Origin of the sequence: Thauera phenolivorans, from assembly GCF_001696715.1 — a bacterium.
Lineage (GTDB): Bacteria > Pseudomonadota > Gammaproteobacteria > Burkholderiales > Rhodocyclaceae > Thauera > Thauera phenolivorans.
This window is the reverse complement of record NZ_MBFM01000007.1, coordinates 1-50,445: the sequence shown is the minus strand read 5'-3', so window position 1 is coordinate 50,445 and position 50,445 is coordinate 1. Positions and strand designations below refer to the sequence as shown.

Here is a 50,445-nt window from a genome sequence, read left to right as displayed (position 1 = left end):
TCCCCTTGTAGCGCACCTTCGTGTAGCCGAACTGGCGCTTGATGACGCGCAAGACATGCTCCACCCGCGCGTGGATCGAGGACATCTTGTGGTTGAAACGCTTGTTCGCCTCGGTCAGCGGGTGCTGCTTGCTGGCCTTGAGCGAGACGCCCCAGAACAGGCCCGCCTTGCGCGCGACGCGCTTGAGCTTGTTGTTCACGTACCCCTTGTCGCCGAACACCGCCCGGTCATCCTCACGCACCAGATGCGGCAATTGGTTGATGTCCGAGACGTTGGCAGGCGTCACCGAAACGGTATGCACGAGCCCGGAATTGACGTCGGCGCCCACATGAACCTTCATGCCGAAGTACCACTGGTTGCCCTTCTTGGTCTGATGCATCTCGGGGTCGCGCTTGCGTTCCTGGTTCTTCGTCGAGGGCGGCGCATGGATGATCGTGGCGTCGACCATCGTGCCGCCCTTGAGCAAGAGACCACGCTGCTCGAGCGTGTCGTTGATGATGTTCATCATCTGCGAGGTCAGCGCGTGCTTCTCGAGCAGGTGGCGGAACTTGAGGATCGTCGTTTCGTCGGGCATCGCGTCGTCGGTGAGGTCCAGCCCAGCAAAGCGGCGCATCGACTCGACCTCGTAGAGCGCATCTTCCATCGCCGGATCCGACAGCGCGTACCACTGCTGCATGAAGTAGATCCGCAGCATCGTCGAGAGCGGCATCGGCGGGCGCCCGCGCCGGCCCGTCGTCGGGTAGTGCGGCTCGATTACTGCCAGCAGCGCTGCCCAAGGCACGACCTTCTCCATCTCGGCCAGGAAGCGCTCCCGGCGGGTCTGTTTCTTCTTCCGTTCGAAAGCCAGCGAGGCGAAGGTCGTTTGCTTCATGGTGGCAGCGCGGGTTATGACTTCAGTATTTTACCGGCGCTGAATAGATCAGAGCTTCCCTAGTAACTCTGATTCGGTCTTCGAGGCCATGCGCTTTCGCAGCAGCCCGAATCGCCTCGACGTCATTCTCGGATAGCGACGGGCCAAGATAGATGCGTTCGACGAGTTGTGGAATATCAAACTCAATTTTTACTCCGTTTTCGGGCACATTAACACCGAACTCATACGCCATGCGGACTGATACTGCCAAACGAAACTCTCGCTCCCAAGCGAATGCCATATGTTTGTACCAAAACCGGTCCAGCATGCTTACGTGAAGCCGCTCTTTAAGTAGATCTACGTATTTTACGTTCCCGGCCCAAAGGTCCTCATGTCCGTACTGAGGCTTCAGACGAAATGGTTTGGCGGCAGCGCGAATTCGCTCTGCATTCGTGCGCACGGCAACGCCCTTTCGGGATCCAGCGTAGAGCTGCCACATTGCATCGCTTTCATAACTTGCACGGTGCCAGCAACAGACTTTCGTAAGTAGCCGCAGTTCTTCGAACGCTTTCTCACCGTGCTCGAGTTCCGTATAGCGAGGATCAACGGGGAGTCCTGGCGGTAGCACAGCAACAGCCCCTTCGAACGGGTCGTCAAATTGCCGCGCTGACGCAAAATACAGGCAACTCGACTGAAGCAGCTCCATGACCCTTTCTGTCCTGAAATATCGCCAAAGGGGCTCGTTTAAGTCGAGTTCTTGATTGCCAATGATCCGCACAAAGTCTCCTGTGCTGCCTAAAGAATAGGGCTTATCCCTCGCGCCGCAAGCGTCGTTCATCTCGTGGGTGCCTGCCGCGAGGGATAAGCATTGTTGAACTGAACCGCCGCTCGAGCAGTGATGCTAGCGATTCTACGCGCGAGCCATCCACAATGGATAGAGAGCAATAGGATCATGGCATCATCGACTAGCCGATCCCGGCACACCGCGCGTCCATCGCTGTTGTCAGCCTCGATCGGTTACCTACCATGCATCTAGCGTGCGGTGTAGGTCGCGCTCACCGAACTGGAGACGTGCCACTGCTTTCCGGTCGGTACGTTGCATCGGCAAGGAGCGAGACCGGACTGCATCGTCGTTGATGACGGCTCATCCCGACAGCGCGGGGCCGGTGCAGGCGGATCGCACCAGCGAGCCATGACGCTCTCGACCGTGTCCTGACCCACGACCCCACAGTGCGGGCAGCCTCGCAGATCCTCCCCGTCACGTGGATGAAACTGTCGACCTCGAGACGACGGGCTCGAGGTTCGCAAGCGGACAGCCGAACGCTAGTGTGGCACGTAGAGCGGCCGTTAACCGGAAGGCGGCACGTAGCGAGACCTTGAGGCGTGACTTCACGCGCTGATCGAGCATTTCCTTTGCTCCTTGCCTTGCGTCTGCAGCCGCCTCATCATTTCGAGTTGATCGCCCGACCCGAAATCATCCAGACAGTCTTTGAAAAGTTATGTCCATCTCCGGTATCCTCAGTTCGCCGTCGCAGCGACGAAGCTTTTTGCTCTTATCCGCGGCGCTCTTGGTATGTGGCTTTATTGCCATCTTCGCGATTGCCTTTCATGCGCCAACAACCCCCGCTTGGGCGGCCTTGAACAGTTTCGTGATTTCGGTCGTTGCGGGTGGAGCCTTTGCGCTCGTCTCCGGCCTGTACATTTTCTTTTTCTTTGTCGATCCAAACGATAACGCGGCGTCCTCCGTTTTACTCCCGGAAGACATTCGGCAGACGTTGGAGGACGTTGCAGAGATGGCGCCTGACTACAAAATCTTCGTGCGAACAGGTCGACATTTTCGTGCAGAAATCCTTCCGATCCTCGCGAGGAAAGCTCGCCAGAACCGGCTACGGATTCGCATAGAAGTTGTCCTCCTCGATTTTCGCGACGAAGCTCTCTGCGAAAAATACGCCGCCTATCGGAAAGCGTCGTCGTTTGACCGTAACTCTTGGTGCGCCCGGTACGTCCAGGCAGAAGTGGTAGCGACCATTCTCAAACTCATCGAGGCTTCACGGGAAAATCGTGGATTGCTGGACATCCATTTGTTCCTCAGTAGGCGACTCTCAACGTTCCGCATCGAGGGCTCATCCGACGAGATTCTTGTCACTCGCGAGGATCCGAAGGACACTGCCTCCCGCTATCGGCGGACTCATCGCGATTTTCCCGCCTTCGTCAACGAGTTTGACTGGATACGAGATGAGGCGCACGAAGTTGCCGTAGATGGTCATAAAGGGTTGCCGACAACGCTTCACGCAATGTTTGGCGAGAATACCCTTATCACGAGCCTGGAGGCGGAAGCCATTCAGGCTACGAAATCCAAATCGCCTTATGCTCGCTGATCTTGAATTCCCACTCGAGTTGAGCCGCGTTCGCGCTGAGCCGCTCCCCGCTCTTCGATGTGCCGTGAAGACATGGCTGACAAGGGGGAACCCCACTTGTCTTATCCATCCCCATGGCTTCTACGTTGCCCTCCTCGGACGTACCGAGACCGAGGAGTGGCGCTTGCACTTCTGGCCCAAAGGACCACGAATTGTGACCGGGATGCCTGCTTTCATCCACACGCATAACTGCCACGTCGAAAGCCGGATTCTCAAAGGCCAGATGACCAATATTCTATACGACGTGACCGCAGACTCGTCCGGCTACCATCCACTTTACGAAGTCGAATATAGCGGCGATCGGTACGCTGCGGCCACTTCCAACAACCTAAGGAAGACTGGCATTCGAGCCCATGCTGCTGTTAAGCGGAGGAATACATATAAATGTGGCGATACGTATAACGTTGAACGCAATGCCTATCATGAAGCCTTTGTTTCGGATCACGACTCCACATCAACGTTGGTATGCATGCATGGGCGCTCAACGGATTCAGTGATGGTCGTTGGGCTGGATGGATATCCGCAAAACATCCTCTTCACACGCGCCGAGTATCTCGTGCGAGATTTTTTAGATTGGCTTTAGCGATAAGTTATATTCGCCCGCAGGGTGCCAAACTAGACGCCGACACGCACGCGCACGTCTCCTGGTGATCTGTAAGAAATCATTCGCACTGCTGGGACTCTCGTCGAAACCGTACGATTGGCACGCAAGAAGCGAACGTTGTGCGGTGGGAGGCCGTCATTGGGCTGGCACTAATCCGAATGACTGCTGTGGGCAGGTCAGTAGTTGCAACTCGCAGGATGAAAAGCTGCCGCATTGCTGCCCGACGTCACGCATCTGGGCACCGGCAACCAAGGTCGAGAACTCGACTCACCCCCTCTCCTGCCCTCCCCAGCAACTGCGCCCGAACCTCCCCCGCCCCCGCCGCAAGATCCACCGTCGCAAACCGAATCCGCTGCCCCTGAATCACCACCGTCTCATCGACTGTCTCCCCAACCGCCGGGTGCAGCAGCAGCCCGCTCGCGCCATCCGCCATCGGATCGCCCTGACCCACCTGCGAGCGCAGGTAGGCGTAGATCTGATACACGTAGCCGCTGCGCAGCGTTTCCTCGCGGTACCAGCCGCTGGTGACGATGGCGTTGAACTTGGTGTCGATGACGATGCGCCTGCCCCTGGCCGGATGGTCGAGCACGATGTCGGTGCGCATCGATGGCAGGATGCGGTCGATGCCTTCGGTCCTCTCCTCGATCTGCCAGCCCAGCGTGGCACCGCACTTCACCTTCCAGCCCTGCGGGCTCAGCGTCACGGCGTAGAAGCCGCCTACGGCGCGCTCGAATAGGCGGCGCACCCATGCGACTTCCCGATCCGGTAGCACAAGCAGGTTGGCGCCCGAGGCTTCGGTCGGCAGGGCGAGGTCGAACGCCAATTGGGCGGCGGCGACCATGAAGCGGTCTTCCGCGTCGTTGCGGCCGAAACGGTCGGCGCTCATCTGGGCGCGCGTCGGCGCCTGGCCCGAGACGCCCATCGCCTTCATTCCGTTCGCCAGCGCGCGGCAGCGGTGGACGAGGTCCTTCCTGCTCACGACGCGGGCGATCGATTCCAGCGCCGCCCGCACGAAGCGATTGCGCGGGGTGTCGATGCTCAGCTCGTCGAAACGGCAGGCGACCAGGCCGCGCGACAGCAGTTGGTGGCGCTCGGTGCGCAGCACGTCGATGCGTCCGCGCACGCGGTTGAGCACCTCGTCGCGGACGTAATAGCCCAGGCTCAGGCGACGGCGCCGGCGTTCTTCGACCGCGTGCGCCAGCAACTCGGCAACGAGGTCGGGGAGATCGTCCGGGTTGTTCTCCAGCGCGACGGCCTTCTGGCCGCCAGTTCGGAACAGGTCGGACGCATAGAGCATCAGCAGCCACAGGTTGCGGACCGGAATGCGGCCGATGTGGCCCGCCGCGCCCGGCGCCGCGCTTGCCGTGGATGTGGCCACAGCCGACATCACCACCCCTGGGTCAGTTGCGCCGTCGCCTGTTCGGCTTCAGCCGGCGCGTCGAACCAGTATTCTTCGAGCAGCGGGCCGATCTCGGTGGCGACGACCTGGCGGAACCACTTGCGCGTGTCGCCCGGCTCCAGACGGTGGGCCGGCGTTACGTAGCTGTGGCCGATCTGGAACTGCTTGCCCAGGCGCGCATCGGCGGCGATCGCGTCGTTCAGCTCGGTGATGCGGTGCTCGATGTCCGCCACCAGCAGCGCATCGACACCGCAGGCCTCGACGATCCATTTCCGCCATGCAGGGCCCAGCCGCGGCTCGAGCCCGACGAAGGCGAAGCGGCGGCGCAGCGCAAGGTCGACCAGGGCGAGCGAGCGGTCAGCGATGTTCATGGTGCCGATCACGTAGAGGTTTTCGGGGATGTGGACCGGGCGCCGCTTGCCGTCGGCATCCGGGTAGCACAGCTCCAGCGCCTCGCTGGGCGTGCGCTTGCCGGCTTCCAGTAAGGTGAGCAGCTCGCCGAAGATCTGCGCCGGGTTGCCACGGTTGATCTCCTCAATGACCACGACGAACTTCGCCGACGGCGCCTTGCGCGCGGCGATGATCGCCTCCATGAACACGCCATCGGCCAGCGCGAGCTTGCCGTCTCCAGTCGGCCGCCAGCCGCGCACGAAGTCCTCGTACGACAGATTGGGATGGAACTGCACCGCGCGGATCCGGTTCGGGTCCTTCTCGCCCATCAGCGCGAAGGCCAGCCGCTTCGCCAGCCAGGTCTTGCCGGTGCCGGGCGGCCCCTGCAGGATCAGGTTCTTCTTGGCGCGCAGACGGTCGATCAGGAGGTCGAGCTCGGCGCGCTCGAGAAAACAGCCGTCGTTGAGGATGTCATCGACCGAATAGGGCACGATCGGCGGCGCAGCCTGAACGGTGTCGGGCGGCACCTCGTCGCTTTCCTGTTCCCCCGCGTGGTCGTGTGCGTCCTCCGGCGACATCACCTCTACGCTGGGCCCCTCGTACTTCCAGGATTCCAGCGACAACTCGGGGAAGCTGTGGACCGGGTAGTCGCTCTCGCCGAAGCGTGCACGCAGATCGTCCATCAGCTTCAGGTAGGTGGCGGCGTCGCACGGTCCTTGCTGGCCGCTGACGGGCACGTTGAAGCCCAGTCGCTTGTTGAGGTAATGCCGCGACTGGCTGTCGAGGGTCGGGAAGTCCCACGGATGCGCCCAGTACAGGCCCGCCGACAGATTCCATGCCACGCCCCACACCTGGGTCGCCGCGTCATAGGCCTGGATGAAAGCCTCGCGCGTCTCCGGCTGGTCGTCTTCCACCAGCGCATGCCCCGCCACGAACACCCGCCACAGCGCGTCGATGTCGCCCGCGCCGCGCTTGTCGGCATAGCGGAAGAACCAGGAGCGCTGGTTGTTCAGGATCGGGATGCCCTCGAACGAGGGCGGCACCGGCACGGTGACGCCGATCAGCTTCGCCAGCTCGCCGGCGATGACCTTGCGATTGGCGTCGGTCAGGCCCCGATTGAAGGTGCCCATCACGGTAAAGGGGCAGATGTCCTGCAGCGGGCCGACGCTGCCGTCGGCAAACTTGTCCTGCAAGTAACCGAGGCCGGGCACACGCGCAGCGATCTGGTGAATGCCCTCGATCAGCGGGCTGCGGTCATTCGCGTAATCGAGCAGCTTCTCGGCCACCGCCTCGTAAAACCGGGTCCACGGAAAGCGCAGCTTGTCCGGCGCGATGGTTCCGAAGCGCTCGCGCCAGTAGGGCTCGTTGCGAAAGCGCTCGATGTCCTGCGGCTGCTGGTCGAAGGCGAATGCGATCAGTGCGTCGTTCATCCAGTCGCCCGGCAGCACGCGCCAGATCGTGGAGCGGTAGGTATAGAAATACCATTCGCGCACGCCCTCGGCCGGCCGCCATTGCACCTGGACGCGCTCGCCGTCCTGCGGGTTGTGGACGATGGTGCCGACGGCCTTGATCCCCATCACCGACACGCTATGGCCGCGGCCGTCGAACGGCAGCCCGTTCTTGCGCACGTAGGCGGCCTTGATGGCAATGCGCTCGCCCGGCTGCATGGCGCGCACCAGCGCGCGCTCCTTCTCTGTCGGGGTGAGGATTTCCCAGATGCCGTCCTTGAGGAAGCGTGCGGTCTGGTCGTCGGTGTGTCCGAAGCTGGCGCCGACGAACCAGGTGGTGGTCGAGGGGTTGGGGTGGGTCTGCGTGGTCATGTGTCGTTGTGCCCGTCGATGCTCGGGTCGCTCAGTAATACTGCCGGATGTAACTGAACGCCTTCTCGAACAGCTCCTCGTCCGCGTGCAGCTTGTACTTGAACAAGGCCTTTCTCAGCGCCTTCTTCACTTCCCGCTCGCCCGCCTGCGTCCCCTGCCATCCCGGGAAGCGCACCAGGCGCACGATCTCGTCGATGTCCGCCACCACGCGCTCGACAATGATCGGGGTCTCGGGGGTCTTCACCTCGTTGAATAGCGCGGTCAGCGCGGCCTTGCCACGATCCTCGTCTTCCTCGGGCGGGGTCTCCCTTTCGGCCTGCAGGGTTTCCTTGGCGATCTGCAGCAGCTGCTTGAGGAAGTCGACGCTGTTGATCTGGCCGGATTCGAAGCGCTCCTTCAGTGCATCCAGCCGTTCGGACAGATCTTTGAACTTCGGATTGCCCTGGTGCTTGCGCAGCCGGCGCTTGAGCTTGATCTCGATTTCCTTCGCCTTCTTCGGGTCGGGGTTCGACAGCACCGCTTCGAGCAAATCGGCGTCGAGCACCAGGGTGTCGAGGTCGTCGCGGATGGTGTCGACATGCACGTTCTGGTGGATCAGCTCGATGGTCTTGGCGCCGAGCGAATGCCAGATCAGCTTGCCGTGGCCGCTCGAGGGCTGTACCGACTGGTAGATCTGCGACAGCCACTTGTAATCGGTCTCGTAATGGCCGAGCAGCGGGTCGGGCGACAGCGCTTCCCAGATGCGCGCGAGCACGCTGTATTCCGCGGCAAAGGCGTCGCGGATGTCGTTGTTCGGCAGGCACTGCTGGGCAGCGATCAGGCCTTCGTAGCCTTGCTGGCTGCGGTCGACGCCGGGTAAGAAGGCGAGGCATTTCTGCATCGCCTCGGGCAGCTTGTCCTTCAGCTCCTGGATGTTGCTGATGACCTGCTTCACGCTCTGGTCGTCGAACTCCAGGGCGGCGGCCACGTCGTCGAAGATGCCCAGGTAGTCGACGATGAGGCCGTGGGTCTTCTGCTCGGAATAGGTGCGGTTCACCCGGCAGATCGCCTGCAGCAGCGTGTGGTCACGCAGCGGCTTGTCGAGGTACATCGCCTGCAGGATGGGAGCGTCGAAGCCGGTGAGCAGCTTGGCGGTGACGATGATCAGCTTGAGCGGGTCGGCCGGGTCGCGGAAGCGGTCGAGCAGGCGCTCTTCCTCGTCGCGGCTGCGGTCGTAGCGGGCGTATTCGGGGCGTTCCTTGCGATCGCCCGGCTGCACCGACATGACGATGTCGGTCGCCTCGGCGGGCAGCCGCTTGTCGAGCTCGGCCTTGAACAGCAGGCAGGACTCGCGATCGAAAGTCACGATCTGGCCCTTGAAGCCGTTGGGCTCGACCTTGCTCTGGTAGTGCTGGACGATGTCCTCGCAGATGCGGCGGATGCGCTCGGGCGTCTTCACCAGCACCGCCATCTTGGCGGCGGTCTTGGCGAGGTTGTCGCGGTCGAGGTCGGACAGGCCGCCGGTCAGGTCCTTGTAGGCCTCGTCGATCGCCGCCTTGTCAATGTGCAGGTCCACCAGCCGCGGCTCGAAGTGCAGCCGCAGCGTGGCACCGTCGCGGATCGACTCCTCGAAGCCGTAGCGGCTCAGGTAGCCCTTCTCATCCTCGTCGGCGCCGAAGGCGTAGAAGGTGTTGCGGTCGGCGCGGTTGATCGGCGTGCCGGTGAGCCCGAACAGGAAGGCGTTGGGCAGTGCCTCGCGCATCTTGCGGCCGAGGTCGCCTTCCTGGGTTCGGTGCGCCTCGTCGACCGGGGCGATGATGTTGCTGCGCTCGTTCAGCGCCCCGGCTTTCCCGTTTGGCGTCTCGCCGAACTTGAAGATCGTCGTGATGATGATCTTGCGCACGTCCTGCGCCAGCAGTTGCTGCAGCTTCTCTCGGCTGTCGGCCTTTTCCAGGTTGGGGATGTCGGCGCCGGTGAAGGTGCCGGTGATCTGGGTGTCGAGGTCGATGCGATCCACCACGATCAGCACCGTGGGGTTCTTCAGCCGCGGGTGCATGCGCAGCTTCTGCGCCGCGAACACCATCAGCAGCGACTTGCCCGAGCCCTGGAAGTGCCAGATCAGACCCTTCTTCGGCTGGCCCGCCAGCACGCGCTCGACGATCTTGTTGGCCGCCTCGTATTGCTGGTAGCGGCAGATGATCTTGATGCGGCGCTTCTTCTTGTCGGTGGCGAACAGCGTGAAGCTGGCGAGGATGTCGAGCACCACCTGCGGACGCAGCATGCTCTCCACCGACTGCCGCAGCGACTTCAGCGGATGCGTTTGGCCGCGCGTATCGCCCGCCCCGCCATCCAGGTTCCACGGCCCCCAGTCCTTCACCGGCAGGCCGATCGAGCCATAGCGGAACGCCTTGCCCTCGGTCGCCACCGAGAACACGTTGCAGACGAACAGCTCGGGGACGAACTTCTCGTAGTCCTCATGCACCTGCAGCGCGCCGTCGACCCAACTGATGCACTTCTTCACCGGCGTCTTGGCCTCGATCAGCACCAGCGGCAAGCCATTGACCAGCAGCACCAGATCGGCCCGGCGCTCCGCGGGGCCCGCACGGAAGGTGAATTGCCTAGTGAGGACGAAGTCGTTGCGCGCCGGGTCGTCGAAGTCGATCAGCCGTACCGCCACATGCGCGTTGTTCGGCCCGAAGGGCATCGAGCGCTCGCCGCGCATCCAGGCGGCCATTTCCTCGTTGGCGCGGATCAGGCCGTCGGAACGCACCGACAGCACGATGGCGCGCAGCTTGTAGAGGACTTCGTCGGCCAGATCGGGCCGGGCGGCGATCTCGGGGTTGAGCCGGATCAGGGCGTCGCGCAGCCAGGGTTCGACGAGGAGTTCGTGGGGCTGACGGGGGATGTCGGCGGGGGCTGCGAAGTGCCAACCGGTACCCCTTGGCTTGCGGAGGTAGTTGGCAGAGGGCTCTTCGGCCTTGTTAGCGAGGGGATTGCCGACGCCAGCCAGAAGATCGGACAGGTAGGCTTCTACGGTGTTGGATTCAGTGAACATCTAACCTCCGTCCAGCGCCATTGCGGCGGCTTTTCTCGCAAAACTACGCGCCGTTTCGAGTCGCTCCAACTGTCCACTCATGGCTTTCCTGAACGTATCCAGAGTTGACAGAAACACTCGCTGATCCTCAAGCGGGGGCACCCTGAGTGGCATATTGAGCAGATTGGCGCGATTGATCTTCTTCATGCTCGCGCTCGTTCCTGCAGCAATCCTCATGAGATATTCGCGTGCCGGAGTCGCTTGCAGCAATGCTTCGAGGTAGCGAGGATCGATCAGGGAAGGGTTCGACTTCAACCGCATCATTGTGTCGGGGAAAGAGATGTCATTTCGTTCGTCCGTGAAGATCCCTACGTATCCGACGCGATCTGCTGTATTCGATCGAGATATCAGGAGGTCGCCGGGAGTAAGCCTTGCGGCGAGCATTTTGCTACTCGGTTCCACAGCCTTGAAGTCTCCCGATACGTATCCGCGACGCGATAGCGATGCGAGACCCAGAACGAAGTGACCTGTGCTCGCATCTTTCGGGGGCGCACTACAGCCACTCTCTGGAGATCGAACCAACAGAGCACTGAGCAGATACTCCTTTGCTTTCAAGAGGGAGGCGCCGTCGCCCAAGACGTCCTTTTGTGCCTGAATGACACTTCCGAATGCCTGGCACGCTTGTTCGATCGACTGAACACACTCGTACGCAGCCCGACATAGCTTGATTAGCTCTTTCTGCCGAAGCATTGGCGGCAGCAAAAGGACGAAATCCGCCAAGCTCGTCCAGTTCGTCCTCGGACTCAACGACCCCGCCGACGTCCCGACCGCATGCTCAAAGAACGCATCCGTCTGGCAGATGAACGGCAGCAACTCCGGCAGCAGGACGTCCGCGTCCTTGCTCTCCAGCACGTAGATGTCGCCCGAGCACACGCCGGCGAAATCGGCCACCGCCACCTTGCGCTGATACGCGCGGCGCTTGCCGAACAGCACCTGACCGGGCTCGAAGCGGTTGGTGAAGGTTGTGCCGTCCGCGACATTGCCCCAGCTACGAATGCGCAGGTCACCCGGCTCCAGATGCTCCAGGCCGACATAGCGCTCGAGCCCGTCTGCCAGCGGGTTCTGGCTGCGCGCCTTGGACAGGCGCACCACGTCGCCAAACTTCACTCGCCGCCAGCCGGATTTAAGGGGGGCCGCCATATCAAGCGTCACGAGCGTTTTCCTTCTTGTCTTGGTCCGCAACCAGATACGCCTGGTGTGGATGCTTCTCACTTTCCGGGAAAAGGAGCGTCAGGATGCCGGCGTTACGCATCGGTTTGAGGTGTAGCCGTTTCAATTCACCAGCATCACGCCCACCGAGCAGTGCGCTCAGCTCATTTGCGGTGAAAGGTCGCAGGCGGCAAAGATCTTGAATCAGGTCTCGAAGCACGGCCTGACGAGGTTTCTTGCCTGCACGCTGAAGTCGAAGCAGCAGTTCCTCTGGAATCCCCTCATGCAAACCATATGGGGTTTGAGCCCCAAGCATATGGGGATTCGCGCCAACCCCATATGGGGATTCATGTCCGTCTGCAGGCGTCTCGAGCGGCAAACGAACCTGCCCCCTCACATCCATGCCGCCTCCCGAAGGCCTCACCAGCGCGTAGTGCGTGCGACTGCCTGCCCCCTGTTTTACCAACAGCCCCCTGTCCCGCAACCGCCGAAGCGCGCGACTGGCGCTGAGCGTGTCCAAGCCGGTGAAGTCCCGACATGCGGTGTTATCCACGGCCCCCGTGGCCCGCGCGTAGATCAGCACCTTGACCTCGTCCGAGTCGAGCGCCTCAGTGGTCAATGAACGCAGCCAGGCGTGATCGTCCTCCGTGAGCAGGTTGTGCAGGAAGAGCGTGACGCGGAACTCGTCCGACTCGCGGCTGGAGTAAAACTCGGGCAGCGTCAGCCCGGCCTCGGCGGCCAGCCGGCGCATGCTGCGGATGCCGGTGCCTTTGGCTTCGGCCAGGTTCAGGTCGTGGAGCACGGCGGCCAGGGTGGGGTTGCGCAGCCGGGAGCCTGGAATGCCGAGCTCGGCCACGGGCTTGAGCGAGTGACCGACGTTGCGGATCTCGATGCGGTTGCTGTAGCGGATGATCTGGATCGGGCTGTGCTGCGTGTAGCTGCGGTGCATCACCGCATTGGCCAGTGCCTCGCGGATCACCTTGCGCGGGACGATCGGCTCCTGGACGCTGTGCAGTTCGCCCTCGGGCAGATGAAAACCCTTGGGCAGTTCGTCGATGATGCTGGCTTCGGCCAGGGGCAGCGCCAGCAGCAGCGGCTTGCGGATCTCGATGGACTGGAAGCGCTCGTGCGGGTCTTCCATCCACTCGATGCCAGGCACGCGGATGTAGTCGATCTTGACCATCGGCAGCATGCGGCGCAGCGCCATCGGTTTGCCGAACAGCAGGATGCCGGCAAGCGTGGGGCGCGGCTCGCCATCGACGCGACGCACCGCGCCGAGCGCCTCGAGCAGATCGTCGTCGCTGTAGGCGAGCTCCTCGGCGCTGGCGTTCAGGCGGCTGCGCACGCGGCGGTATTCGGCCAGCGCGGCGGGGTCGAAATCGTCCAGTCGTGCATCGGTGAGAATGCTCTGGTCCGGCCCCTTCTGCGGGCGGGTGTCGCCGCGCAGTACCCACAGATCCTCATCCGTGCAGCGTTGGTCGGTCGACCCGATGCGGCGAAACGCTCCTCGCGGCAGACCGGTGGCCTTGAGATAGACCGGCTTGTGTCCGCTGTCGACCTCGGCCACATACACCACGACCAGGGTCTTGCCGTCGATGCGTTCGACGCTGATCTCCGGACGCAATGGAAAACTGAGCATGCTCGCGCATTGCGAGGCCAGGTCCCGCTGCAGCTTGTCGGGGTCGGGCACGCCCTCGGGGCGATAAACGGTGTCGCCCTTGTCGTTGATCGACCAATCGACACCTAGCAGCAAGTAGCCGCCGTCCATGCCGGGCTCGTTGGCAAAGGCGATGACGGTCTCCAGCACCGACTTGCCGATTTCCCGCGCACGCTTGGCCTCGATGCGCGGCGACTCGTCGCTGGCATTGAGTTCGTCGAGCAGTTCCTGCGCGCTACGCATCTCTTACCTCCTTCGCCACGCCGAGCCCGTCGAGCGTCTCCACCAGCGCATCCATCTGCTGCCAGAACGCCCGCCCGCTTTCCTGCCAGGCGCCCCAGGCCTCGGCGAGGCTGGCCGGCTGGTCGCCGCCAGTCGCACCGGCGGCAATAGCCGACTGGCGTTTCACGTACAGCGGAATCGACAGGTTGCCGGCGTTCTTGTGCAGCTCGGCCAGCGTCGCCACCCGGGCAAAGCCGGGCGCATCGGCGAAGGCCTTGAAGGCTCCGAGGATGCGCTGCTGGTGTTCGGGCTTGAGGAAGCTCTGCGCGCGCTCGCGCGTGACCTCGCCCACCGCGTCGATGAACAGCACCCTGCCCTGGCGTTCGGCCGGTTTGCGTCGGTTGCAGATCAGGATGCAGGACTCCATGGGAGAGTTGTAGAACAGGTTGGGGCCGAGGCCGACGACCGCCTCCACCCAGTCCTGCTCGATCATCTTGCTGCGCATGGCCTGTTCCTCGTTGCGGAACAGCACGCCGTGCGGCCACAGGATAGCGCAGCGGCCGCGGTCGGACAGGCTGGCGAGGATGTGCTGCTGGAAGGCGTAGTCAGCCCGCCCCTGCGGCGGGGTGCCGAGGAAGTTGCGGCCCCACTTGTCCTGCGTCCAAGCCTCACGGTCCCATTGTTTGATTGAGTACGGCGGGTTGGCGAGGATGACGTCGAAGCGGCGCAGCCGGTCGCCTTCGATGTGGCGCGGCTCGGCGAGGGTGTCGCCGCGGATGATCTGGAAGTCCTCGACGCCGTGCAGGAAGAGGTTCATGCGCGCGATCGACGAGGTGATGAGGTTGCGCTCCTGGCCGTAGAGCTTGAGCGTGCGGTATTCGCCGCCCGAGCGCTTCACCTCGTCCAGCGCCGAGATCAGCATGCCGCCGGTGCCGCAGGTGGGGTCGTAGATGGACTCGCCCGCCTGCGGGGCGAGGAGCTGCGTCATCAGGTGGACGACGGTGCGGTTGGTATAGAACTCGGCCGCGGTGTGGCCGGAATCGTCGGCGAACTTCTTGATGAGGTATTCGTAGGCGTTGCCGAGCTCGTCCTCGGGCACGTTGGCGACCGAGAGGGTCTGCGTGGAGAAATGCTCGATGAGGTTCTTGAGCGTTTCGTCGGGCAGGCGCTCGCGATTGGTCCACGGCGCGTCGCCGAAAATGCCGTCGAGCAGGTCCGGGTTGGCAGACTCGATCGCCCGCATCGCCTGCTGAATGGCGGCGCCGACGTTGCGCGGCGTCTGGCGCACGTCGTTCCAGTGCGCGCCCGCGGGGATCTGGAAGCGATGGTTCTCGGCGAACTGCGCGTAGGACAGGTCGCCATCGGACTCGGCCATCGCGGCCTCGTATTCCTCGTCCCAGACGTCGGAGGCGCGCTTGAAGAAAAGCAGCGGGAAGATGAACTGCTTGTAGTCGCCGGCGTCGATCAGCCCGCGCAGCAGCACGGCTGCGCCCCAGAGGTAGCTTTCGAGTTCTTGCTGGGTGATGCGCTTGCTCATTTCAGCCAGCCCCCTTCGGCCATGACCTGAGCGAGGCGCTCTTCGGCCTCGCGGCAGCGCTGGAGCGCGTCCTTGAAGGCGGCGATCGCCTCGGGCAGCGGCGGGATGTCTTCCTGCAGCGGCGGCAGCACGTAGCGCGAGATGTTGAGTGTCCAGTCCTCGGCCTCAATCTCGTCGAGCGCGACGACCCGCACGGCGTCCTGCACGTCCTGGAAGTCGCGATACCAGCCGAGGATCTGCGCGGCGTGCTCGGCCTCGAGATAGTTCTGCGCCCTGCCCCGCCGGAACAGACGCGAGGCGTCGGCGACCAACACCTTGCGCCGGCGCGCGGCCGGCTTCTTCTTGCGCAGCACCAGGATGCACGCGGCCAGACCGGTGCCGTAGAACAGGTTGGGCGCCAGACCGATCACCGCTTCGATGAGGTCGAGCTCGAGCAGCTTCTGGCGGATTCCTCCCTCGGCCCCTTTGCGAAACAGCGCGCCTTGCGGCAGCACGACCGCCATGCGGCCGGTGCCGTCCGCCATGGACTTGACCATGTGCTGCACCCAGGCGAAGTCGCCGCTCGACGAAGGCGGCAGGCCGGCGAAGTTGCGGCCGAAGGGGTCGTTGAGCCACAGATCCTCGCCCCACTTCTCCAACGAGAACGGCGGGTTGGCAATGACGCAGTCGAAGGCGGACAGGCGATCGCCGTCGAAGAAGGCCGGGTTGCGCAGCGTGTCGCCGCGCACGATCTTGAAGTCCTCGATGCCGTGCAGGAAGAGGTTCATCCGCGCGATGGACGAGGTGGTGAGGTTTTTCTCCTGCCCGTAGAGCTTGCCCCACAGGCGCTTCACGTCGCCGTGCATCTCCTGCACGTGCTGCACCGCGGCCAGCAGCATGCCGCCGGTGCCGCAGGCGGGGTCGTAGATGGCCTCACCTTCGCGCGGGTCGAGCATGTCGATCATCAGCCGCACCACGCTGCGCGGCGTATAGAACTCGCCGGCCTTCTTGTTGGTGGCGTCGGCGAACTTCTTGATCAGGTATTCGTAAGCGTCGCCGAGCAGGTCGGACGTGACGTTGCGGTTGCCGAGCGGCAACTTCGAGAAGTGCTCGATGAGGTCCTTGAGCAGCGCATCGGACAGGCGCTCCTTGTTCGACCACTGGGCATCGCCGAACACGCCATAGAGCGTGTCGGGGTTGGCCTTCTCGATCTCGCGCATCGCGTGCTGAAGCGCCGCGCCGACGTTGGCCGCCTTGGCGCGTACGTCGTTCCAGTGGCAATCGTCGGGGATCTGGAACCGGTGCGACTCGGGGAACCACGCGAGCTGCTCGTCGCCGGTCTCGTCGACGATCTCCTGGTATTCCTCGTCCCAGACGTCGCAGATGCGCTTGAAGAAGAGCAGCGGAAAGATGTAGGTCTTGAAGTCGGCCGCGTCGACCGGCCCGCGGAGGATGTTGGCCGACTCCCAGAGGTGCGATTCGAGCTGGGCGAGCGTGATGCTGGGTTGATGCAAGGCGCGTACTCGCAGGTGGAAAACTGGGCTGGATTATCGCAGATAGGCGACGGATGACCTCGCTACGGAGCGCTCAAGCCATGTCCGTATCGTTTTGCGACGCGTGCGTCACATTTTCCGGACACCCTCGCGCCGTACGTGGTCGAAGGAGAAGACATGCGCCGCTGGCGCCTCCTCACAGCGCCCGACGAGCTTCCAGGGCAGCATGAAGCCTCCTGAACGCGCGACGACCTTGCCGCCACACAGAGGGCACTTCGCCGTGTAGCGGACGGCCTTGATGGATTTGTCGGTATGACGCGGCGGGCAGCGCCACTCCACGAGGCGGTCATCGTCAACGGACTGCATCCACCACGGTGCTAACGCGATACGCCACTGATGCAGCATCAGAAGCGTGCCGAGCGTGCTCCAAAACGCATATCCAAAGACCGCGGCAGCAATCACTGCATTCATGCTCTCGGTCAGAGGTCGCTTGGCAATCATCATCAGTGCGACCAGAAGAACGGAAAGCCAGACGGCAAGAATGCCAACGATGAACACGCTGCGAAGCGCGTGCCGTCGCCAGCCCGACAAAAAGAAGCCTTCGGCGAAGCTCCTCGCCAACCACGAGGCGTCCTCCACGTCCTCGCAGATGTAACTGACGCGCTCGTCGCCACCAGCGACGGAAAACTGCGCTGGCTGTTCGGCGGCTGACGTTGAGGCTGAATCCTGCCCTTCACCAACCGCGGCCATCGGCAGCGTCACGAGCCGGAACCTGTACCGCGTCGGGTTGCCCTGACCGCCGCCCTCCTCTCGCGACAGCTCGGGAACGAAGTCCAATCCAAGTTGCTGAAAGTGCTGCCGGACCCCCTCCTCTTTCGTGGGCCAGGTTTTGGATACCAGGTTGAGCCAATGCTGGCGAACCTTGTCGGCAGCATCGTCCCAATCCGCGCCAACCACCCACGCCCTGCCGATCACCGTGCCGACCGCCTCGGCGACCTCCATGGCATCGAATCCGCTGTCGGCCCGCTCAGGCTCGCGGCGCGTCAGCAACAACAGCGCCCTCAGTACCGCAACGTTGAGCAGACGCGACTCGCGCCAACCCGCCGCAAGCTCATCAAGCCGCTTCGCTGCCAAAACAATGGCTTGCGTATCCACAAACCCCCTTTCAACCCCGTTGTCCGGGTGTTCTGGCAAAGCGGTCTGCGCGGTAATTCGACTCGTCACTGTCATCAACGAAGGAGCAATCGACATGGAAGCCACGAGTCTGCTGCAATCATTTGCCATTGCCAAGGACGGCCGGGTCGTCTCGGTGAACGAGGTTGAACGCGGACAGGCGTGCGGATGCACCTGCCCGTCCTGCCTCCGAGCTCTCATTGCACGGCAGGGGGACGTGCGGATCTGGCACTTCGCCCATGCAAGCGGCGCCGACTGCGAAGGCGGCGCCGAAAGCGCGCTGCATCTGGCGGCGAAGGCCGCCATCGAGCGCGCGGGCGGCATCACCTTGCCGGGCTTGTCAGTGAAGCGCTCGGTCACGCTGCCGGACGGGCGCCACGGCACCGGGGAGGCCTCAATCCCGGAAACCTGGATCGACTTCACGACCGTCAGGACCGAGGTGAATCTCGGCGCAGTGATACCGGACGTCGTGGGTACGGCCGGCGCGGCGTCCTATTTGATCGAGGTCGGCGTGACCCACTTCGTGGATCAGGAAAAGCTGGCGGTTCTGCGTGGGCTCGGCAATCCGTCCATCGAGATCGATCTTCGGCGCTTTGATCGCGAATCCTGGGACTGGGGAGCCCTTGAGGAGATCGTGGTTCATGGCACTGAGGCCAAGCGCTGGCTGTTCTGCCCCGAGCAGCGGGCACTGATCGAGACGGCGACCGAGCAAGCGCGCGCAGTCGCGGAAGCGATGCCATTCCCAACGCCCCTTCAGCCTCTGCCGAAGGCAAAGCCGTCAAGAACACGCTACTGGCCTGACAACCGCATCGTGGATCTGATCGACTTCCCATTCGGCGTAGCGCTCTGGAGCCCATACGACGCGCAGTTCAACGAAGTGGTGAAAACCTGGTGCCGAGACTTCGGGGGGCGGTGGCAGCGTGCCCACAAGAACTGGCTCTTTCCAGTCGAAGCCAAGCCGTTCCTGGTCGCCGAGATCGCCAAGCGCCAGACGCGTCCGCCTGAGCAGAGGGCTTAGCCCCAAGGCGGGTCGCCCCTCAAGTGTCAATGTCAGCACCGTACCGGAGGTCACGGAGCAATTAATCCGTGATGGATATAGTTACGCAGGAATGCTTTTGAGAAATGTCATGAAGATGAAGAACAACATGCTGGCGCTCACACTGACGGTGTTAGTGGGCTGCGGCGTCGGAGGTCTGCTGTGGTGGGACGCGCAGCGCCAAGCCCCGGTGAAGGAGAGCGCAGCCCCAAGCAAGAGCACGCCGGAAGCAGGGTCGAGGTTCGACTCGCCCACAAGGGACAACGCCACAGCCTTAACGCGGGAAGCAACGCCGCCGGCAAACGGTCTCTACCGCTGCCAGGGACCGGGCGGCGTCCTCTACCAGGCAGAACCTTGCCCGGGTGGAACGAAGCAGGCCGCCGTTTCGGGCGGAACGGTCAGCGTCGTATCGCCCCCGCCCGTGCCCGCGGCGCAGTACGCGCCACCGACCCGCCAATCCAGCACCAAGCCTGTTGGCCTCATCGAAAGAACGCCACCCGACTCCAAGGGGAACGAGTGCCAGTGCGAACAGTTCGAGAAGCAGATCAAGCGCATCGACGCTGAAGGGCGACGCGGCGGCACCTCATGGCGTATGGAGCAGCTCCGGGAAGACCGCCGACGGGTCAAGGATGCAATGTGGCGCTTGGGCTGCGGGCGATAAGTGGCAACCGTCATGCTCGACGGCGCGAGGCTGGCGGGCGTCGGACTTTGACACTTGAGGGGCGCAGTTTGACTGATGAGGGGCGCCCCGCTATCGGCGCGGCTGCTGGCAATCAGCGCCGGTATCGAGCCAATTGAGGCATCCAGCCCCGCCCCTCAAGAGTCAAACACCTCGTCAGATCATCTCACCCGGATGCGGGCCGACACCGTGACCGCCTTTCTTTAGCCGCTAAAATCGCACACCCACGCGGACCAGCGCGCTCGCCGTTGTAGTTGTATGTAATACGCTACAACATACAACACGCTACACAGCCCCCTGCGACTTGTTCACGAAGGTTGCCACCTCGTCATTTAGCTCCGTCCCCGTCAGGCTGTTGCCGTCGAACTGGACGCTGTTGTCTGCCCCACAGCCTCGAATCGCCGACGCCACTTTGCCCGGCAAGCTCTGATCAGCCCCCTCCTTGAAGTCGGAAGCCAGCTTCACCGCCTTTTCCTTGATCACGCCCCCCGCCCCGGTGGCCAGGTTGGCCGCAGTGCCTTTGGCGAGCGCTGCGGCTCTCGCAAGCCCAGCGCCTGCACCGGCCGATGACGATCCGCCGAAGCCTGCGGCTTGTGCAAAGGCGGAGCCGCTAGCCTCCCCCGCCGCAGCTCGCCCACCGCCGGAGGTTGTCTGTCCCAGGCTGGGCATCTGGCCACCGCCACTGTCGATCCCCGCCTGAGCCTTGTCGAATGCCGCCTTCACCGCCGACACGCCCCCCGCGATGTTCTGCGCACCACTCATCACGGCCGCACCGGCCATTCCCGCCGCCGTAGCCGCCATGCCCGCTGCCCCCATGGCAGCCCCGGCAACAGCTCCCGCGCTGAAGTTGCCAACGCCTCCAGCCGCAGCCACCCCACCACCCGTGATGATGCCCGCCACCAGTGGCGGCACACGGGTGATGAGCAGGAGCAGTGCGAGACAGAAGACCAGCATGACGCCGAGTTCCTCGAAGTTGAGCGCCCCCTTGTTCATCTTGGCGTAGAAGCTCGACAGCAGGTCGTGACCGATACCGAGCAAGAGGGTCATCACGAAGAGCTGCACCGCAACAGCCAGCACCGTGCGGAAGTAGCTGAGCGCCATCTCCGAGGTCCAGCGCGATCCGCCGAAGCCAAGGAAGAAGATGCCGGCGTACATCAGAATCCAGCCCGACACGAAGAGCAGCAGCATGTTCACCGCAACGACTGCCAGCAGCAACAGGATGCCGGCACTCAGCACCACGCCCACGAAACTGTCGATGGGCTGCCAGGCAGAGAGGTTCGTCACCGCCTGCTTCCAGATCATGAAGCCGACATCGACGACCCCCGAGGGCGACAGGCCGGACACGCCAATTGCGGATTCGCCGATCTGGCGCATCGAGCCGATGATGGCGTCCGCAATTGCCGGGCCATTGCGCAGCAGCCAAAGGTAGAAGCCGAAGAACAGGATGAAGCGGGCGAACTCGGCGAAGAACTCGCCGATGTCGGCCTTGCGCAGGATGAGCATGCCGCCCGTCCAGGCGAGCGAGATGGTGCCCAGCGTCCAGAACAGCCAGGTTGCTGCATTCATCACCACCGTCTGCCAGCCGGATGCCCGCGCAGCGAACTCGGTGACGACCTGGTCCAGGATACCGCGGTTGGTTGCCGGATCATGAAACGAGAGCTGCGCGAAGGCGCTGCCCGATAAAAGCATCAGTACGGCGACGACGAACGCCGTTGAACGGTTGATCTTCATGGTCGTCACCACCTCTTGGGGTTAGTCGGAAGGGTGTCGGGGCCGATCGGCAGGCGCGAGCAACGGCTACCGAATTCCCTGCGCGTGGCCTCGTCCCTGATCTGCTGGATCCGCTCGGGGCGGCAATTCTCGGCAGTCACTTCTGGCATCGGCTCCGGAGTGGGCGCGCAGCCGACCAGCAGGCCGCCGAAAAGCACACCGATTGCGACGATGTTCATGACCACCTCCTCACCAGCGCATCGGGCTGCTGGGAAGAGCGCCCGGCCCGCGCCGCTCGGTCGAAGCCAGGTGAGCCGCCTGCTGCCGCGCCGCAAGATCAGCCTCGCTCTGCGCACGGGTGGCCACGGCGTTCTGTTGGGCGATCAACAGGCCGCGGATCTGCAGCAGTTGATTGGCCTGCTGGCTGGCAAGCTGGTTGGCGAACTGGATCGCCTCCATCTGTCCGCGGGCCCCCTCTGCGCGACGCTGGAGCTGCTCCAGCGTTCGGGCGTCGGTCTTGAGTGCTTGCTGCTGAAGCTCCAGGCCGTGAAAGAGTGCATCGTTCGCCCGCTTCTGAGATTCGGAGGCGAGGCGGCGGTTGTCATCCATCGCTGCCCACTCTGCAGCGCTGCAGCCGCTTGCCGAGAAGCATGGCGAGCCGCGGTAGTAGGCCACGTCCTGAAACTTGCCAAGATAGGCATCCACGCTGCCGAGGTGGGTTTTGTAGTAGTTAAGCGTATCAACGGCGGCCATCAGTCCATTGATGGTGGTCTGCGCCTGATCCCAGATGTAGGCCGCCGGCGCCATGGTGTTCTGCAACTGGTTCTCGTACTGCTGCAGCTGTGTCCGGTATTGCTCGATCTGCTTCAGCGTCTGGGCGACGCTCTCGATCGCAGTCATCACGTTCTGAGACAAGTTGGTGCTATCGATCACCGGAATGCCAGCCTGCACCGGCGGCAGTACCCCAAGCGTCATCGATACGACCAAGGCAGTCAGAACGACGGGTTTCGTCTTGCGCATTTCACGTCCTCACATTTTTAGCGGCTAAAAAATCAGCGTCGGTGGCTGACGATGGCGTGCATAACCGCCCCCATCTGATCCTGAGTCGCCTCGATACGCGCTAACAGCGCGCGGATGGTGGCCTCTCCGAAATGGGCAGTGCGGCGGTCGTCAGTCAGCCATAGCTTGAGGAGCCCCCCAAGACGCCCGAGGTCGCCGTTGATTCGGGCCAGCTCGCGCACCCGCTCGTAATCGACGATTCCATGGACCCGGTAGCCCTGCCCGACTTCGCGCAGAAAGCGCGCGACACTCATGCCCGCGTTCCGGGCATTCGCGGCGATCAAGGCTTTCTCCTCGGGCAGGCAATACACCTTGATCGGTGTGCCGCTCTTCCTGGTCGTCACCGCCTCATCCATGGCGTAGCTCCAAGACGGCGGCAGCCGGAAGCCCCGCAGGGCAGGATGTCCGTTGAGCGCCCTCGGCGCGAAAGAGGACCAGTGAAGGAGGAACCACCGCTTGTGGTGGGCCTACTTCACACATCCTGCCCGCCTCTTGAACGCCATTTCTGCGCGGATGCCTATGCGGTTTTAGCGCCATGCATGCGCTATTTCCTCGTGACTCATCACGTAACGCACGAAAATGGCCAATGATGGCGAAAAACTGCGTGCTTACAGCGGTTGAATAGCGCACTCGTAGCGCAATAAACACGAGTTTGCAAAGCATGAGGAAGATCATCAAAGCAATTCCTCCTTGCGGGGATTCGGGTCGAAAGTGAATTGCCCAAAAGGTTTGTTCGGTGCCAGTTCGGACATCTTCAATTTGACGCCAGGAGGTGCATTTCGCTGGCCAGGGCGTTCGAGCTTGATGTGTCGCCGGACATGGGCGCAGAAAGTTTCGTAACGGCAGGCGATTCGCCCGGTCTCACGCAGGTGCGCCCAGACGGTCTTGAGCGCATAGCCCGCCCGCATCGCCTCCTCGATATCACTGCGCACCGCGAGAAAGGCGACCAGCGACTCCTTGCGCCGCCGCTGCGCCGAGGCGACCCACTCTGCCAGCTCGTCGAGGAACGCGCTCATCCGCCGTTCTCCTGAGCGGCCTGCTCCCCGTTCAGCAAGGAAGCGACAACCTCGACAGGGAAGTACATGCGACGCCCCAGATAGACCTTTCGCGCGTTCAATTCCCGGACCCAATCCTCCTTCGGATTGAGCAGCGCCATCCGCAGCCCTTCGGGCTTGCGGCTCAGGGTGATCGCGAGCTGCTCCAGGGTCATCACAGCCCCGAATCGCTCCTCCAGTATTTCCAGCGTGGATCGCATTTTATTGATCAGAATTCTGTTGACTGAGATCGATACAGCGATTCTTGTGGAAACGAAGATAGAATTGGAGTGCAATTAATTCGGCATTTTCATACCAGGACAAAATTCCCTATGGCACGACCAAGAAGGACTGATACCGAACGAAAGCGCGGACGCATGCGAGCGGCGGCATTAATGAATTCGCTTGCCCGAAAAATTGGTGTGGCGAACCCGCACCAATTCGCGCTTCACTTCGACGCACTTACCGGGATGAATACCCAGTCATCCGGAAAATGGCGCTCGAGCTTCAACGGCGAAAAGGCCCTATCGACACAGCAACTGCAGCTGCTGTCGCGCATCGACCCAGAAGTGTTTGAACGCCACGAAATGGGACCGGCGAACCTCTGGCAGGCCATGTGGGCGCCGCTGCAAGGCCTCAGGTCGATCCTCTCGACTGAACTCGCCTTATGGCCAACGCTTGAGGTCCTGGTGGCCGAGTTCGAGGGCGACCTTCTGCTGGCAGAGGCCTATCACGAGCCACTGACCATTGCGCATCTCGCCAAGGCAGTCGCATTGCATCGATTGGTGCATGAGCTGAACGCCCGGATCATTCCCGTCGGAATTGACGGCGAGGGCACCTACCGAGCCATTCGGCGCTGCCTGGATGACGCGTCAGTTGCGGCGGCGTTGGCGTCGCTCGGGATCTTCGACGACGTGGACGCGGAGCTCTCAGACTGGCTGGCCGGACACGAAGAGCTCGCCTCGACACCCGCCGCCGCAAGGTGGAATGCGCTGGCATCGCGTCTAGACTGGATTGCATGAGACCCCGCGCCGTGTCGGCAGCAGGCCGCCATGCGACGGGCGTCGGTCAACGAGCCCGCAGAACTTTAGCGGCTAAAATCTTCTGCCGCGCTCCGCAAGCCCAGCATCAAGGACACCGACCATGAATCCGATCGTCCGCATCCAACCGCGCAGCGCCGACCTCGGCGATGGCATGCTCGTGCGCCGTGCGCTCCCCAATCGCCAGCAGCGCATGGTTGGCGCGTGGTGCTTCCTCGATCACGCCGGCCCCGTGCGGTTCGAGCCCGGCAAGGGCATGCACGTCGGCGCGCACCCGCACATCGGCCTGCAGACCTTCACCTGGCTGATCGAGGGCGAGGTCCTGCACCGCGACAGCCTGGGCAACGAGCAGATCATCCGCCCTGGCCAGGTCAATCTGATGACCGCTGGATATGGCATCGCCCACACCGAGGATTCGCTGCACGACGGCGAGCAGCTGCACGCGGCACAACTGTGGATCGCCCTGCCGCCGGAGCATAAGGATTGCCCGCCCGCCTTCGATCACTACGCCGAACTGCCGCACTGGCGCGAAGACAGCGCAGAACTGACCCTGCTCGCCGGCCGCTACGGTGAGCGAACCGCACCGGCGCGCATCCACTCCCCGCTGGTCGGCATCGACATCGCCTGCGACAGCACCAGCAACATCACGCTCCAACTGGACCCCGGTTTCGAGTACGGCCTGATGCCCCTCGTGGGCGACGCAATGGTCGACGGCGAAACCATCAGCGCCGACGAACTCGCCTACCTCGGCAAGGGACGCAGCGAACTTCAGCTTGCGCTACCCGCAGGCGCTCGGGTGCTGTTCCTGGGGGGCGAGCCGTTCGAGGAACCAGTGCTGATGTGGTGGAATTTTGTGGGCTTCAGCAAGGAAGACATCGCGCAGGCACAGACCGAGTGGGAACAAGGAGCCGTCCGATTCGGAATGATCGGCGACGGCCAGGCACCGCGACTCGTTGCCCCGCCCCTCCAGTGGCGAAACGGCGACTGATCGCTCTCGAGCTCAGCTTCAACCACGAGGCCGCCGATCTCGACCGGCATTCGACCTCTGCCGCCGCTCAAAAATTGGGCAATGCTCGAATGAGGCTTGGCCTCAACGGCTTGAACGAGTTATCCACAAGCACTCCCACAACTCTGTCCCCGTCGGCTGGGGACAACGAGAGAGGCCCTGACAAAGTATGACTTGCCGAGGAAGGCGTTGCCATCCGTACGTCAGCAGGCGACCCGATGCTGTCGTTGAGCGTGAGGGAAAGCTGTCGCTCAACGTTTGAGCTCACCCGCCTGCGGAAGCGGGCGACGCCCGCTGTAGCAGGTCGGGTGCAACGAAGGGTTAGGCCGCAGGTTCAGCATTCGGCGGTTGCCCTTGTGGCGAAGGGTCTGGCCGTCCACTGACAGCGACCATTACCCATGCGTTATTCTGCTTGAGGTACACCTCGGTCCATTTGCCGGTGACCGCGAGCGCTGCTGCTCCGCGAGGCTGGACGGTGGCCTGGTACGAGTAGTGGACAACACCGACCACGTGGTCATACACCTGAAGGCTATGCGGGGTGAGGCTGTAGTTTCTTAGTTCGGGTGCGTCACCGACAACAGAACTGATGGCAGCTTCCTTGCCGTGCGGCGATGGAGCTGACATATCCCAGCCAACGTACTGTGGGTGGATGGACGCCCCGATGAGCGTGCGATCGCGGCCTTGCGACTGTGCCCACAGTTCACAGACTCTGTCCCAGAGTTCGCGCTGCTCCGAGGACAAAGATGCGACGACAGGGGCGGTTTGCACGGTCGGGCGTTCCCTGCGGCCTAACGCCGCGCTCTGCGGCAAATTTGGAGCGAAGCGGAAAATTTGTCCGACAGCAGCGCCTTGTTATGCATTCTCTTGGAGCTCTTGAAGTAACACATCGAGTTGGCGCGTAAGTGTAGGCTGGACCGAGCGGCAACTAAGTGCAGAGGCCAAGTAATCAGCAACGTTTTCCCGTTGTTCATTAGGGATATCATCAGCTTTTATTAATGAGAGCTCCGTATTGATTTCTTGGCAGTCTTGGGGAGACAACTCTCCTCCATTTTTCAATTGATAAAGCTTTTTAATCGCTGGATTCATATCCTGTCCTTTCTTTAAAACGGAATATCATCATCAAAATCGTCAAATTTGTTATTAGCTGGAGCAGGGTCAACAGCTTTCCATGTCACTCCACCCTCGATGTTCGCGGCTGGAATCATCTGGGTTTCACCAAAATAATTACTTCCGTTTCGATATATTCCGGCATGAGCAAACATCATATGAACATTGTGATCTAACATGATACTTTTTGGATAAAATCCGTTTTCATCTTTATAGCCTGCGATATAGTTTTGAAGCGCTCGCACAAGGTCTTGAACACTTGGTGGTTCGTGGTGAGGCTGGGAAGAGAGAAAACGGGACAACTCAAAATAGCTGATAACATTGTCCCAATCCATTACATGGCATTCTTCTATTTTAGGCATTAAAAATTCTGAAAATGATGCATCGAATCGTTCGCGACCTTTGATTATTTGATAATCCCATCTTGCATCCTCAATACATTTTGCCACCTCAAGCAGGTCTCGATCTGGAGAGAGAAGACCATTATTTTCCATATTGATTGCTCTCTGTGCTTTCGCTAACAGAGCTTGTTCTTCACCAGTAAAAAGAAGCCTGCTTTTTTGAGCTCGTCTAGCCTTTAAAAGGCCCATTGGAATCGCGAGCACAATAACTACTGGGATCATTATTATATTAATGATCAATCCAATTATTTTTCCTATCAATCTAGCCACTTTTTCCGCTCATGAGTTGATGTGTAAATGGGCAATTTTCACTGCATACATCCAGCTAAGGATACAAAACGATCGAAAAAAATCAGAAATTTATTTTTGGTTTTAATCAGTGTTGCCGCATTTTCGTTGTCTGGGCACTGAACCATGAATTTAGCGCTCCCGCCTGTGGATGCGAAATGTTGTCCAGAATATTGACTAAAGCGATGCGTTGCCCCGCAAACGCACTCATATGGAGCCCCATCGTAAAGCGAGAAGTCTCGATTTTGGAAAAGAGGCGTCCCTGCGACCTTTTTGAACTCTTCCTTACTAAGGATTTTCATAAATTTCTCCTGTGCTTAGTAGATGCATAACTTTGTTTTCGGGCGACTGCCCTGCTGCGTAACATCGTTGCTGCTCCATAACATCAAACATCGACCCACGGCGTAACGCGCTTGCTGCTTGAATGCCCGAGGCATAGACTGTACAAAACAACAGTCATAACAAGCCATGAAAACCAGCACTGCACCGTTACCACCGCTGCGTTCGGTCAAGGTTCTGGACCAGTTGCGTGAGCGCATACGCGACTTGCATTACAGCTTACGAACCGAACAGGCGTATGTCCACTGGGTTCGTGCCTTCATCCGTTTCCACGGAGTGCGTCACCCGGCAACCTTGGGCAGCAGCGAAGTCGAGGCATTTCTGTCCTGGCTGGCAAACGAGCGTAAGGTTTCGGCATCCACGCATCGGCAGGCATTGGCGGCCTTGCTGTTCTTCTACGGCAAGGTGCTTTGCGCGGATCTGCCTTGGCTTCAGGAGATCGGAAGACCTCGGCCGTCGCGGCGCTTGCCGGTCGTGCTGACCCCGGATGAGGTGGTTCGCATCCTCGGTTTTCTGGAAGGGGAGCATCGTTTGTTCGCCCAGCTTCTGTATGGAACGGGCATGCGGATCAGCGAGGGATTGCAACTGCGGGTCAAGGATCTGGATTTCGATCACGGCACGATCATCGTTCGAGAGGGCAAGGGCTCCAAGGATCGGGCCTTGATGTTACCCGAGAGCTTGGCGCCCAGGCTGCGCGAGCAGCTGGCGCGTGCCCGGGCATGGTGGCTGAAGGACCAGGCCGAGGGCCGCAGCGGCGTTGCGCTTCCCGACGCCCTTGAGCGGAAGTATCCGCGCGCCGGGCATTCTTGGCCGTGGTTCTGGGTCTTTGCGCAGCACACGCATTCGACCGACCCACGGAGCGGTGTCGTGCGTCGCCATCATATGTATGACCAGACCTTTCAGCGCGCCTTCAAACGTGCCGTGGAAGAAGCAGGTGTCGCGAAGCCCGCCACACCGCACACCCTCCGCCACTCGTTCGCGACGACCTTGCTCCGTAGTGGTTACGACATTCGAACCGTGCAGGATCTGCTCGGCCATTCCGACGTCTCCACGACGATGATTTACACGCATGTGCTGAAAGTGGGCGGTGCCGGAGTGCGCTCACCGCTTGATGCGCTGCCGCCCCTCTAGTGAGAGCTAGGGCAGCACGAGTCAATCCTGGCGGATTCACTACCCCTGCGTGAAGGCCATCGGTGCCGCATCGAACGGCCGGTTGCGGAAAGTCCTCCCTGCGTCCGCTCCTGGCCGGACTGAGACTTCCAGTTCACACCTGCGCGGGAGCGCGGCAAGCCGACTGCGGCTGTCTCGACCCGACCCGTTGCTGTCATTGGCCCCTGAGGAGAGTTGCCGTTCAACGCTACGCATGAGCCGCGGCTGCGGAGCAGCCGTCGAGCAACGCGCAATTATCACGCATTGCTTCGATTGAGACGACACTCCCGTCGGGCGACGTGACTGGCCAAATCAGCCTTGCGTTCGTGTTTATAATCGAAATACGCATCTAAGGCTGCGATGAATCGGTTCTCATGAAACGGCCAGCTCTCATTGCTGTCGAGGCGGCCCACTAAGATGTCTCCGGTAAAGGCTGGCCCTACGGTCTCAAAGGCCAACACCGCGACTATGCTGCAGACGTCATGAACTTCACGGACCACCGCCGCAAGCATTTCAGGAGTCTCAAAGCCGAGATGCACGCCCTGCGCTCGCAGTCTGACCTTCTCGTCGATGCGTCGTTTGGTCAAGTGGACATAGTTGGATGAGTGCACCCAGGCAGTGCGCGTAGCTTCGATGAACTTGCCGCGCTCGCCAGCAAGCATGCGAAGCGGCAGATCGCGAATGTGGTCGACATTCTGCTTTCCAACCCGATTGCCTCGATAAAAATTAACTCGCCCATCAAGGTCGAGGTCTGAACCCTCTTCGTCAACGAAGGCGGTATTCACGGCAACCTCAAGCATGTATCGGAGCTCGCGTCGTGCTGGGTTGAGCGCGCCATTTTCTATCGCAAGTTGTGCCGTTATAGCTGCCTCACCGATGTCATCCTTGTGACGGGGAAAGAGATAGCGCTCTGCGTAAACCGGCCAACGCGTAGCTGCTATCTCACAGATGTGCAGCGTTTCGTGCAACCCAGCTATGATGCGCCGAAGCTTCATCAGGGGCTTCTGGTAATCCGCTGACACGCGCATTTCATCGTGCTCACGCGCTAGCCGCTGTTGCTCCTCGCGTGCTGCAATGAGAGCAGCTGCAAGGTGATCGCCGCTCTGTTCCATAGCTTTCTCGCTGTGCCTGCCTAGCTCTGCCATTGCCGGTGCCATAGTGAGCGTCGTCATCGGTTAGATGGCCTTGGGGATAGATTTAATCAGCGTTGTCAATGGCGGCCTAGGTTATGGCATTTCGTTATGATACAACCCAGACCGTCAGTGCGCCGAATGAAATAATGAATCGCCCCGGGTTCCGTGGAGGCCGGTTGGTTTAAGTCAGGTCGCGATCGCGGCCTGACTGGCGAGCTGCCTGTAGTAGTTTGCCTCAGCTTCTGCGGGCGGGATATACCCGATAGGTTCAAGGAGCCTGTGGTGGTTAAACCAGGATACCCATTCCAGCGTTGCCAGCTCGACGGATTCCTTGGTTTTCCAGGGCGCTCGCCGGTGGATCATCTCCGCCTTGTACAAACCATTAATCGTTTCTGCCAAGGCGTTGTCGTAGCTGTCGCCCTTGCTGCCGACTGACGGCTCGATGCCTGCTTCGGCCAGCCGCTCGCTGTAGCGGATCGAGACGTACTGCGAGCCTCGGTCCGAGTGGTGGATCAAGGCTTCCTCAGGACTTGGCTGGCGGGCGTACAGTGCCTGCTCCAGCGCATCGAGCACGAAGTCCGTGTGCATGGAACTGCTCACGCGCCAGCCCACAATGCGTCGGGCAAAGACGTCGATGACGAAGGCCACATAAAGCCAGCCTTGCCAGGTCGAGACGTAGGTGAAGTCCGAGACCCACAACTGGTTGGGTCGCTCGGCCTTGAACTGCCGATTGACCCGATCCAGTGGGCGCGCCGCCTTGCTATCGCTGATCGTGGTGCGCACAACCTTGCCTCGCACGACGCCCCGCAGCCCCTGACGACGCATAAGCCGCTCGACTGTGCAGCGGGCCACCGCGACACCTTCCCGGTTCAGCTGCCGCCAGACTTTGTCGGCACCATAGACCTGCAGGTTTACCTGCCAGACCCGTTCGATCTCGGGCATCAAGGCCTCGTCACGCTGCACTCTCAGGCTGCGTTGTTCAGGATTGCGCTGCAGGGCGACATGGCGCCGGTAGCCGGACGGGGCGATCTGCAATTGCTTGCAGATCGGCTCGACCCCGAAGGCATCACGATGCGCGTCGACGAAAGACCTCAGGACTTGAATCGGCGGTCGAGCTCCGCCTGGGCGAAAAACGCGCTGGCAAGCTTGAGGATCTCGTTGGCCTTGCGAAGCTCACGGACCTCGCGTTCCAGCTCTTTGACGCGCTTCTGATCCGCGGTGGTCGGCCCCTCGCGCTGGCCGGAATCTCGCTCATGCTGACGCACCCAGGTCAGCAAGGTCTGCGAGGTGCAGCCGATCTTGGCGGCGATCGATTCAATTGCCGCCCATTGCGACGGATGGTCGCCACGACATTCGGCCACCATGCGCACGGCGCGCTCACGAACTTCGGGGGAGAACTTCACTGACTTCTTCATGGCTCTATCTTCTCAAGAACTAGAGCCTCCACCAAACCCGGGGCGATTCATAATCACTGACCGTCAATGACTTACGATCAGTTCTTGTAAAAACCTCGAAAAACGCGTCTACTCGTACAATCTGGGTGATCGGTTGGGGACCAGGAACTGCGTACCGTAGGAGTTTTCGGGAACGGCGCTGGGCCACGAGCGACTGGGCGAAGGTGCTGATGGAGCACTTGTCGGCCAAGCCGACGGCGAGCTGAGTGTAAAGACCATCTGGCTGGGCTTGCAACGCGTCATGGATGCCGCCGCCACCATACAGGCGCAACCGGACGGATGAGGCGGCGTGAGTTGTGTATAACGACATACGTTTGGAAGGGTATCGGCTCAAGGTTTTTTAATGTCAAGTACGCAAATTCTTAGTTGACTTATTTAAATAATATTTTTTTACGACCATGGATTTTTATAAAGCGCGCCCCACCCTCTCATTCTCTACAATATTATTGCTATGGAAGCCTGATTTCGCGAAATTGCTTACCATGGAAATCGAAAAGAAATGCATTGAAGCCAAGCCAAAACTTGTAAAAAAACTTAAATTAGATCCATCTTGCACAGAGGCTGAAAAATACACAGCCGAGTTGATCTACGAAATATGTATGCACGCATATGGAAGCAAAGCACTTGAAATTGAAACTCCGCGCAGAAAGCAGATATGGTTTGCGAATGCTAAGTGGATAGCAGCTCATGTTAAAAATGGAAAAGGCATCACGACCGAAGAGCTTCGAGGTGTTGTCGATCTCTATACTAGCCATGTTCTTCAAGATAATCAGCCTTGATAGGCGAGTGCGGGGAATACTTCCTGAACGGATTCGATTCCGAAACCGTGGGCGACATACCGGATGCATCTCGAGGATTTCTGCTCAAGTATGTCGACAATCAACAAGCATCGTTCGCTTTTGGCCGAGAAGAGCCGACCGTCATGCCATTTCTTCACCTTAGACGAGCGCCATCGGCCTGCAAGTGAAACGTAACGATCACCGGCCGCTTATGGCCGAACCATGACTGTCCCCTCGAGTGGGCTTAACAACCCGCCAGCGCCACCTGAACGGCCGCAGCAGCGTGAAGCCCCGTCGTATCAAACAACGGCACCGCGGCGTCCTCAACGCCTACCAGCATCGATATCTCCGTACATCCCAGAATTACACCCTGCGCGCCTTGCGCGACCAGACGCTGAATCACATCGCGATACGCCAGGCGCGACGCCTCCTCGACGCGCCCCAGGCACAACTCCTCATAAATCACCCGATGAACCAGCGCTCGGTCATCATCGTCAGGAATAACGACGTCGATGCCGTGGCGATCGGTCAGCCGGGCGCGATAGATGTCTTGCTCCATAATGAAGCGCGTACCCAGGAGCCCCACGCAGGACAAGCCCGCCTGGTGGATCGCTGCCGCCGTGGGGTCGGCGATATGCAGTAGCGGGATCGCCACCGCGGCCTCGATGGCCGGCGCCACCTTATGCATCGTGTTCGTGCACAGGACGACAAAATCGGCCCCAGCCCGCTCCAGCGCTCGAGCAGCGTCTGCCAGCAGCGCGCCAGCCTCATCCCATTCTCCACGGTGCTGCAGTCGCTCGATCTCCGCGAAATCGACGCTGTAGAGCACGATCTTCGCCGAATGCAGACCACCCAGCCGGGCCTTCACCCCCTCGTTGATCAGGCGGTAGTAAGGCACGGTGGATTCCCAGCTCATGCCACCGATGAGACCGATAACTTTCATGAGGACGCTGCCGCCAATGGAGATGAGATGCAGATGATGCCATGGTGATCGTCGGTAGGGTCACCGCTTGGCACGTACCCAGCGCCTTCCCCGTCCTCTCGTGAGCATCGTGCAGTCGGCTCGCAGCACGCTTATCCCTGGCGTCAAAACCGGCGCATCGACGACCTCGCGCTACGAAACGCCCTACCACGAGCCTTTCTGCCCCACCCCGATTTCGGCAGTTGTCCACAACAGCCTTCTGGTAGAAATAAGGTAGAAATAGGTAGACGGTCATTTGCGGCCCTGAATCCCAGCGCCGGCGCGGGTTCCAAAGAGGGGGGAGGAACGCTATCCCGATAAAACGGAACGCTATCCCGACTAAGCGGAACGCTATCCCGATCGAGGTGGAACGCTATCCCGATGGGCGAGCTCGAGTTATCCACAGGACGACCTGAGCGCTGCCACGCCTGCCGACGTCAATTTCACCCCGCGCGATGACGCCGACCCGCTTGAGCTCGTCCACGGCCGCCGAGACCGCCTCCCTGAACTTCCGCATCGGACTGGCGTACTGCATCTTGTCTTTCAGCCAGGACATCGCATAGGCCTGCACGGGGTCGGCCGACGCCGCAATCAGACGCTGAAGCGCCTTGGCCATGTCCTGCCCGCGACCGATCTGCAGGCGCTTGTTCCAGTCGATGAGGGCGAACTCCTGGTTCTCGAAAAGTTGACGCCAGCGCGGGTCGAGCGTGACCGTGTAGCGCTCGTTATCGGCGTCGTAGTCGAGATCGGCGACGATGCGGAAGACCTTTGTGTCGCCGACGCAGTACTTGGTGGATCCGTCCCGCCGCTTCACCTCGATGATGAAGCTGGCCTTGTAAAAGGCCTTCATCACCCGATGCAGCCACTCATAATCATGCTTGCCAGTGCTACGCCCGATCGCGCGCAAGAACGCCGCCCGGTTGATCTGGATGGGAACGCCAAGGGGGATGCAGCGCGCCTCGTAGATCAGCTGCAGCGCGACATCCGCCTGTGATTCGTCGAGCTGCTCACCGGTGTAGGTCAGCACGACGTCGGATCGCGTGATGAGCGGTTCCTCGTTGTAAAAACGCTTGCGTCCCCGGGCGACGGGGGCGAAGAGGCTGGAGCGGGCGATGTGGTTCGGCATGGCCCGTACGAAGGCCTCCATACCGGGCAGGAAGAGCTGGACGGGCTCGGCCGCCCTCCGGTGCTCCATCCGCATGCGCGCCACCCGCGCACGCTCCTGCAGCTTCGACATGGTCTCGGCAAGGCCATGCCCCGGCGCGGAAGGGGCGAGGGTCGGAAGGGCCGGCTGAGGACAGCTCGCCTTTCTCTCGATCGTGGTTCGCATTGCTCAGGCCCGTGCGGACGATGAGACTCCTCGACCGGTGGCAGACGCCTGGAGCTGCCGCTGCCGGGCGAGTTGCTCCGCCTTGGTCGGACGCCCGCGTCTGGGCTTGTGATCGTCGAACGCGACGGTCGGCCGCTGGAGCGGGGCCACGCCCTCGACGTGCTCGGCGAGCCAGTTTTCGACGTCTTCAGTACGCCAGAGCAGGCGCTTGGTGCCAGGTAGCCGGCAGATCGGCGGAAGGGACTGGGGATTGCGGCTGGCGTCGCTGCGGATGCTGGCGACGGATTTGTGCAGGTACTGGGACAGCTGATCTACGGTCAGAAGGGCCTTCATGGGCGAACATCTCCGAAACCGACCGGCCGAAGCCGGTCATGTCGGATGAGTCCGCGGTTCCGTATCCAGCTCAGTTGACCGGAGATTTACGCCCAGTGCCACTGCAGCCAACTTAGCAACAAGCCAAACACGGCGGGGTTATCCCCCATGGTGCCCTCGCTCTCCTGGGTAGCGCAGCCAAACCGGCCTCATCACAACATCCGGCAGGGCGCTACCAGGCGATGCCTGTCGGCATCCTTTCCTACCTATCCTCCGATCCGCTTACGGAGGCGGCCGCTGAACAGTCCGTGGCTTTCGCTTGTTGGGCAAGGTTCAGCTTGCAAGGCCCCTTGTACCCTTTGCTTTTTTCTCGAAGCCGTTCACAACGTCCTCAGCGCGAGTGGCGCCATCCTACAACGCGTTATTGCGCAGTGTCACGCAGTGCATGACTGCTGCAAGCCCAGTCTTTGCCACAAATTTGCCACACTGAGTTTGCAAAAACCTGCCTTACAAAGCAAAACAGCGCATCACACTGCAAAGTGTAATGCGCTGTTTTTACTAGGAATTCTTGGTGGACCGAAGGAGGATCGAACTCCCGACCTCTGCATTGCGAACGCAGCGCTCTCCCAGCTGAGCTATCGGCCCTGAAAGAGCGCGCATTATAGACAGAGGGCTGCGCGAAGTGAACACCCTCCGCGCAAAATTCGGCCAGTGCTCAGGTCTCGTCCTGCTCCGCGCCCGAACCCACGGCTGCACGGCCGAGGCGGTCGGCGATCGCGGACCACTCGGCGGCGGCAGGCAGCGCTTCGACGACGATAAAGTCGGCGCCGAGGGCGTCGAGTTCGCGCAGGGTGGCGTAGAGGGCATGGGCGAAACCCGCGGGTTCGGCGCTGGCCGTGCGCCAGATCAGGCGGGCGTCGTGCGGATCGGCGATGGTGCGGCCGAGCACCGCGACGCGGCTGCCCTCGCCGGCGAGCGTCGCGGCCTCCTCCACGAGTTGCGCCGCCGGCACCATGCGCAGCGGCGTGCGGGGCGCGTAGTGGGCGGCGAGCGCGCCGGAGACGCGCGGGGCCTCGCTCGCGGCGGCGCCATTCGCCGCCTCTCCGCCGAAGGCCCTGCCCTCACCTTCGCCGCTGCCCGCGGCTTCTCCGCGCACGCGAGGCCGGCGACCGATGACGCGGGCGATGTCGTCAACGCCGATCGCGCCCGGGCGCAGGACCTCGGGGGTGTCGCGCGAGAAATCGACGATGGTGGATTCGATGCCGAGCTCGCAGGGGCCGCCGTCGAGCACCATCGCTACCTTGTCGCCGAGTTCTTCCTGCACATGGGCGGCGGTGGTCGGGCTGATGCGGCCGAAGCGGTTGGCGCTCGGCGCGGCGATGCCGGAGTCGAAGACCTGCAGCAGCGCGAGCGCGATCGAGTGCGCCGGCACCCGCAGGCCGACGGTGTCCTGGCCGCCGGTGACCTCGTCGGGCACCTCCGCGCTGCGCTTGAGGATGAGCGTGAGCGGTCCGGGCCAGAAGGCGCGCGCGAGCGCGAGCGCGTCCTTGGGGATGCGCTCGGCCCAGCGTGGCAGGTGCTCGGCCGAAGGCAGATGCACGATCAGCGGGTGGTCGGCAGGACGGCCCTTGGCGGCGAAGATCTTCTTCACTGCCTCGGGGTCGAGCGCGTCGGCGGCGAGGCCATAGACGGTCTCGGTGGGCATGCCGACGAGGTCGCCCGCGCGCAGCAGGTCCGCCGCCTCGCGGATGGCGACCAGCGTGGGTGGCGCGATACGACCGCGCGGTTTGGCGGGGGTAGCGCTCATCGCGGTCGCCTCACTCGTCGCGGATGCCGATCGCGGCCCGGGCCTGCTGCGCGCGCTCGAGCACCTCGCCGGCGTCCGCGCCGATGACCACGAAGTGGCCCATCTTTCGCCCCGGGCGGGCATGGTGCTTGCCGTACAGGTGCAGGCGAAGGCCGGGCACGGCGTGCAGCACCGACCAGTCGGGCTCGCGGTAGGTGCCGTGGCCCTTGCCGTCCTCGTACCACAGCTCCCCCAGCAGATTGACCATGACCGCGGCCGAGTGCTGGCGCGGCGCGGCCAGCGGCAGGCCGCACAGCGCCCTCACCTGCTGCTCGTACTGGCTGGCGTCGCAGGCGTCGACGGTGTGGTGGCCGCTGTTGTGCGGGCGCGGCGCCATCTCATTGACGAACAGCTCGCCGCGGCAGACGAAGAACTCCACCCCGAGCGTGCCGACGTAGCCGAGCTCGCCAGCGATGCGCTCGGCGACCGCCTGGGCGCTCATTCGCCCGTCCTCGCGCAGGCCGGCCGAGGCCGGCGCGATGGTGACGTCGAGGATGCCGTTGCGATGACGGTTCTCGCCGGCGGGGAAGCACCGCACCGTGCCCGCCTCGTCGCGCGCGAGCACCACCGACACTTCGTAGTCCAGCGCCAGCATCTTCTCGAGCACGCAGGGCTCGCCCTTGAATTGCTGGAAGGCGGCGATCGCCTCTTCGCGGTCGGCGACGCGCGCCTGGCCCTTGCCGTCGTAGCCGAAGCGCGCCACCTTGAGCACGGCCGGGAACAGGCCGGCCTCGGCGGCGCGGATCTCGTCCTCGCTGCGGATAACGGCGAAGGGGCCGTGCGGCAGGCCGTTATCGGCGAGGAAGGTCTTTTCGGCGATGCGGTTCTGGCACACCGCGACCGCGCTCGCGGCGGGATGCACCGGAATGAACTTGGTCAGATAGTCGAGCGTGTCGGCGGGGACGTTCTCGAACTCGGTGGTCACCGCGGCGCATTCGTTGCCCAGGGCGTCGAGCGCGACATAGTCGTCGTAGGCGGCGATCAGGTGGCGGTCGGCGATGAGGCCGGCCGGGCTGTGCGGGTCGGGGTCGAGCACCCACACCTTGTAGCCCATCTCGTGCGCGGCGGAAACGAAAAAGCGGCCGAGCTGGCCGCCGCCGAGCATGCCGAGGGTGGCAGGCGGGAGGATCATGATGCGCGTCTCAATCCAGGGTCATGTCGAGCACCGCCTCGGTCTGGCGGGCCCGGAAGTCGGCGAGCTTCTGCGCCAGCGCGGCGTCCTCGATTGCGAGCAGCGCGACCGCGAACAGGCCGGCGTTGGCCGCGCCCGCCTCGCCGATGGCGAAGGTGGCGACCGGGATGCCCTTGGGCATCTGGACGATCGAGAGCAGCGAATCCTGCCCCGACAGCGCTTTCGACTGCACCGGCACGCCCAGCACCGGCAGCGTGGTCTTGGCTGCGACCATGCCCGGCAGGTGGGCGGCGCCGCCGGCCCCGGCGATGATCGCCTTCAGCCCGCGGCCACGCGCGGCTTCGGCGTACTCGAACATCAGGTCGGGCGTGCGGTGGGCGGAGACGACCCTGGCCTCGAAGGGCACGCCGAAGTCTTCCAGCATCCGCGCGGCGGCCTTCATGGTGGGCCAGTCGGAGTTGGAGCCCATGATGATGCCGACGACGGGTTTGGTTTCGCTCATCTCGCGGTCCTTACTTGCCAGCCGCACGCGCGGCGCGGTCGGCGGAAATCACGGTGTTCTCGAGCAGCATGGTGATCGTCATCGGACCGACGCCGCCGGGTACCGGGGTGATCAGGCCAGCCACCTCCTTCGCCGAGTCGAAATCGACGTCGCCGCACAGCTTGCCGTCGGGCAGGCGGTTGATGCCGACGTCGATCACGGTGGCGCCCGGCTTGATCATGTCGCCGGTGACGAAGCGCGGCTTGCCGACCGCGGCCACCAGGATGTCGGCGCGACGAGTGTGGAAGGCAAGGTCGCAGGTACGCGAATGGCACACGGTGACAGTGGCGCCGCTATTGGTGAGCAGCATCGCCATCGGCTTGCCGACGATGTTGGAGCGACCGATCACGACCGCCTCGGCACCGGCCAGGGGTACGCCCTCGGCCTCGAGCATCTTCATCACGCCGTGCGGCGTGCACGGCAGAAAGGCTTCCTGGTTCTGCGACAGGCGGCCGACGTTCTCGGCATGGAAGCCATCGACGTCCTTGGCGACCTTGATCGCCTCCAGCACCGCGGCCTCGTCGAACTGCGGCGGCAGCGGGAGCTGCACCAGGATGCCATGCACCGCGGGGTCGGCGTTGAGTCCGGCGAGCCTGTCCATCACCACGTCCTGGGCGACGTCCTCCGGGTAGTCGAAGCGCAGCGAACGGATGCCGGCCTTCTCGCAGGCGGCGACCTTGTTGCGCACATACACCGCCGAGGCCGGATTGCCCCCGACCAGGATGACCGCCAGGCAGGGTTGCACGCCGCGCGCGCTCAAGGCGGCGGCGCGGTCGGCGATCTCGCCGCGTACGCGAGCGGCGAGCGCGTTACCATCGATAATGCGAGCGGTCATCGAAAAGCCCTCGGAAAAAGCGGGTAATTTTAGCAGCTTCAGTGAGTCCCGCGCAGGCGCGTGGCGGCGGCTACCGCGACGCTCACAACCGTGGCAGCGCCGCTGTCGGGCACTTCAGGCCGACGCCGGTGATCTGGCCCTTCTCCATCTCGCGCACGCTCAGTACGAAGGAGCCGATCCGCACCCGGTCGCCGACCACCGCCGGACGGCCCAGCCGGGCACGCATGAGGTGGCGCAGCGGAAGCTCGTCCTCGCCCTGCTCGAGCGCGAAGCCATAGGCCGCGGCGAGCTCGCCTGCCGGGCAGGCGGGATCGACGACGAACTCGCCGAAGAAGTCGGCGTGCGGACTGAGCCCGTCGGCGCTGCCCCCGAACACGCGCGCCAGCGTCTCGGCGAGCTTCTCCGGCGCGGCGAACCACACCGAGTCGCCTTCGCGGAGCCGCGTGTCGAGCGCCAGCGTCTGTAGATCACGATCGCGCACGAGCGCCACGCAGCGCACACCGATGCCGCCGACCTCATTGGCGACGTCGTCGGGATGGCGGCCCTCGGCGCGCGAGCCGCGCGCGACGCGGAATTCGAGCAGATCGAGCGCGGCCTCCTCGCCGACCCATACCTCGCGCCGATCGACCGGCTCGTCCTGCGCCGGCACCACCACCTTGAAGAAGCGCGCCGCCGCCGGCACCGTCGAACCCTGCACCAGAAGCGACAGCAGCACCACCGCGAAGGCCACGTCGAAGAGCAGCAGCGAATCGGGCACGCCCATCATCACCGGAAAGATCGCCAGCGTGACCGGCACCGCGCCGCGCAACCCGACCCAGCTGATGTAGCCGACTTCGTTCCGCTCGTAGTTGAAGGGCAGCAGCCCGAGCCAGACCGCGATCGGCCGCGCCACCAGGGTCAGGAAGACCGCCATCGCCAGTGCCTCCCAGCCGTACTGCACCATCTCCGACGGTGTCACCAGCATGCCGAGCACAACGAACATGCAGGCCTGAGCGAGCCAGGCCAGTCCGTCCATGACTCGCATGACGTGCTCGGTGGCATGGCTGCGGCGGTTGCCGACCACCACGCCGGCGAGATACACGGCAAGGAAGCCGCTGCCGTTCATCAGATTGGTGGCGGCGAAGATGAGCAGCCCGCCAGACAGGATCAGCAGCGCATACATGCCTTCGGCCAGGCTCAGGCGCGCCATGAGGCGCGCCAGCACCCAGCCGCCGGCGATGCCGGTCAGGGCGCCGAGGCCGAGCTGGCTCACCAGCATCATCGCGAAGCCGGCGCCGCTCGCCTGCTCCGGATGCAGCAGCATCTCGACCATGCCGGTCACCAGCAGAATCGCCATCGGGTCGTTGGCGCCGGACTCGATTTCCAGCGTGGACTGCACGCGCTCGTTCAGGCGCACGCCGCTGTTGCGCAGCAACGCGAACACCGCCGCGGCATCGGTCGAGCCCACGATCGCCGCCAGCAGCATGCCCATGCGCCAGTCGACGTCGAGCAGCCAGGTGGCGAACAGCCCGAGCAGTCCCGCAGTGCCGATCACCCCCCAGGTGGCGAGGATGGCTGCCGGCTTCAGCGCGACGCGAAAGCTCGCCGCCTTGGTGCGCAGGCCGCCGTCGAGCAGCACCACCGCGAGCGCGAGCTGGCCGATGAGGCTGGCGATGAAAAAGTCGTTGAACGCGATGCCGCCCGGCCCGTCTACGCCCGCCAGCATGCCGATCATCAGGAACAGCAGCAGCAGGGGAAGGCCGAGGCGGGCGGAGATCGTGCTCGCCAGCACGCTGACGAACAGCAGCACGGCGGCGAGGAGGAATAGCGCGTTGATCGCTGTCATTGCACAACTTCGTTCGGGTCGCGCGGCGCCAGGCCGGCTGGCCCATGGATCGGGAAAGACACGCTAGCCGGCCGGGACGTCGGTCGCGCCGTTTCGCCGGCGGGCGATTCAGCGCGAGGGATTGCCGGGCTCCACGGTGACGACGCTCTGCACCAGCACGGCGAGAGAGTTCGCCCCCATCTTCTCCATGACCCGCGCGCGGTGCACCTCCACCGTCTTGATGCTGATGCCGAGCACGTCGGCGATCTGCTTGTTGAGCTTGCCCGCGATGATGAGGTCGAGCACTTCGCGCTCGCGCTGGGTAAGGTGTTCGAGCCGGCGCACGGTGTCGGCCTCGAGCCGCCGCCGCGCGCGACCCTCGCGTTCGCGCTCGAGGCAGTGTTCGATCAGGCGCAGCATGTCGGCCTCGGCGAAAGGCTTCTCGATGAAGTCGACCGCGCCCTTCTTGAGCGCGGAGACCGCCATCGGCACGTCGCCGTGACCGGTGATGAAGACCGCCGGCAGCGCGCAGTGGCGGCGGCCGAGTTCCTCGAACAGTTCGAGCCCGCTCATCCCCGGCATGCGCACGTCGAGCACGAGGCAGCCGGTCATCTCCGGACTGCACACCGCGAGGAAGGCCTCCGCCGAATCGTGCGCCGACACCGCGTAGCCATGGGACTCGAGCATCCAGACCAGGGAATCGCGCAAGGCCTCGTCGTCATCGACGATATGGACGATCTGTTCAGGCGCTGCGGGCAACTCGCTCAATTGCGGCCTCCGTGGGCAGGGTAAAGGAGAATATGGTACCGCCTTCCGGATTAGCATCGACCACCAGTCGACCGTCGTGGAACTCGATGATCGAGCGGCAGATGTTCAGCCCCATGCCCATGCCCTCGGCCTTGGTGGTGAAGAAGGGCGTGAACAGCAGCTCGCGGCTCTCCTCGTCGAGGCCGTGGCCGCGATCGATCACCGCGATCTCCACCGCGTGCGGTCCGCAGGGCCGCGCACGCACCACCAACACGCGGTCGTCCGGCATCACCTCGGCCATCGCGTCGAGGCCGTTGCGGATCAGGTTCAGCAGCACCTGCTCGATCATGATGCGGTCGGCGAACACCGGCGCAAGGCCGTCGGCGATCTCGGCGACGATGCGGATGCCGACCCGACGCGCGTCGATGTCGGCAAAGCCGAGCGTGTCCTCGAGGATGTCCGCCACCTGCACCGCGTGGCGACGCGGCTCGCTCTTCTTCACGAACTCGCGGATGCGGCGGATGATCTTGCCGGCGCGCTCGGCCTGCGCGCTCGCCTTGCGCATCACCGTCAGCAGCTCTTCCTGCGAGCTCCGGCCGCTCTCGATGCGGGTGACGCAGCCGGCGCAGTAGTTGGCGATCGCGGCCAGCGGCTGGTTGAGCTCGTGGGCCAGGGTCGAGGCCATCTCGCCCATCGTGATGAGGCGCGAGGTGCGCTGCAGGCGCTCCTCCTGCTGGCGCGAGATCTCGGCCATCTGCTTGCGGTCGGTGACGTCGGTGGCGATGCCCATGCGCACCGTGCGGCCGTCGACCCAGCGCGTCGCGTGCTCGCGCACGTGGTACCAGCGCCCCGACAGCGGGTGCTGGAGCTCGCCGTCGAACAGCTCGCGCGGCAGGTCGGCCGGGCTCAGGCCGCGCGGATCGACGCGGTAGTCGCCACGCTCGGGCTGCGGCACCGCCATGCCGCGCAGGGTGCGGCCGACAACGTCGAAGCCGTGGATCGTCTTGAAGGCGCGGTTGGCGAAGAGAATCTCGTCAGAGCGCGCGTCGGCCACGAACACCGCCGCCTCGAGGCCGTCGATCACGGCCTCGAAGCGCGAGTGCGCAGCCTCGAGCGCCGCGCGCACCCGCTTCGGCTCGGTGATGTCGGTCACCGAGGCCATCCAGCCGGCCTGGCGGCCGCTGCGGTCGATGAGGGGGGAGATGTAGAAGCGCGCATCGATGCGCTCGCCGCTCTTGCGCTGGATCGGCAGCTCGAAGCCGCTCGCCGGCGCCTGTCCGGCCAGGGTCAGCTCGAGCTTGTCACGGCACACCGCGAATTCCTCCCGCGGCCAGTACGGGAAGGGCGGCGCAGCGCCGACCAGTTCCGCCTCGTCGAAGCCGACGATGCGGCAGAAGGCGGAATTTACGTAGATGATGCGCCCCTCGAGGTCGATCGCCCGCAGACCGGTGAGCATCGAATCTTCCATCGCCTTGCGGAAGGCCGACTCCGCGCGCAGCGCCTCCTCGGTTTCCTTGCGCCCGGAAATGTCGTGCGCCACCGCGTAGAGCATCTTTTCCTCGGGCACCGGGTTGATGCTCCACACCAGCCAGCGGTATCCGCCGTCGAGCTCGCGGCAGCGGTTCTCGAACTTGACCGGCGTGCCGCCGGCGAGCGTGCGCAGCTCCTGCACGGTGGCACCGACGTCGTCGGGATGGACGATGTCGAGGAGCTGGGTGCCGACCAGCGAGGACGCGCTGCGTCCGAGGATGCGCTCGAAAGCGGGGTTGGCGCGGCGGAAGGTGCCGTCGAGATCGACCACGCAGAGCATGTCGAGCGAGAGGTTGAACAGGCGGTCGCGCTCCTTTTCCACCTGCACCCGCTGCACGACGTGGGCGCGGAGCGTCCACAGGCTCCACAGGACGATCATCGACAGGCCGACGATCAGCGCCGCCGGCAGCGCCTTCACCCACTGGCCGCCGGCGCGGAAGGCGGTCGCCTCGAGCGCGATGCCGTTGCCCGGCGGGTCGAGCGGCACCCGGAAGGCGATGCTCTCGTCGAGACTGCGCAGGCCGGAGTTCACCGCGAGCACCCCGCCCCGTGCATCGAGCAGGGCGAGGCGGTACTTTTCGTCGAACCAGCCGGGGATGAGGTAGCGCACGATGCGATCGACCGAATAGGCCGCCGCGACCGCCCCCCTGAACTCCCGCCCGCGCATCACCGGCATGTAGACCTCGATCACCGACTCGCCGTGCGCGCCGAGGTAGGGATCGCCGTAGGCGATTCGCCGGCTCTGCTCGGCGCGCCGGAAGGGGTCGAGCTGGGCAGCGCCGAGGATGTCGCCCGCGAGCCAGTCGGTGGTGTCGAAGGGCGCCGACCAGCGCGTGACGCCGTCGGCGCCGATCCAGACGATATTCACCAGCTCGCCGTTGGCGGCGACCTGCTGGTTGGCGCGCAACTGGAAGCTGTCGGCGTCGAGCGCTTCGGCGGCGAGGTCGCGGGCGAGCTGGCCGAGAAACTCCTCGGTGCCCTGCATGTGGATCCGCATCGTCTGCTCCGCCCATTGGACGTCGCGGGCGATGCTGGCGCGCGCACTTTCGCTCTCCCTCGATTGCAGGACCCAAACCAGGGCCAGCATCGACAGCGCGAACACGACGACCGCCACATAGGGCGCGGTCCAGTACCAACGCAGGGGCGCGCGCGGCGCAAGCGGGGGCTTGTGGGGCATCGGAATCGGCGAGGGCTGCCGTGGGCGGCAGGGACGAACGGATCGCGAGTTTACCGTGCCCGCCCCTCCGCAGCACGGATGCGCTCGGGTTGCCGGCCACGTGATCGGGGTTTCCGCCAATTTTTCCGCATTTCCGCGCCTCCTAGAGTGAGCCCATGAACCGGTCCCGGCTGTTCGGCGCCCTGTGCGCCCTCCTCTTCGCACTTCGGTGCGACGTGGCCGAATGGCCCCGCGAGGCGCATGCGGTCGAGACCGTCCGGATCGGCGTTTCCGGGCCCTTCACCGGGGCCAACAGTCCGATCGGTATCTCGATGCGGGAAGGAATCCGGATCGCGGCGGCACAGATCAACGCCGATGGCGGCGTGCTCGGTCGCCCGATCGAGCTCGTCGAGCGCGACGACGAATCGCGCAACGAGGTCGGCGCGCGCGTCGCCGAACAGCTGATCGAACGCCACCGCGTGGTCGCCGCGCTCGGCTCGGTCGACACCGGCGTGGCCCTGGCCAGCCACCGCCATTACCAGCTGGCGCGGATCCCGGTGATCACCGCTGCGGCCACCGGCACCCTCGTCACCAGCCAGTTCAGGGCGCCGGAATTCGCCGACAACTTCGTCTTCAGAGTGGCGGCCAGCGACCGTGTCCAGGCCGCGAAGATTGTCGATGAGGCGGTGATCAACCGCGGCCTGCGCCGGGTCGCGATCTTCCACGACGCGACCAACTATGGACAGCGTGGCCGCGCCGACCTCGAGCAGGCCCTGGCGCGCCACGCGATCGCCCCCGTGCTGGTGGAGCGCGTCCAGCCGGATCAGAATGACCTCGGCGGTCGGCTCGGACGCGCGCGCGCGGCAGGCGCGGAAGTCGTCCTTGCCTACGGCATCGGGGCGGAGCTCGGCCAGCTCGCGCGCGCGTTGGCGGCGATCGGCTGGCAGGCTCCGCTGATCGGCAGCTGGACACTCGGCATGTCCGCTTTCATCGACGGCGCAGGCCACCACGCCGAGGGCACGCGCATGCCGCAGACCTTCATCGCCGACGCCGCCACCCCGCGGCGCAAGGCCTTCCTCGACGCGTGGCAGGCGGCCACCGGCACCTCACGCATTCCGGTCCCGCCCGCAGCGGCGCAGGGTTATGATGCGCTGATGCTGCTGGCGGCGGCGATCCGCCAGGCCCGCAGCGTCGAGGGCGACCCGATCCGGGAAGCGCTCGAGAATCTGCAAACGCCGGTCGAGGGCGCGATCATGACCTACCTCCGTCCGTTCTCGCGGGACAACCACGAAGCCATCGCCGAGCCGCGCCAGGTGCAGCTCGGCGAGATCAGGGGCGGAACGGTCGTCTTCGCCTACGACAGCGAGCGCCTGCTCGGAGCGCGCCGGTGAGCGTCGGGGCGCGTCCGCCGGCCGGGCGGGTCATCGCCCCGAGATCCCGCAACGCCGCGCCCGTACCCCTGCCGTCCACGCTTCCTTCGCCGCGTCCATCGCCCGGCGCGGTGTGCATCAGGCTGAGCGCCTGTCGGACGGTACGCCGCCCCCCCTCCTGCGATGCTCCCGAGGTGCGCACGCGGCCAGCTTGTCGACGCCGCGCCGATCCCACACGCGCCCGATTGAAACGGGACGGGCCTGCACCCCTCTATTGCGTATCGCGAAACATGATTTTATAGTTCGAAATATCGGTCACCGTTACCGCGGTCGGCCGTGCGCGTTTCTAGCCTGGCCCGCGCCACCAGTGCGGGCCCCTTAACAAACGTCATGAGGGGACACGACATGACCGGAAATGAAAACCTCCTCGGGCAGGCCGACGCCGACGCCCAGGAAACACAAGAATGGCTCGAGGCCCTGGCTGCCGTCGTCGAACACGAAGGCCCGGCGCGAGCCCATTTCCTGATCGAGAAGCTGATCGAGAGCGCCCGCGACGAAGGGGTTAACATCCCCTACTCCGCGACCACCCAGTACATCAACACCATTCCCGCCGAGCACCAGCCCCGCTACCCCGGCGACCCGGATATGGAGATCAAGCTGCACTCCTTCATCCGCTGGAATGCGATGGCGATGGTGGTGCGGGCGAACAAGCACACCAACGTCGGCGGGCACATCGCCTCCTTCGCCTCGGCTGCAGCGCTCTACGATGTCGGCTTCTCGCATTTCTGGCGTGCCTCGACGCCCGAGCAGGACGGCGACCTGATCTACTTCCAGGGCCATTCGGTGCCCGGCGTCTATGCCCGCGCCTTCATGCTTGGCCGCCTCACCGAAGAGCAGATGGATCACTTCCGTCAGGAAGTCGACGGCAAGGGCATCTCGTCCTATCCCCACCCCTGGCTGATGCCCGATTTCTGGCAGTTCCCCACGGTGTCGATGGGCCTCGGCCCGCTGTGCGCGATCTACTCCGCGCGCTTCATGAAATACCTGGACAGCCGCGGCCTGATCAAGGCAGGCGACCGCAAGGTGTGGGCTTTCCTCGGCGACGGCGAGACGGACGAGGTCGAGTCGCTCGGCGCGATCGGCATGGCTGCGCGCGATAAGCTCGACAACCTCGTTTTCGTCATCAACTGCAACCTGCAACGCCTCGACGGCCCGGTGCGCGGCAACGGGAAGATCATCCAGGAGCTCGAGTCCGGGTTCCGAGGCGCCGGCTGGAACGTCATCAAGGTCATCTGGGGCACGCACTGGGATACCCTGCTGCAGCGCGACAAGAACGGCATACTGAAGAAGCGCATGATGGATTGCGTCGATGGCGAGTACCAGACCTTCAAGGCCAAGGACGGCGCCTACGTGCGCGAGCACTTCTTCAACACGCCCGAGCTGAAGGCGCTGGTGGCGGACTGGACCGACGACGAGATCTGGGCGCTGAACCGCGGCGGCCACGACCTGTTCAAGATCTTCGCCGCCTACAAGGCCGCTTCCGAGCACAAGGGCCAGCCGACGCTGATCCTCGCCAAGACGATCAAGGGCTTCGGCATGGGTCAGGCGGGCGAGGCGATGAACATCAGCCACCAGCAGAAGAAGCTCGACATCGACGCGATCCGCCGCTTCCGCGACCGCTTCAGCCTGCCGGTGCCCGACGACAAGCTTGCCGAGCTCCCCTACCTGAAGTTCGACGAGGACTCGCCCGAGCACAAGTACATGATGGCGCGCCGGGTGGAGCTCGGCGGCTTCCTGCCGCAGCGCCGCACCAAGGCCGAACCGCTCGCGGTGCCCCCGCTCGAGACCTTCGCCGCGCTGCTGAAGGCCTCCGGCGAAGGACGCGAGCTGTCGACCACGATGGCGATCGTGCGCATCATGAACACGCTCCTTAAGGACAAGCAGCTCGGCCGCCATGTCGTACCGATCGTGCCCGACGAGTCCCGCACCTTCGGCATGGAAGGCATGTTCCGCCAGTACGGCATCTGGAACCAGCAGGGCCAGAAGTACGTACCGGAAGACCACGACCAGCTGATGTTCTACAAGGAGAGCAAGACCGGCCAGGTCCTGCAGGAAGGCATCAACGAAGCCGGCGCAATGGCCGACTGGATCGCCGCCGGTACCGCCTACAGCGTGCACGGCGTGCAGATGATCCCCTTCTACATCTTCTATTCGATGTTCGGCCTGCAGCGCACGATGGACCTGTGCTGGGCGGCAGCGGACCAGCGCACCCGCGGCTTCCTCATCGGGGGCACCGCCGGACGCACCACGCTGAACGGCGAAGGCCTGCAGCACGAGGACGGCCACAGCCTGGTGCTCGCGAACACCATCCCCAACTGCGTCAGCTACGATCCGACCTTCCAGTACGAGGTCGCGGTGATCGTGCAGGACGGTATGCGCCGGATGTTCGCCGAGCAGGAGGATGTCTATTACTACATCACGGTGATGAACGAGAACTACGAGCATCCCGAGATGCCGGCCGGCGCCGAGGCCGACATCCTCAAGGGCATGTACGCCTTCCGCAAGGGCGCGGACAAGGACGGCCCGCGCGTACAGCTGCTCGGCTCGGGGACGATCTTCAACGAAGTCATCGCCGCCGCCGAGTTGCTGCGCGAGGACTGGGGCGTCGAGTCGGACCTCTGGGGCGTGCCCAGCTTCAACGAACTCGCCCGCGACGGTCACGACGTCGAACGCTGGAACCTGCTGCACCCAATGGAAGAACCGAAGAAAACTCACCTGCAGCAAAAACTCGCCGGCAACGAAGGTCCGGTCGTTGCCGCCACCGACTACATCCGCATGTTCCCCGAGCAGGTTCGCTCGCAGCTCGACCGGACCTACATCACGCTGGGCACCGACGGCTTCGGCCGCTCCGACACCCGCGAGAAGCTGCGTCACTTCTTCGAAGTGGATCGGTACTGGGTGACGCTCGCCGCGCTCAAGGCGCTCGCCGACGACGGCCTCATCGACCGCGCAAAGGTCGCTGCGGCGCTGGTCAAGTACGAGCTCGATCCGAACAAGCCGAACCCGGTGACCGTCTGAGCGCGCGAGGAGACAGAAACATGAGCCAACTCACTGAAGTGAAGGTACCGGACATCGGTGACTTCGATGCCGTGCCGGTCATCGAGCTGTTCGTGAAGCCGGGCGACACGGTCGCGATCGACGACTCGATCTGCACCCTGGAATCCGACAAGGCGACGATGGACGTGCCCTCCTCCGCCGCCGGGGTGATCAAGGAGGTGCTGGTCAATGTCGGCGACAAGGTGGCCGAAGGCAGCGTCCTGATCCGCGTCGAGGAAGCGGGCGCGTCAGCGGCCGCGCTCATCGCGGCGACGCCGCCGGTCTCTGCCGCGGCACCCGCTGCCGCATCCGCCGCCCCCGCCGCCCCCGCGGCGCCCCCTTCTGGCCCTGATGAAGGAGGCATCGTCGAGGTCACGGTGCCCGACATCGGCGATTTCTCCGACGTGCCGGTGATCGAGCTGTTCGTGAAGCCGGGCGACACCATCGCGGTCGACGACGCGATCGCGACCCTCGAGTCGGACAAGGCGACGATGGACGTGCCCTCCTCCCACGCCGGCGTGGTACAGGACCTCCGGGTGAAGGTCGGCGACAGGGTGGGCCAGGGCAGCGTGCTGTTGACCCTCGCGACGAGTGCGGCGCCTGCGAGTCCTGCGCCGGCCACCAGCGTCAAGGCGCCGTCGGCGCCGGCCGCGGCCCACGCCCGGGCGGATGATCGGGCGGGCGAGCTGGCCGACGGCAGCCCGGCCGCCAGCGTGCCCGCGTCGATGAAGGTCGCTGAACCCTTCGCCCAGTCCGCGGTGCGAGTCGGCGGACGAATCCACGCCAGTCCCTCGGTGCGCGCCTTCGCCCGCGACCTGGGTGTCGATCTGGCCCAGGTCAAGGCGACCGGCCCCAAGAACCGCATCCTCAAGGAAGACGTCGCCGGCTTCATCAAGAGCGCGATGAGCACTGGCGTGGTGCCGGGCAGGACGCCGGCCGCCGGGGCCGCGGCTGCCTCGCTCGGCGGCGGGCTCGACCTACTGCCGTGGCCTAAGGTCGACTTCGCCAAGTTCGGCGAGGTCGAGGTCAAGCCGCTCTCACGCATCAAGAAGATCGCCGGCCAGAACCTCGCCCGCAACTGGGTGATGATCCCGGCGGTGACCTACCACGAGGACGCCGACATCACCGACCTGGAAGCCTTCCGGGTGGCGATGAACAAGGAACACGAGAAGTCCGGCAGGAAGCTCACCATGCTCGCCTTCATCATCAAGGCCTCGGTGCGCGCGCTGCAGGAATTCCCCGAGTTCAACACCTCGCTCGACGGCGACAACCTGGTGTACAAGAAGTACTTCAACATCGCTTTTGCGGCCGACACTCCGAACGGACTGGTCGTGCCGGTGGTCAAGGACGCGGACAAGAAGAGCGTGTTCGAGATCGCCGCCGAGACCGGCGCCCTGGCCAAGAAGGCGCGCGAGGGCAAGCTCGGGCCCGCCGACATGTCGGGTGCCTGCTTCACCATCAGCTCGCTCGGCGGCATCGGTGGCACTTACTTCGCGCCGATCGTCAATGCGCCCGAAGTCGCCATCCTCGGGGTGAACAAGTCGGCGATGAAGCCGGTATGGGACGGCAAGCAATTCGTGCCGCGCCTGACGCTGCCGATGTCGCTGACCGCGGACCACCGAGTGATCGACGGTGCGCTGGCCACCCGCTTCAACGTGTATCTGGCGCAACTGCTGGCGGATTTCCGCCGCGTGATGCTGTAAGGAGATCGCCATGAGCCTGGTAGAAGTGAAGGTTCCCGACATCGGCGATTTCGATGCGGTGCCGATCATCGAGCTGTTCGTGAAGGTCGGCGACAGCATCAACGT

At 63.5% G+C, this 50,445-nt stretch carries 44 protein-coding genes, 1 tRNA gene and 1 other annotated feature; of the genes, 12 read left to right on the top strand and 33 right to left on the bottom strand.

Going from position 1 to position 50,445, the window contains the following annotated elements; genetic code table 11:
* The coding region (locus tag BB334_RS17190) for an IS5 family transposase (protein WP_068809736.1) at positions 1-871 on the bottom strand (871 nt) is incomplete at its 3' end.
* Positions 872-893: 22 nt separating this feature from the next.
* The gene (locus BB334_RS17815) at positions 894-1,688 is read right to left on the bottom strand and encodes a DUF2971 domain-containing protein (RefSeq protein ID WP_198531288.1); all 795 of its coding nucleotides are present in this window, start codon (positions 1,686-1,688) and stop codon (positions 894-896) included.
* A gap of 661 nt (positions 1,689-2,349) precedes the next feature.
* On the opposite strand from BB334_RS17815, the gene BB334_RS17185 reads away from it, so the two are divergent.
* Positions 2,350-3,228 (top strand): hypothetical protein, encoded by an 879-nt coding sequence (locus tag BB334_RS17185; protein WP_068809735.1) that lies wholly within the window; start codon positions 2,350-2,352, stop codon positions 3,226-3,228.
* A gap of 163 nt (positions 3,229-3,391) precedes the next feature.
* Entirely contained in the window at positions 3,392-3,850 is a 459-nt protein-coding gene (locus tag BB334_RS18315; RefSeq protein WP_158014437.1) for a hypothetical protein, read from the top strand.
* A 247-nt stretch (positions 3,851-4,097) separates the two neighbouring features.
* Here the strand turns inward: BB334_RS18315 and mcrC are convergent, their stop codons facing one another.
* The 8 genes from mcrC to BB334_RS17145 all read right to left on the bottom strand — a co-directional run bounded on the left by mcrC (position 4,098) and on the right by BB334_RS17145 (position 17,841).
* On the bottom strand, positions 4,098-5,258 hold the full coding sequence (mcrC, locus tag BB334_RS17180) for a 5-methylcytosine-specific restriction endonuclease system specificity protein McrC (RefSeq protein ID WP_068809734.1): 1,161 nt from the start codon (positions 5,256-5,258) through the stop codon (positions 4,098-4,100).
* Positions 5,258-7,480: an McrB family protein gene (locus BB334_RS17175; RefSeq protein ID WP_068809733.1), complete on the bottom strand. Its 2,223-nt coding sequence runs from the start codon at positions 7,478-7,480 to the stop codon at positions 5,258-5,260. The genes mcrC and BB334_RS17175 overlap by 1 nt, the downstream gene beginning before the upstream one ends.
* A 31-nt stretch (positions 7,481-7,511) precedes the next feature.
* A complete protein-coding gene (locus tag BB334_RS17170; RefSeq protein ID WP_068809732.1) occupies positions 7,512-10,514 on the bottom strand; it encodes a type I restriction endonuclease subunit R in 3,003 nt (1,000 codons plus the stop codon).
* Positions 10,515-11,705, bottom strand: coding sequence for a restriction endonuclease subunit S domain-containing protein (locus BB334_RS17165; RefSeq protein ID WP_232756774.1), 1,191 nt, complete (start codon positions 11,703-11,705; stop codon positions 10,515-10,517).
* Positions 11,695-13,602 carry an ATP-binding protein gene (locus BB334_RS17160; protein WP_068809730.1) on the bottom strand — a complete coding sequence of 636 codons (1,908 nt, stop codon included), beginning with the start codon at positions 13,600-13,602 and terminating at the stop codon, positions 11,695-11,697. The genes BB334_RS17165 and BB334_RS17160 overlap by 11 nt, the downstream gene beginning before the upstream one ends.
* On the bottom strand, positions 13,595-15,118 hold the full coding sequence (locus BB334_RS17155; RefSeq protein WP_068809729.1) for a type I restriction-modification system subunit M: 1,524 nt from the start codon (positions 15,116-15,118) through the stop codon (positions 13,595-13,597). Before BB334_RS17155 ends, BB334_RS17160 begins: the two co-directional genes overlap by 8 nt.
* Complete coding sequence (locus BB334_RS17150) at positions 15,115-16,611, bottom strand: type I restriction-modification system subunit M (RefSeq protein WP_068809728.1); 1,497 nt, start codon at positions 16,609-16,611, stop codon at positions 15,115-15,117. The genes BB334_RS17155 and BB334_RS17150 overlap by 4 nt, the downstream gene beginning before the upstream one ends.
* Positions 16,612-16,719: 108 nt before the next feature.
* Positions 16,720-17,841: a hypothetical protein gene (locus tag BB334_RS17145; RefSeq protein ID WP_068809727.1), complete on the bottom strand. Its 1,122-nt coding sequence runs from the start codon at positions 17,839-17,841 to the stop codon at positions 16,720-16,722.
* On the opposite strand from BB334_RS17145, the gene BB334_RS17140 reads away from it, so the two are divergent.
* Together BB334_RS17140 and BB334_RS18310 are read left to right on the top strand one after the other, a co-directional pair.
* Complete coding sequence (locus BB334_RS17140; protein ID WP_068809726.1) at positions 17,840-18,781, top strand: competence protein CoiA family protein; 942 nt, start codon at positions 17,840-17,842, stop codon at positions 18,779-18,781. The genes BB334_RS17145 and BB334_RS17140 overlap by 2 nt on opposite strands.
* Positions 18,782-18,890: 109 nt before the next feature.
* On the top strand, positions 18,891-19,460 hold the full coding sequence (locus BB334_RS18310; RefSeq protein WP_158014436.1) for a hypothetical protein: 570 nt from the start codon (positions 18,891-18,893) through the stop codon (positions 19,458-19,460).
* 303 nt (positions 19,461-19,763) lie between these two features.
* On the opposite strand, the gene trbL is transcribed toward BB334_RS18310, so the two are convergent.
* The 6 genes from trbL to BB334_RS17105 form a co-directional block, all read right to left on the bottom strand.
* Positions 19,764-21,209, bottom strand: a complete 1,446-nt coding sequence (gene trbL / locus BB334_RS17130; protein WP_068809739.1) for a P-type conjugative transfer protein TrbL — start codon at positions 21,207-21,209, stop codon at positions 19,764-19,766.
* 5 nt (positions 21,210-21,214) lie between these two features.
* Positions 21,215-21,427, bottom strand: a complete 213-nt coding sequence (gene trbK, locus BB334_RS17125) for an entry exclusion lipoprotein TrbK (protein WP_068809724.1) — start codon at positions 21,425-21,427, stop codon at positions 21,215-21,217.
* Positions 21,428-21,437: 10 nt separating this feature from the next.
* Positions 21,438-22,208 (bottom strand): P-type conjugative transfer protein TrbJ, encoded by a 771-nt coding sequence (gene trbJ / locus BB334_RS17120; RefSeq protein WP_068809723.1) that lies wholly within the window; start codon positions 22,206-22,208, stop codon positions 21,438-21,440.
* A gap of 32 nt (positions 22,209-22,240) precedes the next feature.
* A complete protein-coding gene (traJ, locus tag BB334_RS17115) occupies positions 22,241-22,603 on the bottom strand; it encodes a conjugal transfer transcriptional regulator TraJ (RefSeq protein WP_068809722.1) in 363 nt (120 codons plus the stop codon).
* A 318-nt stretch (positions 22,604-22,921) separates the two neighbouring features.
* The gene (locus BB334_RS17110) at positions 22,922-23,263 is read right to left on the bottom strand and encodes a TraK family protein (RefSeq protein WP_068809721.1); all 342 of its coding nucleotides are present in this window, start codon (positions 23,261-23,263) and stop codon (positions 22,922-22,924) included.
* Positions 23,260-23,502, bottom strand: coding sequence for a hypothetical protein (locus BB334_RS17105; RefSeq protein WP_068809720.1), 243 nt, complete (start codon positions 23,500-23,502; stop codon positions 23,260-23,262). Before BB334_RS17105 ends, BB334_RS17110 begins: the two co-directional genes overlap by 4 nt.
* Positions 23,503-23,676: 174 nt before the next feature.
* On the opposite strand from BB334_RS17105, the gene BB334_RS17100 reads away from it, so the two are divergent.
* Both BB334_RS17100 and BB334_RS17095 read left to right on the top strand, forming a co-directional pair.
* A complete protein-coding gene (locus BB334_RS17100; RefSeq protein ID WP_198531287.1) occupies positions 23,677-24,303 on the top strand; it encodes a hypothetical protein in 627 nt (208 codons plus the stop codon).
* A 121-nt stretch (positions 24,304-24,424) separates the two neighbouring features.
* Positions 24,425-25,309: a pirin family protein gene (locus BB334_RS17095; RefSeq protein WP_068809718.1), complete on the top strand. Its 885-nt coding sequence runs from the start codon at positions 24,425-24,427 to the stop codon at positions 25,307-25,309.
* 339 nt (positions 25,310-25,648) lie between these two features.
* Here the strand turns inward: BB334_RS17095 and BB334_RS18945 are convergent, their stop codons facing one another.
* The 4 genes from BB334_RS18945 to BB334_RS18295 all read right to left on the bottom strand — a co-directional run bounded on the left by BB334_RS18945 (position 25,649) and on the right by BB334_RS18295 (position 27,425).
* Positions 25,649-26,095: a DUF4440 domain-containing protein gene (locus tag BB334_RS18945; RefSeq protein WP_083200487.1), complete on the bottom strand. Its 447-nt coding sequence runs from the start codon at positions 26,093-26,095 to the stop codon at positions 25,649-25,651.
* Positions 26,096-26,179: 84 nt separating this feature from the next.
* Positions 26,180-26,413, bottom strand: a complete 234-nt coding sequence (locus tag BB334_RS18305; RefSeq protein ID WP_158014435.1) for a hypothetical protein — start codon at positions 26,411-26,413, stop codon at positions 26,180-26,182.
* 14 nt (positions 26,414-26,427) lie between these two features.
* Positions 26,428-27,105 (bottom strand): hypothetical protein, encoded by a 678-nt coding sequence (locus BB334_RS18300; protein WP_158014434.1) that lies wholly within the window; start codon positions 27,103-27,105, stop codon positions 26,428-26,430.
* Between the two features lie 38 nt (positions 27,106-27,143).
* Positions 27,144-27,425 carry a hypothetical protein gene (locus BB334_RS18295; RefSeq protein ID WP_158014433.1) on the bottom strand — a complete coding sequence of 94 codons (282 nt, stop codon included), beginning with the start codon at positions 27,423-27,425 and terminating at the stop codon, positions 27,144-27,146.
* Positions 27,426-27,591: 166 nt separating this feature from the next.
* Between BB334_RS18295 and BB334_RS17090 the strand changes: the two genes are divergently transcribed.
* Positions 27,592-28,593, top strand: a complete 1,002-nt coding sequence (locus tag BB334_RS17090) for an integron integrase (RefSeq protein ID WP_068809717.1) — start codon at positions 27,592-27,594, stop codon at positions 28,591-28,593.
* Positions 28,594-28,868: 275 nt separating this feature from the next.
* On the opposite strand, the gene BB334_RS17085 is transcribed toward BB334_RS17090, so the two are convergent.
* Together BB334_RS17085 and BB334_RS17080 are read right to left on the bottom strand one after the other, a co-directional pair.
* Positions 28,869-29,783 carry a hypothetical protein gene (locus BB334_RS17085; protein ID WP_158014432.1) on the bottom strand — a complete coding sequence of 305 codons (915 nt, stop codon included), beginning with the start codon at positions 29,781-29,783 and terminating at the stop codon, positions 28,869-28,871.
* A 147-nt stretch (positions 29,784-29,930) separates the two neighbouring features.
* Positions 29,931-31,159 (bottom strand): IS3 family transposase gene (locus BB334_RS17080; protein WP_408646470.1). Its coding sequence is split into 2 segments (ribosomal slippage): positions 29,931-30,871 and positions 30,871-31,159, totalling 1,230 coding nucleotides; the frame shifts between segments, so codons are not numbered across the junction.
* Positions 30,765-30,881 (bottom strand) — a sequence feature (AL1L pseudoknot). It overlaps the preceding gene by 117 nt.
* A gap of 521 nt (positions 31,160-31,680) precedes the next feature.
* Between BB334_RS17080 and BB334_RS18290 the strand changes: the two genes are divergently transcribed.
* Positions 31,681-31,977, top strand: a complete 297-nt coding sequence (locus BB334_RS18290; RefSeq protein WP_158014431.1) for a hypothetical protein — start codon at positions 31,681-31,683, stop codon at positions 31,975-31,977.
* Positions 31,978-32,221: 244 nt separating this feature from the next.
* Here BB334_RS18290 and BB334_RS17070 read toward each other — a convergent pair whose 3' ends face one another.
* From BB334_RS17070 to BB334_RS17020, 11 genes are all read right to left on the bottom strand, one after another.
* Positions 32,222-32,920 (bottom strand): aspartate/glutamate racemase family protein, encoded by a 699-nt coding sequence (locus BB334_RS17070; protein WP_068809713.1) that lies wholly within the window; start codon positions 32,918-32,920, stop codon positions 32,222-32,224.
* A 391-nt stretch (positions 32,921-33,311) separates the two neighbouring features.
* Complete coding sequence (gene trfA / locus BB334_RS17065) at positions 33,312-34,175, bottom strand: plasmid replication initiator TrfA (RefSeq protein ID WP_083200489.1); 864 nt, start codon at positions 34,173-34,175, stop codon at positions 33,312-33,314.
* 96 nt (positions 34,176-34,271) lie between these two features.
* Complete coding sequence (locus BB334_RS17060; RefSeq protein ID WP_068809712.1) at positions 34,272-34,601, bottom strand: hypothetical protein; 330 nt, start codon at positions 34,599-34,601, stop codon at positions 34,272-34,274.
* Positions 34,602-35,149: 548 nt separating this feature from the next.
* Positions 35,150-35,225, bottom strand: a tRNA-Ala gene (locus BB334_RS17055).
* A 70-nt stretch (positions 35,226-35,295) separates the two neighbouring features.
* Complete coding sequence (locus BB334_RS17050) at positions 35,296-36,387, bottom strand: L-threonylcarbamoyladenylate synthase (protein ID WP_068809711.1); 1,092 nt, start codon at positions 36,385-36,387, stop codon at positions 35,296-35,298.
* Positions 36,388-36,397: 10 nt separating this feature from the next.
* On the bottom strand, positions 36,398-37,558 hold the full coding sequence (locus BB334_RS17045; RefSeq protein WP_068809710.1) for a 5-(carboxyamino)imidazole ribonucleotide synthase: 1,161 nt from the start codon (positions 37,556-37,558) through the stop codon (positions 36,398-36,400).
* A gap of 10 nt (positions 37,559-37,568) precedes the next feature.
* Entirely contained in the window at positions 37,569-38,060 is a 492-nt protein-coding gene (gene purE, locus BB334_RS17040; protein ID WP_068809709.1) for a 5-(carboxyamino)imidazole ribonucleotide mutase, read from the bottom strand.
* Positions 38,061-38,070: 10 nt separating this feature from the next.
* Positions 38,071-38,934 carry a bifunctional methylenetetrahydrofolate dehydrogenase/methenyltetrahydrofolate cyclohydrolase FolD gene (gene folD / locus BB334_RS17035; RefSeq protein WP_068809708.1) on the bottom strand — a complete coding sequence of 288 codons (864 nt, stop codon included), beginning with the start codon at positions 38,932-38,934 and terminating at the stop codon, positions 38,071-38,073.
* A gap of 82 nt (positions 38,935-39,016) precedes the next feature.
* Positions 39,017-40,759: a potassium/proton antiporter gene (locus tag BB334_RS17030; RefSeq protein ID WP_068809707.1), complete on the bottom strand. Its 1,743-nt coding sequence runs from the start codon at positions 40,757-40,759 to the stop codon at positions 39,017-39,019.
* Positions 40,760-40,867: 108 nt separating this feature from the next.
* Positions 40,868-41,506 (bottom strand): response regulator transcription factor, encoded by a 639-nt coding sequence (locus tag BB334_RS17025; RefSeq protein WP_068809706.1) that lies wholly within the window; start codon positions 41,504-41,506, stop codon positions 40,868-40,870.
* Complete coding sequence (locus BB334_RS17020) at positions 41,481-44,192, bottom strand: PAS domain S-box protein (protein WP_068809705.1); 2,712 nt, start codon at positions 44,190-44,192, stop codon at positions 41,481-41,483. The genes BB334_RS17025 and BB334_RS17020 overlap by 26 nt, the downstream gene beginning before the upstream one ends.
* 155 nt (positions 44,193-44,347) lie before the next feature.
* Here BB334_RS17020 and BB334_RS17015 point away from each other — a divergent pair, with 155 nt between their 5' ends.
* The 4 genes from BB334_RS17015 to BB334_RS18940 form a co-directional block, all read left to right on the top strand.
* Positions 44,348-45,562 carry an ABC transporter substrate-binding protein gene (locus tag BB334_RS17015; RefSeq protein WP_083200485.1) on the top strand — a complete coding sequence of 405 codons (1,215 nt, stop codon included), beginning with the start codon at positions 44,348-44,350 and terminating at the stop codon, positions 45,560-45,562.
* A gap of 384 nt (positions 45,563-45,946) precedes the next feature.
* Complete coding sequence (gene aceE, locus BB334_RS17010) at positions 45,947-48,619, top strand: pyruvate dehydrogenase (acetyl-transferring), homodimeric type (RefSeq protein WP_068809704.1); 2,673 nt, start codon at positions 45,947-45,949, stop codon at positions 48,617-48,619.
* A 20-nt stretch (positions 48,620-48,639) separates the two neighbouring features.
* Complete coding sequence (gene aceF / locus BB334_RS17005) at positions 48,640-50,340, top strand: dihydrolipoyllysine-residue acetyltransferase (protein ID WP_068809703.1); 1,701 nt, start codon at positions 48,640-48,642, stop codon at positions 50,338-50,340.
* A gap of 10 nt (positions 50,341-50,350) precedes the next feature.
* Positions 50,351-50,445 (top strand): biotin/lipoyl-containing protein (locus BB334_RS18940; RefSeq protein WP_408646471.1); only part of this gene is annotated, 95 nt, incomplete at its 3' end.

Coding starts and splice junctions, on each gene's coding strand:
- BB334_RS17030 (WP_068809707.1), bottom strand. CDS start 40,759: ATGACAGCGATCAACGCGCTATTCCTCCTCGCCGCCGTGCTGCTGTTC.
- trbL (WP_068809739.1), bottom strand. CDS start 21,209: ATGAAGATCAACCGTTCAACGGCGTTCGTCGTCGCCGTACTGATGCTT.
- BB334_RS17095 (WP_068809718.1), top strand. CDS start 24,425: ATGAATCCGATCGTCCGCATCCAACCGCGCAGCGCCGACCTCGGCGAT.
- BB334_RS17020 (WP_068809705.1), bottom strand. CDS start 44,192: ATGCCCCACAAGCCCCCGCTTGCGCCGCGCGCGCCCCTGCGTTGGTAC.
- BB334_RS17060 (WP_068809712.1), bottom strand. CDS start 34,601: ATGAAGGCCCTTCTGACCGTAGATCAGCTGTCCCAGTACCTGCACAAA.
- aceF (WP_068809703.1), top strand. CDS start 48,640: ATGAGCCAACTCACTGAAGTGAAGGTACCGGACATCGGTGACTTCGAT.
- BB334_RS17015 (WP_083200485.1), top strand. CDS start 44,348: ATGAACCGGTCCCGGCTGTTCGGCGCCCTGTGCGCCCTCCTCTTCGCA.
- trbK (WP_068809724.1), bottom strand. CDS start 21,427: ATGAACATCGTCGCAATCGGTGTGCTTTTCGGCGGCCTGCTGGTCGGC.
- traJ (WP_068809722.1), bottom strand. CDS start 22,603: ATGGATGAGGCGGTGACGACCAGGAAGAGCGGCACACCGATCAAGGTG.
- BB334_RS18310 (WP_158014436.1), top strand. CDS start 18,891: ATGAAGATGAAGAACAACATGCTGGCGCTCACACTGACGGTGTTAGTG.
- BB334_RS17155 (WP_068809729.1), bottom strand. CDS start 15,118: ATGAGCAAGCGCATCACCCAGCAAGAACTCGAAAGCTACCTCTGGGGC.
- BB334_RS17070 (WP_068809713.1), bottom strand. CDS start 32,920: ATGAAAGTTATCGGTCTCATCGGTGGCATGAGCTGGGAATCCACCGTG.
- BB334_RS17140 (WP_068809726.1), top strand. CDS start 17,840: ATGGAAGCCACGAGTCTGCTGCAATCATTTGCCATTGCCAAGGACGGC.
- aceE (WP_068809704.1), top strand. CDS start 45,947: ATGACCGGAAATGAAAACCTCCTCGGGCAGGCCGACGCCGACGCCCAG.
- BB334_RS17145 (WP_068809727.1), bottom strand. CDS start 17,841: ATGTCGATTGCTCCTTCGTTGATGACAGTGACGAGTCGAATTACCGCG.
- BB334_RS17085 (WP_158014432.1), bottom strand. CDS start 29,783: ATGACGACGCTCACTATGGCACCGGCAATGGCAGAGCTAGGCAGGCAC.
- BB334_RS18295 (WP_158014433.1), bottom strand. CDS start 27,425: ATGAAAATCCTTAGTAAGGAAGAGTTCAAAAAGGTCGCAGGGACGCCT.
- BB334_RS17050 (WP_068809711.1), bottom strand. CDS start 36,387: ATGAGCGCTACCCCCGCCAAACCGCGCGGTCGTATCGCGCCACCCACG.
- BB334_RS17170 (WP_068809732.1), bottom strand. CDS start 10,514: ATGTTCACTGAATCCAACACCGTAGAAGCCTACCTGTCCGATCTTCTG.
- trbJ (WP_068809723.1), bottom strand. CDS start 22,208: ATGCGCAAGACGAAACCCGTCGTTCTGACTGCCTTGGTCGTATCGATG.
- trfA (WP_083200489.1), bottom strand. CDS start 34,175: ATGTCGAAGCTGCAGGAGCGTGCGCGGGTGGCGCGCATGCGGATGGAG.
- purE (WP_068809709.1), bottom strand. CDS start 38,060: ATGAGCGAAACCAAACCCGTCGTCGGCATCATCATGGGCTCCAACTCC.
- BB334_RS17110 (WP_068809721.1), bottom strand. CDS start 23,263: ATGAGCGCGTTCCTCGACGAGCTGGCAGAGTGGGTCGCCTCGGCGCAG.
- mcrC (WP_068809734.1), bottom strand. CDS start 5,258: ATGTCGGCTGTGGCCACATCCACGGCAAGCGCGGCGCCGGGCGCGGCG.
- BB334_RS17105 (WP_068809720.1), bottom strand. CDS start 23,502: ATGCGATCCACGCTGGAAATACTGGAGGAGCGATTCGGGGCTGTGATG.
- BB334_RS17815 (WP_198531288.1), bottom strand. CDS start 1,688: ATGAACGACGCTTGCGGCGCGAGGGATAAGCCCTATTCTTTAGGCAGC.
- BB334_RS17185 (WP_068809735.1), top strand. CDS start 2,350: ATGTCCATCTCCGGTATCCTCAGTTCGCCGTCGCAGCGACGAAGCTTT.
- BB334_RS17090 (WP_068809717.1), top strand. CDS start 27,592: ATGAAAACCAGCACTGCACCGTTACCACCGCTGCGTTCGGTCAAGGTT.
- folD (WP_068809708.1), bottom strand. CDS start 38,934: ATGACCGCTCGCATTATCGATGGTAACGCGCTCGCCGCTCGCGTACGC.
- BB334_RS17175 (WP_068809733.1), bottom strand. CDS start 7,480: ATGACCACGCAGACCCACCCCAACCCCTCGACCACCACCTGGTTCGTC.
- BB334_RS18305 (WP_158014435.1), bottom strand. CDS start 26,413: ATGAATCCAGCGATTAAAAAGCTTTATCAATTGAAAAATGGAGGAGAG.
- BB334_RS18290 (WP_158014431.1), top strand. CDS start 31,681: ATGGAAATCGAAAAGAAATGCATTGAAGCCAAGCCAAAACTTGTAAAA.
- BB334_RS17045 (WP_068809710.1), bottom strand. CDS start 37,558: ATGATCCTCCCGCCTGCCACCCTCGGCATGCTCGGCGGCGGCCAGCTC.
- BB334_RS17100 (WP_198531287.1), top strand. CDS start 23,677: ATGAATTCGCTTGCCCGAAAAATTGGTGTGGCGAACCCGCACCAATTC.
- BB334_RS17160 (WP_068809730.1), bottom strand. CDS start 13,602: ATGCGTAGCGCGCAGGAACTGCTCGACGAACTCAATGCCAGCGACGAG.